Raw genomic sequence first — 55,955 nt, 5'->3', positions numbered from 1 at the left:
GTGTAAGCGCAGCGATGCGTTGAGCTAACCGGTACTAATGAACCGTGAGGCTTAACCTTACAACGCCAAAGAAGTCTGGCGAGTAGAGAGACAATATTCAGCTTGTGACGGATAAACGTTCATGGCGGAAGCGGTGAACGAAACAGAATTTGCCTGGCGGCTGTAGCGCGGTGGTCCCACCTGACCCCATGCCGAACTCAGAAGTGAAACGCCGTAGCGCCGATGGTAGTGTGGGGCCTCCCCATGCGAGAGTAGGGAACTGCCAGGCATCATATAAACGGAAAAGCCTCATGCGAAAGCATGGGGCTTTTTTGTATGCCGGTCAGCAACGGTGAGTGTCTGCGGGCAGAGTAAACCCGGTGCAGACCGGCAAATCGTCCCGCAACGGTAACGGGCAGCGACCCGCCGGCAGGACGTCTGTCCTTCACCACCAGATGCCGGCGAAAAGCCCCCGCTTTTGTTCTGTTGCAGTTCAAAAATCCCGCCGCAATTCTCTTTGATACAATTCCAGCCCCATACCCCGTGAAACATTTTCACCTTTCGTACTCCTGCTCGACATTCTCGCCATTCCTGGTTATTGTTGGCTGTCTGGATGTCTAAACGTATAAACGTATGTTGTGAGGAAAAGGTTATGCCGATTCGGGTGCCTGATGAGTTACCAGCCGTCAATTTTCTGCGCCAGGAAAATGTCTTCGTGATGACGACATCACGCGCCAGCGTTCAGGAGATCCGTCCGCTTAAGGTGCTGATCCTGAATCTGATGCCCAAGAAAATCGAAACGGAAAATCAGTTCCTGCGCCTTCTTTCCAACTCACCTTTGCAGGTGGATATCCGTCTGCTGCGCATAGACAGCCGTGAATCACGCAACACGCCTGCGGAGCATCTCAACAACTTCTACTGTAATTTCGAAGATATCTGCGACGAAAACTACGATGGTCTTATCGTTACCGGCGCGCCGCTGGGCCTCGTTGAGTTTAACGATGTTGCGTACTGGCCGCAGATCCAGCAGGTGCTGGAGTGGGCAAAAGAGCATGTTACCTCCACGCTTTTTGTCTGTTGGGCCGTCCAGGCGGCGTTAAATATCCTCTATGGTATCCCCAAGCAGACGCGCCAGGAGAAAATCTCCGGCGTTTACGAGCATCACATCACGCAGCCACATGCACTGCTGACAAAAGGGTTTGACGATACTTTTCTGGCACCGCATTCACGCTATGCCGATTTCCCGGCAGCGCTCATTCGTGACTACACCGATCTCGATATTCTGGCCGAATCGGAAGAGGGCGACGCCTACCTGTTCGCCAGTAAAGACAAGCGCATCGCGTTTGTTACAGGTCATCCTGAATACGACGCCCTGACCCTTGCCGGCGAATACTTTCGCGATGTTGAAGCAGGTCTGGCACCGCGCGTGCCGTATAACTATTTCCCGAATAACGATCCGACCAAAACGCCGCGCGCCACCTGGCGCAGCCACGGCAATCTGCTCTTTACTAACTGGCTCAACTACTACGTGTATCAGATCACGCCATACGATCTGCGCCATATGAACCCCACGCTCGAGTAATCTTCCGCGCATACGATCCTTAAGCGTTTCAGCATACTTTATAAGGCACCTTCGGGTGCCTTTTTTATTTCCGAAAACCTCTTCATTATAAAAAATCACTTTATTTGTATGCTAATCAAAAGCTTATAATGATAAATAAATTAAAATGGAAATTGTTTTTGATTTTAGAAAAAGAATGAGTAGTCTTAATTGTGCTGTACGAAATCTGAACGTAAGAGATCGCGTACGTCTGCTATGGGGAATCTTTTGGATCAAAACCGAGGAGCGCTGCTATGAATCAACAGGCTATTACCGCAGAACTGGCTTTCAGCCAGCCTTTTGGCGAGCAGGAACGGCAGATCCTGACGCCGGAGGCCGTCGAGTTTCTTACTGAACTGGTGGCGCGTTTCACGCCACAACGTAACGATCTGCTCGCCGCACGGCAACAGGTGCAGAAAGAAATTGATGGCGGAAAGCTGCCAGACTTTCTTTCGGAAACGGCTTCCATAAGAAATAGCGACTGGAAAATTCGCGGCATTCCTGAAGATTTGCAAGACCGTCGCGTCGAAATCACCGGCCCGGTCGAGCGCAAAATGGTCATCAATGCGCTGAATGCTAACGTCAAAGTATTCATGGCGGATTTTGAAGATTCCCTGGCACCCGCCTGGAACAAAGTCATCGAAGGGCAGATCAACCTGCGTGATGCGATAAAGGGCACAATTACCTGGACCAACGAGGCGGGCAAAATTTATCAGCTCAAGCCTGACCCTGCTGTGCTTATCTGCCGTGTACGCGGCCTGCATCTGCCTGAAAAACATGTTACCTGGCGCGACGAGCCCGTGCCTGGCGCCCTGTTCGATTTCGCGCTCTACTTCTTCCACAACTATAAAAATCTGCTGGCCAAAGGCAGCGGCCCCTATTTCTACCTGCCGAAAACGCAGTCCTGGCAGGAGGCGGCCTGGTGGAGCGACGTCTTCAGCTATGCCGAAGATCGCTTTAACCTGCCGCGCGGCACCATCAAAGCCACGCTGCTTATTGAAACGCTGCCTGCCGTTTTCCAGATGGACGAGATCCTGCATGCGCTGCGTGACCATATCGTCGGCCTCAACTGCGGGCGCTGGGATTACATCTTCAGCTATATCAAAACCCTTAAAAATCACCCCGACCGCGTCCTGCCGGACAGACAATCCGTCACCATGGATAAGCCTTTCCTGAGCGCTTATTCGCGGCTGCTCATTAAAACCTGTCACCGCCGCGGCGCATTCGCGATGGGCGGCATGGCGGCGTTCATCCCGAGCAAAGATACCGAGCGCAATAACTGGGTGCTTAACAAAGTGAAGGCGGATAAAGAGCTGGAAGCCGCGAACGGTCACGACGGCACCTGGATTGCTCACCCCGGTCTTGGCGATACGGTCATGGCGGTTTTTGACGCCGCGCTTGGCGAGCATAAAAATCAGCTGCATGTACTGCGTGAAAACGACGCGCCCATCACCGCCGCGCAACTGCTTGAGCCATGCCCCGGCGAGCGCACGGAAGAGGGGATGCGCGCCAATATTCGCGTGGCAGTGCAGTACATCGAAGCCTGGATTTCCGGCAACGGCTGCGTACCGATTTATGGCCTGATGGAAGATGCCGCGACGGCGGAAATCTCACGCACCTCCATCTGGCAGTGGATACACCATCAGAAAACGCTCAGCAACGGCAGCACAGTCACCAAAGATCTGTTCCGCCAGATGCTGGCCGAAGAGATGCGCGTCATTCAGGAGGAGCTTGGCGAGCAGCGCTACAGCCACGGCCGTTTTGACGAGGCCGCGCGGCTGATGGAGCAAATCACCACGTCTGATGAACTCATCGACTTCCTGACGCTGCCGGGCTATCGCCTGCTGGCCTGACCCTACACTACACCACCACAACAACACGGAGCATCTGCCATGACAACAACACGTACCCAACAGATTCAGCAGTTAGAGCAGGAATGGACAAACCCGCGCTGGGAGGGCATTCGCCGCCCTTATAGCGCGCAGGATGTGGTGAAATTACGCGGTTCGGTCAATCCGGAATGCACGCTGGCGCAGCTTGGCGCGGCAAGAATGTGGCGTCTGCTGCATGGCGAGTCGAAAAAGGGCTACGTCAACAGCCTGGGCGCGCTGACCGGCGGGCAGGCATTGCAGCAGGCGAAAGCGGGGATCGAGGCCATCTATCTCTCCGGCTGGCAGGTCGCGGCAGACGCCAACCTTGCCGCCAGCATGTATCCGGACCAGTCGCTCTATCCGGCGAACTCCGTACCTGCGGTGGTTGAGCGGATCAACAACACGTTTCGTCGCGCCGATCAGATCCAGTGGGCTGCGGGCATTGAGCCTGGCGATCCGCGTTATGTCGATTATTTCCTGCCGATCGTGGCCGATGCCGAGGCGGGCTTCGGCGGCGTGCTCAATGCCTTTGAGCTGATGAAAGCGATGATTGAGGCCGGTGCCGCGGCGGTTCACTTTGAAGATCAGCTCGCCTCGGTGAAAAAGTGCGGCCATATGGGCGGCAAAGTGCTGGTGCCCACGCAGGAAGCTATCCAGAAGCTGGTTGCGGCCCGGCTCGCGGCAGACGTTATGGGCGTTCCGACGTTGCTGATTGCGCGCACCGACGCCGATGCGGCGGATCTCATCACCTCCGACTGCGATCCGTATGACAGCGAATTCATTACCGGCGAGCGTACCAGCGAAGGTTTCTTCCGTACCCGCGCGGGCGTCGAGCAGGCGATCAGCCGCGGGCTCGCCTATGCGCCGTATGCGGATCTGGTGTGGTGCGAAACCTCCACGCCGGATCTCGACCAGGCGCGACGCTTCGCCGAAGCTATCCACGCGCGCTTCCCCGGCAAGCTGCTGGCATATAACTGCTCGCCGTCGTTCAACTGGAAGAAAAAGCTCGATGACAAAACCATCGCGTCTTTCCAGGAGGAGCTCTCGGCGATGGGGTACAAATACCAGTTCATTACGCTCGCGGGCATTCACAGCATGTGGTTCAACATGTTTGATCTCGCTCACGCCTACGCGCAGGGCGAAGGGATGCGGCATTACGTCGAGAAAGTGCAGCAGCCGGAATTTGCCGCTGGCAAAGAGGGCTACACCTTTGTATCGCACCAGCAGGAGGTGGGCACGGGTTACTTTGATAATGTCACGACCATTATCCAGGGCGGCGTGTCATCCGTGACGGCGTTAACCGGCTCGACCGAAGAAGCGCAGTTCTGACGCTGCTTTAAGCGTCGCATCCACCGGTTGCCAGCGGCGGGTGCGCCGTTTACCCGCCCTGCAACTCACATGGCGCTATACGTAGGGTGGATAAGCGCAGCGCATCCACCGTTTACGAATGGCGGGTGCGCGTCGTTACCCGCCCTACCACCGCTTTGATCCTGTGTAGGGTGGATAAGCGTAGCGCATCCACCGATCGTAAGCTGTGGGCGCGCGTAACTTATCTGCCATATCTTTTATTTTCACACACGGAGCCTGCCTATGCCGCCGCGTGGACTGGAGCTACTCATCGCCCAAACCATCCTGCAGGGGTTTGACGCGCAATATGGTCGTTTTCTGGAAATTACCGCGGGCGCGCAGCACCGCTTCGAGCAGGCCGACTGGCACGCCGTCCAGCAGGCGATGAAAAGCCGTATCCATCTCTACGATCACCATGTCGGGCTGGTGGTGGAGCAGTTGCGCTGCATTATGGAAGGCAAGGCTACCGACCCCGATTTTCTGCTGCGCGTGAAGCGTCACTACACCGACTTGCTTCCCGATTATCCACGCTTTGAAATCGCTGAAAGCTTTTTTAATTCGGTCTATTGCAGGCTTTATGATCACCGCTCGCTGACGCCAGACAGGCTGTTTATTTTCAGCTCCCAGCCCGAGCGACGTTTTCGCACCATGCCGCGACCGCTCGCGAAAAATTTTTTCCCGGAGCAGGGCTGGCAGCCGCTTCTGACCACCTTGCTCACCGATCTCCCGTTGCGCCTGCCGTGGCAGGATCTGGCGCGCGACGTGCGCTACATCATCGCACATCTCAATGAGACACTCGGCCCGGCGCGCCTTGCGCAGGCGCATCTGGAAATGGCGAACGAACTCTTCTACCGCAACAAAGCCGCGTGGCTGGTGGGCAAACTGCGCCTGCCTGACGCCACGCTGCCTTTTCTGCTGCCTGTCCACCGCAGCGACGACGGCGAACTGTTTGTCGACACCTGCCTTACCGGCAGCGCCGGGGCGAGCATCGTTTTCGGCTTCGCCCGCTCTTATTTCATGGTGTATGCGCCGCTGCCCGCCGCGCTTGTCGAATGGCTGCGCGAAATCCTGCCGGGCAAAACCACGGCTGAGCTCTATATGGCGATTGGCTGCCAGAAACACGCCAAAACCGAAAGCTACCGCGAATATCTCCACTATCTGCGTCACGCCGACGAGCAGTTTATCGAGGCGCCAGGCATTCGCGGCATGGTGATGCTGGTCTTCACGCTGCCGGGGTTTGATCGCGTCTTTAAAGTCATCAAAGACCGCTTCGCCCCGCAAAAAGAGATGAGCGAAGCGCACGTGCGCGCCTGCTACCAGCTGGTCAAAGAGCACGACCGCGTCGGCCGCATGGCGGATACCCAGGAGTTTGAAAACTTCGTCATTGAAAAACGCCGTATCAGCCCGGAACTGATGGCGCTGCTGCAACAGGAGGTCGGGCAGAAGCTCACCGACATGGGCGATAAAATCTCCATCAGCCATCTCTATATTGAGCGCCGGATGGTGCCGCTCAATATCTGGCTGGAGCAGGCGACGGGCCAGCAGCTGCGCGACGCCATCGAAGAGTATGGCAACGCCATCCGCCAGCTCGCCGCCGCCAACATCTTTCCCGGCGACATGCTGTTTAAAAACTTCGGCGTCACGCGCCACGGGCGGGTCGTATTCTACGATTACGACGAGATCTGCTACATGACCGAAGTAAACTTTCGCGATATCCCGCCGCCGCGCTACCCGGAAGACGAGCTCAGCGCCGAACCCTGGTACAGCGTGGCACCCGGCGACGTCTTCCCGGAGGAGTTTCGCCACTGGCTCTGCGCCGACCCGAAAATCGGCCCGCTGTTTGAGGAGATGCACAGCGATCTGTTCAGCGCCAGCTACTGGCGCGCGCTACAGACGCGCATTCGTGAAGGGTATGTGGAGGATGTGTACGCGTACCGCCGCCGCCAGCGCTTTTGCGTGCGCTGGAAAAACCACAACGGCCACCCGGAGGCAGCCGTTTCAGCGATTGCGCCCTCTGCGGTGGGCGAGGGCTAAAGCGAAGGCGTCAGGCGGAGAACCTCTGACACCCGCAAGCCATTTAACGAACGCCGCCGAAAGCCTGCGTCACTTCTTTTGCCGCGCGGATCACCATCGCGCCTAACTCCGTCACGCGATCGTCCGTCATGCGTGAAATCGGGCCGGAAATAGAGATCGCGGCGAACGCCTCGTGGTGCTCGTCGTAAATGCAGGCCGCCACGCAGCGCAGGCCAAGCGCGTGCTCTTCATCATCAAACGAATAGCCGCGCTTGCGCGTCTGGGCGAGATCGTCTTTCAGATGCGCAGGCGCCACCAGCGTCGCGTGCGTATAGGCTTTAAGCCCCTGGCGATGGAGCAGCGCGGAGACATCTTCATCGCTTAACTGCGACAAAAACGCTTTACCGGCACCGGACGCGTGCATCGGCAGCTTGCCGCCAATCGGCGCGGACATGCGCATCAGCTGGGTACACTGTACCTGGTCGATAATAATGGCCTGATGGTCGCTTTTATCCAGCACGGCGAGGTTCACGGTTTCGCCGGACTCTTCCATCAGTTTGCGCAGAATCGGGTGCACAATCGCCAGCAGGTTGCGGCTTTGCAGAAAACTGCTGCCGATAATAAAGGCGTGCGCGCCGATAGCCCAGTGGCCTAAATCGCCAACCTGGCGCACAAAGCCCAGCTGCTGCATAGTCGTCAGCAGGCGGTGAGTGGTGGAATTCGGCAATCCGGCCTGCTGCGCCAGCTCCGTCAGCGCCACGCTACCCTGCGATTCAGCTATCCACTCCAGCAGTTTCAGGCCGCGCGTGAGCGACTGCACCTGGCCCGTCGCCGGCGGGGCGGCGGCAGCGGCGGCGGCGTTACGGGGCTTTTTGCCACGTTTAGCGGGTACGGTAGCGACCATAGCGGCCTCCTTTTCTGTATCGTGGAAATCATTTTCGTTTTATTTGGCGATAATGCAACCGCCAGGCAACTCATCGGAGCAGTCAATAATGAACATGTCTCAAGTTGCCGTCGCTCGCCTTCCCCGGCCGATCGCTTTATGCCAGTATGGTTTGCTGGCCTTTCCGGCCTGGGTTTTGTCGAGTATCAGGAGCACATGTGAGTAGCAAATCTGAACAGCTGCACCGGCAATTAGCGGAACGCATTATGGTGCTGGACGGCGGTATGGGCACCATGATCCAGAGCTACCGTCTGGATGAAGAGGATTTCCGCGGCGAGCGTTTCGCCGACTGGCAGTGCGATCTTAAAGGCAACAACGACCTGCTGGTACTCACTAAGCCAGATATCATCGCCGCTATCCATTACGCCTACTTTGAAGCGGGCGCTGATATCATCGAGACCAACACCTTTAACTCGACGACCATCGCGATGGCCGATTACCAGATGGAATCGCTGTCGGCGGAAATCAACTACGAAGCCGCGAAGCTGGCCCGCGCCTGCGCCGATGAATGGACGGCGCGCACGCCGGAAAAACCGCGTTACGTGGCAGGTGTGTTAGGGCCAACTAACCGTACAGCCTCGATTTCTCCTGATGTTAACGACCCGGCCTTCCGTAATATTACTTTTGATCAGCTGGTGGAGGCTTACCGCGAATCCACGCGCGCGCTGATTGAAGGCGGCGCAGATCTCATTCTCATCGAAACGGTTTTCGATACCCTTAACGCCAAGGCCGCGATTTTCGCCGTGAAGGCAGAGTTCGAGGCGCTCGGCGTCGAGCTGCCCATCATGATCTCCGGCACAATCACCGACGCCTCGGGCCGTACGCTGTCGGGCCAGACCACCGAAGCGTTTTATAACTCGCTGCGCCACGCCGATGCGCTCACCTTCGGCCTTAACTGTGCGCTGGGCCCGGACGAGCTGCGCCAGTACGTGGCGGAGCTGTCGCGCATCGCGGAATGCTACGTCACCGCGCACCCCAACGCGGGCCTGCCCAACGCTTTTGGTGAATATGATTTAGACGCCGATGTGATGGCCGCGCAAATCCGCGAGTGGGCGCAGTCGGGCTTCTTAAATATCGTCGGCGGCTGCTGCGGCACCACGCCGGAACACATCGCCGCCATGAGCCGCGCGGTGGACGGTTTACCGCCGCGTAAACTGCCGGATATTCCCGTCGCCTGCCGTCTGGCGGGCCTTGAGCCGCTCAACATCGGCGACGATTCGCTGTTTGTGAACGTCGGCGAGCGTACCAACGTCACCGGCTCGGCCAAATTTAAGCGCTTAATCAAAGAAGAGAAATACAGCGAAGCGCTGGACGTGGCGCGCCAGCAGGTCGAAAACGGCGCGCAGATTATTGATATCAACATGGATGAGGGGATGCTCGACGCCGAAGCGGCGATGGTGCGTTTCCTCAACCTTATCGCGGGTGAGCCAGACATCGCCCGCGTGCCGATTATGATCGACTCGTCGAAGTGGGACGTTATCGAAAAAGGTCTGAAATGCATTCAGGGCAAAGGCATCGTTAACTCGATCTCCATGAAAGAGGGCGTCGAGGCGTTTGTGCATCACGCGAAGCTGGTGCGCCGCTATGGCGCGGCGGTGGTGGTGATGGCGTTTGACGAAGTGGGCCAGGCCGACACCCGCGAGCGTAAAATTGAAATTTGCCGCCGCGCCTACAAAATCCTCACCGAAGAGGTCGGCTTCCCGCCGGAAGATATTATCTTCGACCCGAACATTTTCGCGGTCGCGACCGGCATCGATGAGCACAACAACTACGCGCAGGATTTTATCGGCGCGTGTGAAGACATTAAACGCGAGCTGCCGCATGCGCTGATCTCCGGCGGCGTCTCTAACGTCTCGTTCTCGTTTCGCGGCAACGACCCGGTGCGCGAGGCGATCCACGCCGTGTTCCTCTACTACGCCATCCGCAACGGCATGGACATGGGTATCGTTAACGCCGGGCAGCTGGCGATTTACGACGATCTGCCCACCGAGCTGCGCGACGCGGTAGAAGACGTCATCCTTAACCGCCGCGCCGATGGCACCGAGCGGCTGCTGGCGCTTGCCGAAAAGTACCGCGGCAGCAAAGCGGATAACGCGGCAGATGCCCAGCAGGCGGAATGGCGCACGTGGGATGTCAAAAAGCGCCTTGAGTATTCACTGGTCAAAGGCATTACCGAGTTTATCGAGCAGGATACCGAAGAGGCGCGCCAGCAGGCGGCCCGCCCGATTGAGGTAATTGAAGGCCCGCTGATGGACGGCATGAACGTGGTCGGCGATCTGTTCGGCGAGGGCAAAATGTTCCTGCCACAGGTGGTGAAATCGGCCCGCGTGATGAAACAAGCGGTGGCGTATCTTGAGCCGTACATCCAGGCCAGTAAAGAAGTGGGCAAGAGCAACGGCAAAATCGTGCTCGCGACCGTGAAAGGCGATGTCCACGACATCGGCAAAAACATCGTTGGCGTGGTGTTGCAGTGCAACAACTACGAGATTATCGACCTCGGCGTGATGGTGCCGACGGATAAAATCCTCAAAACCGCGCGTGAAGTGAACGCCGATATTATCGGACTTTCCGGGCTTATCACGCCGTCGCTTGATGAGATGGTCAACGTGGCGAAAGAGATGGAGCGCCAGGGCTTTACGCTGCCGCTGCTTATCGGTGGCGCGACCACGTCTAAAGCCCATACGGCGGTGAAAATCGAGCAGAACTATAGCGGGCCGACGGTCTATGTTCAGAACGCCTCGCGCACCGTGGGCGTAGTCTCTGCGCTGCTCTCCGACACGCTGCGTGACGATTTCGTCGCGCGCACCCGCAAAGAGTATGAAACCGTGCGCATTCAGCACGGGCGTAAAAAACCGCGCACGCCGCCGGTGACGCTCGCCGCCGCGCGTGAAAACGATCTGGCGTTCGACTGGGAAAGCTATACGCCGCCCGCCGCACACCGTCTGGGCGTCGAAGAAGTAACGGCAAGCATCGAGACGCTGCGTAATTACATCGACTGGACGCCGTTCTTTATGACCTGGTCGCTCGCCGGGAAATACCCGCGCATTCTGGAAGATGAGGTTGTGGGCGAAGAGGCTCAGCGGTTGTTTAAAGACGCCAACGAAATGCTCGACAAACTGAGCGCCGAAAAATCCCTGACGCCGCGCGGCGTGGTGGGGCTTTTCCCGGCGAACCGCGTGGGTGACGACATCGAAATCTACCGCGACGAGACCCGTACGCATGTGTTGTCAGTAAGTCATCACTTACGTCAGCAGACCGAGAAAGTGGGCTTTGCGAACTACTGTCTGGCCGATTTCGTCGCGCCAAAACACAGCGGCAAAGCAGACTACCTCGGCGCGTTCGCCGTGACCGGCGGGCAGGAGGAAGACGCGCTGGCGGAGGCCTTCGACGCGCAGCATGATGATTACAATAAAATCATGGTCAAAGCGGTGGCCGACCGTCTGGCGGAAGCGTTCGCCGAGTATCTGCATGAGCGCGTGCGTAAAGTGCTGTGGGGCTACGCGCCGTATGAAAACCTCAGCAATGAGGAGCTCATCCGTGAAAATTATCAGGGCATTCGCCCGGCGCCGGGTTATCCGGCATGCCCGGAGCACACCGAGAAATCGGTTATCTGGGATCTGCTGGACGTGGAAAACCGCATCGGCATGAAACTCACGGAGTCCTACGCCATGTGGCCAGGCGCGTCAGTCTCCGGCTGGTATTTCAGCCACCCGGAAAGCAAATATTTCGCCGTGGCGCAGATCCAGCGCGACCAGGTGGAAGATTACGCGCAGCGCAAAGGGATGAGCGTGAGCGAGGTAGAGCGGTGGCTCGCGGCGAACCTTGGCTATGACGCCGATTAGTTTCGGATTAGGCCTGTAAGACGAACACGCTGGTGGGTGCGCGTTGCTTACCCACCCTACAACCGAAGCGTAGGGCGGGTAAGCGCAGCGCACCCGCCGTTCCCGGCATCCTCCAACAACCGCTATTTCCGCGCTCATCAACGCGCCGGTGGGTGCGCACGGCTTACCCACCCTACAACTGAAACGTAGGGCGGGTAAGTGCAGCGCACCCGCCGTTCCCGTCATGATCCAACAACCGCTATTTCCGCCCTCATCAACGCGCTGGTGGATGCGCGCGGCTTACCCACCCTACAACCGAAACGTAGGGCGGGTAAGCGCAGCGCACCCGCCGTTCCGTCATGATCCAGCACCCATCATTCCCGCCTAATTCAACTCCCGGTTGACCCTTCATATACCCACCCGCCAATACTTCCTCCGGTTAATTACTTATACTCATCAAAGGAGCAGCATCGCGCCTGCTTCTTAGGAAAACACAACGATAAGGAGAAGCCGTGTTAACGCTGTTACACCTGCTTTCTGCTGTGGCGCTGCTCGTCTGGGGCACTCACATCGTGCGTACCGGCGTCATGCGCGTCTTCGGCGCGCGCTTAAGAAGCGTGCTCAGCCGCAGCGTTGAGAAAAAACCGCTCGCCTTCTGCGCGGGCATCGGCGTGACGGCGCTGGTGCAGAGCAGCAACGCCACCACGCTGCTTGTCACCTCGTTCGTCGCGCAGGATCTGGTGGCGCTGACGCCCGCGCTTGTCATCGTGCTTGGCGCGGATGTCGGTACGGCGCTCATGGCGCGCGTGCTTACTTTCGATCTCTCGTGGCTCTCGCCGCTGCTGATTTTTATCGGCGTCATCTTCTTTCTTGGTCGTAAACAGAGCCGCGCCGGCCAGCTCGGGCGCGTCGCTATCGGCCTTGGGCTGATTTTGCAGGCGCTGGAGCTCATCGTGCAGGCGGTTACGCCAATCACCAACGCCTCCGGCGTACAGGTCATTTTCGCCTCGCTCACCGGCGATATCATGCTCGACGCGCTGATAGGGGCGGTGTTCGCGGTCATCAGCTACTCAAGCCTGGCGGCGGTTCTGCTCACCGCGACGCTCACCGCCACGGATGTCATCTCCTTTCAGGTGGCGCTCTGTCTGGTGATTGGTGCGAACCTCGGCTCCGGCCTGCTCGCGATGCTCAACAACGGTGCCGCCAGCCCGGCGGCGCGACGCGTGGCGCTCGGCAGTCTGCTGTTTAAGCTGGTGGGCAGCGTGCTGGTGCTGCCTTTCGTGCCGCTGCTGGCGCAATCCCTGCACAGGCTGCCGGTAGAGGAATCGGAGTTGGTTATCTATTTCCACGTCTTCTATAACCTCATCCGTTGCCTGGTGATGGTGCCCTTCGCGGGCATGATGGCGCGTCTCTGTCAGCGCATCATCCCGGACGCCCCGGAAACCGATCTGCGCATGAAGCCCCGGCATCTTGACCCGAGCGCGCTGGACACGCCAGCGCTGGGCCTCGCCAACGCCGCGCGCGAAACGCTGCGCATCGGCGACGTGCTGGAGCAGATGCTGGAGGTCTACGGCAAAGTGATGCATGGCGAACCGCGTCAGGAGAAGACGCTGCGGCGGCTCGCCGACGACGTGGATGTGCTCTACACCGCCATTAAGCTTTATATGGCGCGCATGCCGAAAGAAGATCTGGCGGAAGATGAGGCGAAGCGCTGGGCGGAAATCATTGAAATGTCGCTAAACCTTGAACAGGCGGCGGATATTCTGGAGCGTATGGGCAGCGAAGTGGCGAATAAATCGCTGGCCGCGCGCCGCGCGTTTTCACCGGAAGGCGTGAAAGAGCTGGATACGCTGCTGGAGAAACTGACCGCCAACCTGAAGCTCAGCCTGTCGGTCTTTTTCGCGGGCGACGTGCAAAGCGCTCGCCGTTTGCGACGCCATAAGCACCGTTTTCGCATTCTCAACCGCCGTTACGCGCACGCGCATGTGGACCGGCTGCATCAGCAAAACGTGCAGAGTATTGAAACCAGTTCGCTGCATCTGGGGTTGCTTGGCGATATGAAGCGCCTCAACTCGCTGTTCTGCGCCGTGGCCTACAGCATCCTCGAACAGCCGGATGACGATGAGGAGCGGCTGGAAGAGTAGCCTTACAAAGCCGCTTTTATGATTTAACCGTTAAACCGAGACCCAACGCTTTCATCACTGCCAGCGTGGTTTTAAGCGTTGGGTTGCCTTTATCACATTATCTCCACCGGTTCTCTGGCAGGTCAGCCAGCATTTTCGTAAGAAGAAGGCTTAGCGCCGTCCCCGCACGGGCGTGCTGGCGGACCATGAAAAAGTCGCGTCGCTGTCCGGTTTATACGCCTGCGCTTTTTTCTGTTTGCGCGTCTGCTTCGCCGCTTGTTCGCGCTGCGCCATCAGCTTGTCGATATACTCTTTTTTGACGTGGTTGGCTTCGGAATTGGTAAGCGGGCGACCATGGGCGATGCGGGCGCGGTCGAGCAGGGTTTTTAATTCGCGCTGTTCGCTTTCCGTCATCTCTTTCTGGGTCAGTCGGGGCAGGGACATAGTGGCGACTCCTCAGGGGGTGAACCGCCAGTGTAACGCAACGCCGCCGCTAACTCAGTAAATAAGCCCGGTTTCGCCGGGCTTATTTGATTAGCGTCCGGAACGCCGCGCGTTTTTGTCGACCGGTTTGCCGGACCAGTAGCCCGCGAGCAGCGAGCCGGAGAGGTTATGCCACACCGAGAACAGCGCGCCGGGCAGGGCCGCGAGCGGCGAAAAATAGAGTTTGCCGAGCGCGGCGGCAAGCCCGGAGTTTTGCATCCCGACTTCAATCGCCAGCGTCCGGCAGGTGGATTCGTCAAACCCGAAGAGACGCCCGCCCCAGTAGCCGCCGAGCAGGCCGATACTGTTATGCAGAATCACCGCCACAATCACCATCAGCCCGACGGACGCGATATGCGAGGCAGAACCCGCCACCACGGCGCTGATAATCGCCAGAATACATACCATGGAAAACGCGGGCAGGTATGGCTCCACCGCTTTCACCACGCGCGGGAACAGGTGATGCACGATAAGCCCGAGCGCAATCGGGATCACCACGATTTGCAGAATGCTCAGCAGCATCCCCATTACATCGACCTGAATATGCGCGTCAACATAAAGGCGCGTCAGTAATGGCGTGGCCACCACGCCCACCAGCGTTGAGACCGACGAAATGGTCACCGACAGCGCCACATCGCCTTTCGCCAGATAGATCATGACGTTAGACGCCGTACCGCTCGCCACGCTCCCCACCAGCACCATACCGGCGGAGAGATCCGGCGGCATATGAAACAGCATCGCCAGCAGCCAGGCGGCCAGCGGCATCACCAGATAGTGCAGGAAAATCCCTGCGGCCACCGGCGCGGGGCGCGACAGCACGCGTTTAAAATCATCGAGTTTCAGGTGTACGCCCATACCAAACATAATCAGCATCAATAATGTGCTGACCCACGGGCCGATGGGGGTAAACGTGGCGGGCGTGTAATAAGCAATAACCGAGAGCAGCAGCGCCCAGAGCGGGAACAGCCGGGTGAGTGTCGCGAGCATCGTGTTTTCCTTGCACCCCGTGGCGAACCGTCGTTGTAACGCGGCATCGCCGGGGAGAATGTTGTGTTTTGTAATTATAAAAAAGGCCGGGATCGAGCCCGGCCATTGATATTGTTTATCGTGCGAAGGAAAGTTATTCAAACAAATTATGATGAAAAGGCCTCATTCAGGGGCTTTAACCTGTTCCCAGCTCAGCCCAAAGCGCGCCAGATATTTACGCAGGCGGTCGGCGTCGTTCGGGTTGGCTTTCTTCTGGCGCGAAACGGCAAACAGCGTGCGTCCGGCTTCAGAGAGCGAGGCGCTACGCCTGCACACGGCAACAACCGCCGCCAGCTGGTCGCGGTCGAAGAGATCGAGCGTTGCGGTATCAACAGGCAGCGCGGCGGCAGCAGTGGTGATTGGCCGCCAGCTCGCGGTAAGACGGGCGATCTCTTCCTCGACTAACGCGTCGGTAATGCGACCCTGCTCGGCAAGCGTCGCCATGCGCGCCACCGAGCTGCCCAGTTCGCGAAAGTTGCCCGGCCAGCGCGCCTGCGGCGAGCAGGCGAAGGCGAGATAATTTTCGCGCGCCGTTTTATCAAAGCGGATCTGCGTCTGCTGCTGCGCCGAGAAGCGCTGTAGCTCATACTCCACGTTTGGCGCGATATCCTCGCGGCGCTCGGCGAGGCCCGGCAGCGCGAAGGCCCACATATTAATACGCGCATAGAGATCTTCGCGAAAACGGCCTTCAGCGACCCATCGCGCCATGTCGCGGTGCGTACCGGCGATCAGCTGAAAATCGCTCTGCACTTCTTTATCCGCGCCGAACGGGAAAAAGGTCTTTTCCTCAATAGCTTTCAGCAGCATCGCCTGTTCATCGAGCCCCAGCTCAGCGATTTCATCCAGAAACAGCACGCCGCCGTCGGCCTCGCGCAGAAGCCCTGGCCGCGCCTGCTGCGCTCCGGTAAACGCGCCCTTCACGTGGCCAAAGAGCGTCGACATCGCGTTATCGCCGCGAAGCGTCGCGCAGTTCACGGAGACCAGTTTTCCCTGCACCAGATGCCGCGCCTGGCGCAGCTGGAAAATGCGCTTTGCGAGAAACGATTTCCCCGCGCCGGTCGGCCCCGTCAGCAGAATCGGCGCGGTGGATCGCAGCGCCACGCGCTCGATCTGGTCGATCAGACGGTTAAACGTGGCGTTGCGGGTGTCGATGCCGGATTTGAGGAACGACACCGACTGCTGCTGCTCGCGCTGGAAGCGGCTGGTCAGCGTCGCATAGCGGCTTAAATCGAGATCGATGACCGACGCCGTGCCGATGGTTTTCTGCGCTTCATCGTCGCCCTGACGATCGGGGCTGGTCTGTAACAGCGCCGCCGGGAGATACCGCGCTTCGGTCAGCAGGAACCAGCAGATCTGCGCCACGTGCGTGCCGGTGGTGATATGCACCAGATACTCTTCGTTATCGGTATCAAAGGGATAGCGCGTGGCGAAATCCAGCAGCGCGGCGTACACCTCCTCGAAATCCCACGGATCGTCCATCACCACGGTGTGCGGGCGTACTTCGGTATGCGGCGAGACGGCGGCGATATCTTCTGTGACCCGCTCTGCGAGCGACGCGTCGCGCGCCTGGTACAGCAGTTCAAAGCGGTCGACAGGCAAACCGGGCTGCTGGCACAGCGCGACGGACGGACGCCATTTATTCCAGCGGTTGGTGCGCTTACCGCGCCGGTCCAGTACGGTGCCCAGCATGCCAATCACCACGCGACGCTTTTGCATCTCTTATCCTTAAAGATAAATAACGATATTAAAAGATAAATCATACGCCTTTCTGTTATAGCCGTCGCGTATCGAATAAAAAATTTATCTCTTAATAATCAACATATTAAAAATTTATTTTCACCTTAAACGAAACTGGCACGCTTCTGGCAATTATCACTTCGTCAGCACGCTGGGTATGCAGGGGTTTATAGCCCCGCCGGCGCACCGGGAACGGTAACACGTTATCCAGGGGGCGTTCCGCCAGTGCAATGACGTGGAAAACGGTCGGTTTATCAGGTTCGACTCCTGAACTTTCTTTCTCCTTCCAGAGAAACGTTAAAAGCAGTACCCCGGCGGTTGAGTCGTTAGCGACCGCCACACACTGACGCCGGTAACGGCGCCGGGCGGCAGGCAGAAAAGACCGGAACAGAGGTGGCTTCCCCCTCCCGCTTCGCGCCGTTATCCGCGTCAGCCACAACAGTAAGGGAAAAAAATGAATAACAAAGTGACGATTCGTAAGGGCCAGCTGGGTTTACTGGCAAAACAGGGCGATTTTTATCAGGTGCTGGAAGCGGGCGAACATCGCCTGCCGTGGTTCAACAAACCGGACATGACGCTGGTGGAGATGAACAGCGGCGACGTCGCGCCGGCGCTGGCCGACTATCTGCGCCGTTTTCAGCCAGAATGGGTAGAGAAATATTGCCTGGCGGTTGATACCGCCGATAACGAAACCGCGGCGCTGTGGCGTAACAACGTGCTGGTGGAAATTATCCCGCCGGGCGCGCGGCGTCTCTTCTGGCGCGATGGCGACAGCCTGCGCGCCGTACTTATGGACACCCGCGACGTACAGGTGCCGACGGAGATAATGACCGCCGTGTTGCAGCCGCGCGGCCGCGATGCCGTAGTGAAAGGGCGCGACGCTATCCTGACCGTCAATGTGCCCGCCTGGCATGTGGGCGTGCTGAAAATCGACGGCGTTACGCAGCCGCTGCTGCCGCCAGGCTTAAGCGCGTACTGGAAAATCAACCATCTGGTGGAAGCGGAAGTGGTAGATACGCGCCTTCAGGCGATGGAAGTCTCCGGGCAGGAGATCCTGACCAAAGATAAAGTGAACCTGCGCATTAATCTGGGTGCCAACTGGCGCTATCAGGACGTGTTGCAGGCGTACAGCCAGCTTGCCAAACCGCTGGAGCATTTATACCGCGAATTGCAGTTTGCGCTGCGCGAGGCAGTCGGCACCCGCACGCTCGATGAGCTGCTGGAAAATAAACAGATTATCGACGACGTGGTGAGCGCGCAGGTTATCGCACGCATGGCGCCGTTTGGTATCGACGTGGCGTCGACCGGCGTGAAAGACATCGTGCTGCCGGGCGACATGAAAACGATTTTGTCGCGGTTGGTGGAGGCGGAGAAATCCGCGCAGGCGAACGTGATTCGTCGCCGTGAAGAGACCGCCGCGACCCGTTCGCTGCTGAACACCGCAAAAGTGATGGAAAACAATCCGGTCGCGCTGCGACTCAAAGAGCTCGAAACCCTGGAAAAAGTGGCGGAGCGTATCGATAAGATCTCCGTATTCGGCGGCCTGGATCAGGTGCTGCAGGGGCTGGTACAGATTAAAGGGGTATAACAATGCAAGAGAATAGCTATCAGACGCTGGCGCAGGCTAACGGCGCGCCGGTAAAAATGTGGACCCACGGCGTGCCGGTAGAGCCGGAAGCGCGTGAGCAGCTGCTGAAAACGGCGAAAATGCCGTTTATTTTTAAACACCTGGCGGTGATGCCGGATGTGCATCTGGGTAAAGGCTCGACCATCGGCAGCGTGATCCCGACCAAAGGGGCGATTATCCCAGCGGCGGTGGGCGTGGATATCGGCTGCGGGATGATCGCGGTGCGCACGTCGCTCGTGGCGCGCGATCTGCCGGATAACCTGAGCGGGCTGCGCAGCGCCATCGAACAGGCCGTCCCGCACGGGCGCACCACAGGGCGCGGCCAGCGTGATAAAGGCGCGTGGTCGAACACGCCGCAGGATGTGGATCACCACTGGGCATCGCTTGCGCCGCGCTTTAAACGCCTGACGGATAAATACCCCAACCTGTTGAAGACTAACAATCATCAGCATCTGGGAACGCTCGGAACGGGTAATCACTTTATCGAGATCTGCCTTGATGAACAGGAGCGCGTGTGGGTGATGCTGCACAGCGGATCGCGCGGCGTGGGTAACGCCATCGGCACCCATTTCATCGGGCTTGCGCAGAAAGATATGCAGCGCCATATGGCGAATCTGCCGGACCGCGATCTCGCCTATTTTGAAGAAGGCAGCAAGCACTACGCCGATTACATCGAGGCGGTGGAGTGGGCGCAGGATTTCGCGCGCCAGAACCGCGAAGTGATGATGAACCGCGTGCTGGCGGCGCTTTCCTCGATTATCACGAAGCCGTTTATGACGCAGCAGGAGGCCGTGAACTGCCACCATAACTATGTGCAGAAAGAGACGCATTTTGGTGAAGAGATCCTGGTGACGCGCAAAGGCGCGGTGTCGGCGCAAAAAGGCCAGATGGGCATCATTCCGGGCTCTATGGGTGCCAAAAGCTTTATCGTGCGCGGGCTGGGAAACGAAGAGAGCTTTTGTTCATGCAGTCACGGCGCAGGGCGCGCGATGAGCCGTACCGCGGCGAAAAAACGCTTCACGGTGGAAGATCAAATCCGCGCCACGGCGCACGTGGAGTGCCGTAAAGACAGCGATGTCATTGATGAGATCCCGATGGCGTATAAAGACATCGACGCCGTGATGGCCGCGCAGTCGTCGCTGGTGGAAATTGTGCATACGCTGCGTCAGGTCGTGTGCGTGAAAGGATAATTTTTAAGGAAAAATGATGGAACTGAACGGGGTGGATGCCGCTATGCGCGAGCGCGTGCGGCAGGTGTTAAACGAGGTGGAAACAAAGTATGGCGTGAAGGTGCTTTACGCCTGTGAATCGGGCAGCCGGGGCTGGGGTTTTGCCTCGCCGGACAGCGACTATGACGTGCGCTTTCTCTATGTGCATCCGCCTGAGTGGTATTTACGGGTCGATGCGCCGCGCGATGTCATCGAACTGCCCATCGACGACACGCTTGACGTCTGCGGCTGGGAGTGGCGCAAGGCGCTCGGGCTGCTCAAGCGGGCAAACCCGACGCTTATCGAGTGGCTCGACTCTCCCATCGTCTACCGGCAGGATGAGACCGCCATCGGCGCGCTGCGCGACCAGGTGCCGCAGTGGTTCTCCGCTGAGCGTGCGCGCTGGCACTACTACTCGATGGCCCGCAAAAACTTTCACAGTTATTTGCAGGGCGAGACGGTGCGGCTGAAGAAATATTTCTACGTGCTGCGCCCGCTGCTGGCGGTGCGCTGGGTGGAAGCGGGTAAGGGCGCGCCGCCGATGCGCTTTCGCACGCTGCTGGAGGGCACGGTGAACGATCCGCTGCTGCGGGCGGAAATCGACACGTTGCTTGCCGCCAAACAGCGGGCGGGCGAGGCCGAGTACGGCGCACCGATGCCGCGGATACACGCGTTTATCGCCGCAGAGCTGGCGCGCGGCGAAACGCCGCCGGAGCTGCCGCAGAGTGAAAAGGCGCAGGCGAGTCTGTTAGATAAGCTGCTTTATGAAACGGTGATGGCCTGACAATGTCAGGCCATTTTTTTGGCTTACTCGAAGAGATTGTGGTGCAGCTTCTGGACGACCTGTTCGGCGTCGTTGCCCGGCACCAGGAAGCAGAGGTTATAGCTCGACGCGCCGTAGCAAATCATGCGGATGTTAAACGGCTCCAGCACGCCAAACACCTCTTTGCCGACGCCGCAGGCTTTGGAGAGGTTATTGCCAATCAACGCCACCAGCGCCAGGTTTTCTTCCACCTCCACGCGGCAGAGCGAGGAGAGCTCGGTCAGCAGCGCCTGCGTCAGCAGCGTATCGCCGGTTGACGTGGAGCCGGTCGTGTCGAGCGTCAGCGCCACGCTCACTTCCGACGTGGTGATCAGATCGACCGAAATATTATGCCGCGCCAGGATGCTGAACACTTCCGCGAGGAAACCGCGCGAGTGCAGCATGTTCAGGCTGTGGAGCGTCAGCAGCGTCTGCTTGCGGCGCAGCGCCAGCGCGCGGAACAGCGGCGGGTTAGTGGTTTTGTTGCACACCAGCGTGCCGCCTGCTTTAGGGTCTTTGCTGGAGCCGACAAACACCGGAATGTCGCTGCGCACGGCGGGCAGCAGCGTCGCCGGGTGCAGCACTTTCGCGCCGAATGTCGCCATCTCGGCGGCTTCTTCAAAGGCGATTTCATCAATGCGTTTCGCGGCGGGCACCACGCGTGGATCGGTGGTGTAAATGCCCGGCACGTCGGTCCAGATATCCACGCGACGCGCTTTCAGCGCCTCGGCGAGCAGGGCGGCGGTATAGTCGCTGCCGCCGCGGCCAAGCGTGGTGGTGCGTCCTTTGGCTTCGCTGCCGATAAACCCCTGGGTGATAACCAGCCCTTCCGCCAGGCGCGGCGCGAGCTGCTGCGTGCAGAGTTCGGCGAGCGCCGCGACATCCGGCTCGGCGCGGCCAAAGCGGTCGCTGGTGCGCATCACTTTACGCACGTCAAACCATAGCGCATCCACGCCGCGCTCGCGCAGGATCTCGACAAACAGCAGGGTGGACATCAGCTCGCCGTGGCTGACCAGCTCATCGGTAAGCGCGGTGGAGGTCGCAAGCGACGCGGCTTCGGAAAGCGTGGCGATGTTTTCCAGCAGGCGATCAATCTCTTCGCGGATCACCGTCGGGTTTTGCAGGCGCTCCAGAATGTCGTACTGAATTTTGCGAATGGCGTCGAGCTTTACATAGCGCTCGGTCGCTTCGAGCCCTTCTGCCAGCGCCACCAGCAGGTTGGTGATCCCGGCGGAGGCGGAAAGCACCACGAGACGGACGTGAGTGTCGTCCAGGACGACATCGGCGCTGCGGTTCATGGCGTCGAAATCCGCCACGCTGGTGCCGCCAAATTTAGCGACCACTAAAGAATCTGTCATAACAACCTCGTGTCAGGGCGCCATTCATCATGTATGGCGGAATCTGTTCAGCCTGGGCACAAGGAAAGCGCAGTAAAGGGGCGGACGCAGGAGGATAAAACCAACGTTACGATACACCCAGAAGCGCTCCACCTTGCGAAACGTTCGACTGCCGTCGTTTCGGGTGACAGCCCAGGGGATTCAGCCCCTGCAGCCGATGACGCGCCTTACCAGACAGCGCGCCATCTCGGCGTCGTTCCCCCTCGCGTGTGGTCGTAGGACGGGTTCCTCGCACACGTTACCTGGCCGACGCGCCTCTTCCGGTTTTCCTTCATATTTCAGGCTGTGGCGGCGTTGGTTGCGCTTGCTCACCCCAGTCACATACTTTTGTATGCTCCTGGGGATGCGCGCGCTTACCGCCTTGCCACACCCCGAACTGCTCTGAAAAACACGGGCGGCTTCAGGTTGCGTAAACAACTAACTAAAGCCGCAGAAAAAAACAGGCCAGGCGTGCGCAGGGCGCGTCGGGCCGGTACTTATTCATAAATAAAGGGTTGGCCGGGGGATTGTCAACGATACGGTCATGGGGATTTTTCATATTACGCAGGCTGCCAGGAAAATAACTTATAACGACTATACTTTTCTCTTGTCGCCGGGGAGGCTGGCGTCCGGCCTTATGATAAAAATCATCACAATTTCAGCGACTGGCGCTACAATCGACCGCAGTCACAATTCTCAAATCACAAGAGTATTGCTATGAAAAACATCAACCCAACGCAGACTTCTGCCTGGCAGGCACTACAAAATCACTTCGACGCGATGAAAGAGGTCACCCTCGCGGAACTCTTCGCGAAAGACGCTGACCGCTTCGGTAAATTCTCCGCCACCTTCAACGATCAGATGCTGGTGGACTACTCCAAAAACCGCATCACGGAAGAAACCCTCAGCAAGTTGCTGGATCTGGCAAAAGAGACCGATCTGGCGGGTGCCATTAAATCGATGTTCTCCGGCGAGAAGATCAACCGCACTGAAGACCGCGCCGTACTGCACGTCGCACTGCGCAACCGCAGCAATACGCCGATTCTGGTAGACGGCAAAGATGTGATGCCGGAAGTGAACGCCGTGCTGGAGAAGATGAAAAAATTCTCCGAGGCCATTATCTCCGGCGAATGGAAAGGCTATACCGGCAAACCCATCACTGACGTGGTGAACATCGGTATCGGCGGCTCTGACCTCGGCCCGTTCATGGTGACCGAAGCGCTGCGCCCGTACAAAAACCACCTCAACATGCACTTTGTTTCTAACGTCGACGGCACCCACATCGCCGAAGTGCTGAAAAAAGTGAACCCGGAAAGCACCCTGTTCCTGGTGGCGTCTAAAACCTTCACCACCCAGGAAACCATGACCAACGCCCACAGCGCGCGTGACTGGTTCCTGAAAACCGCCGGTGACGAAAAACACGTGGCGAAGCACTTCGCGGCGCTCTCCACCAACGCCAAAGCGGTCGGCGAATTTGGCATTGATACCGCCAATATGTTTGAGTTCTGGGACTGGGTCGGCGGCCGTTACTCCCTGTGGTCGGCGATTGGCCTCTCCATCATTCTGTCCGTGGGTTACGACAACTTTGTCGAGCTGCTCTCCGGTGCGCACGAGATGGACAAACACTTCTCCACCACGCCGTTTGAGAAAAACCTGCCGGTGCTGCTGGCGCTGATTGGCATCTGGTACAACAACTTCTTTGGTGCCGAAACCGAAGCGATTCTGCCGTACGACCAGTACATGCACCGTTTCGCGGCGTACTTCCAGCAGGGCAATATGGAATCCAACGGCAAATACGTTGACCGCAACGGCAACGCCGTGGATTACCAGACCGGCCCGATTATCTGGGGTGAGCCGGGCACTAACGGCCAGCACGCGTTCTATCAGCTGATCCACCAGGGCACTAAACTGGTGCCGTGCGATTTCATCGCGCCGGCGATTACGCATAACCCGCTCTCTGATCACCATCAGAAATTGCTCTCGAACTTCTTCGCCCAGACCGAAGCGCTGGCGTTCGGTAAATCCCGCGACGTGGTGGAACAAGAGTTCCGCGACCAGGGCAAAGATCCGGCTCAGCTGGAAAACGTGGTGCCGTTCAAGGTGTTTGAAGGCAACCGCCCGACCAACTCTATTCTGCTGCGTGAAATCACTCCGTTCAGCCTGGGCGCGCTGATTGCGCTCTACGAGCACAAAATCTTCACCCAGGGCGCCATTCTGAACATCTTCACCTTCGACCAGTGGGGCGTGGAGCTCGGCAAACAGCTTGCTAACCGCATTCTGCCGGAACTGGGTGATAACAAAGAAATCGCCAGCCACGACAGCTCCACCAACGGCTTAATTAACCGTTATAAAGCCTGGCGCGGTTGATTTTAAATAAGCGTGTCAAATAAGCGTAATGATGCCGGCAATATGCCGGCATTTTTTTCTCAGATAAATCTTGTTGTTCGCCCGCGTCCCGCTACTCTTTAATCTTGAGGTTAATCCGAAAATCGCCGTGCCCGTCTTCTGCACGCCTGAAATGTTTCAGATAAACCGGATTTCCATTTTGCAGGGATATATTATAACAAATTGAAAAACAGGCGATTTATATAAAATCTATTACGCCATCCTTCACTGTTTGTCTAATTATCCTAAAACCCTGTGCCTATTTCCCTGTGTCGTAAACCGGCAGGGGTTGTTGTGTATACTCGGAAGCGCCTGAAAAGCTTTTCAGGTAAATCTCCATTCATTCAATGAAGGGAAATTGATATGAAGAAAATCCTTAGTGGCGTTTTCGCCATTGCAGCGCTTGGCGCTGTCTCAGCCCAGGCTGCACCGGTTAGCGTCGGTGAAGCGGCAGGCTCGGCAGCGACCTCCGTGTCGGTTGGCAGCTCCAGCGCCACCGCGTCAAGCACTGTAGGGTCGGTTGTTGGTGTGGCGCTTGCCGCCACCGGCGGCGGCGATGGTTCCAACACCGGGACCACGACCACCACCACCACCAGCACTGCCACCCAGTAAACCCTTCGGGGGCTTTAACCATAACCACACTACGGTGTGGTTATTTTGACTTTTTTTGGGGAAATATCGTGAAGCGACTCGCGATTGTGTTGATGTGCCTGATGATTCAGGCCTGCTCCACCACGACCAAGGGACTCGGCAATTCACTCAGGCAAAGTATTTTCGGCCCGGATGGCGTGCAGCTCACGGATGACGATATCCAGAACATGCCCTACGCCAGCCAGTACATGACGCTGAATAACGGCCCGCAGCTTTTTGTGGTGCTCGCTTTTTCTGAAAACGGCCAGCAAAAATGGGTGACGCAGGACCGCGCGACGATCGTGACGCAGCATGGCCGCGTCGTGAAAACCTTAAGCCTCGCCGATAACCTGATAGACATTAACAACCTGGCGGCCGATCCGCTGGCGCACGCAAATCAGATTATCGACGGCGCAAGCTGGACGCGCACGATGGGCTGGACGGAACGCCATCAGGTGCGTTACGCCACCGCCCGCTCCACCTTTACCTGGGATGGTACCGATACCCTGAAAGTGGGCAGCGACATCACGCCGGTGCGCATTCTGGATGAAGAAGTGACCACAGAAGCCGCCACCTGGCACAACCGCTTCTGGGTGGACAGCGATGGGCAGATTCGTCAGTCAAAACAATATCTGGGTGCGGGGTATTTTCCGATCACCACCATTCTGTTGAAGGCAGCGAAATAATGAAAACCACACTTATCGCTTCGCTGATTTTTAGCCTCGGCAGCTTTTGCGCTTTCGCCGACGGCACCATTACCGTTTATCGGGACCATGCACAGCCGCTAAAAGTCTCCGGCGCGAAACATCTCGCCGATCTGGTTTCTCAACCGCAGTTAGCCGGCAGCTGGTGGCTGGGTGCGGTTATCAGCGAACGTCAGGCAAGCGTTGAGGCGCAGGCGCAGCATCAGGTGCTGTTAAATCGCCTCGCGTCTCTTGCCGCCGAAGAGGGCGGCGATGACGGCGCGGCGATTAACCGCGTGCGCCAGCAGTTACAGGCCATCAAAGTGACAGGCCGTCAGAGAGTGATCCTCGACCCGGACCGCGTGCGGGTGCGTCCGCACAACAACCCGCCGCTGGAAGGCGATTACGAGCTGTGGGTGGGCCCGCAGCCGTCCACCATTACGCTGGTCGGGCTCGTCAGCGCGCCGGGCAAAAAAACGTTTACGCCCGGCAAACCGGTGACCGATTACCTGGACGACGTCAGCCGTCTGAGCGGTGCCGAGCGCAGCTACGCGTGGCTGATTCAGCCGACCGGGCGCGTGGAAAAGGTGCCGGTGGCGTACTGGAATAAGCGCCACGTAGAGCCGATGCCCGGCAGCATTCTGTATGTCGGCTTCGCTGACCATACGTTTACCTCAGCGTATGACGGGCTGAACGAGCAAATCATCTCTTCTCTGACGCATCGGATACCGGATTAATGAAAAAACATTACTACTTCAGCCTGCTGGCGCTGGCGGTCGCTTCCGCCTGTCATGCCGAAACGTATCCGGCACCGGTAGGCCCTTCGCAGTCAGATTTCGGCGGCGTCGGCCTGATGCAGACGCCGACGGCGCGCATGGCGCGCGAGGGCGAGCTGAGCCTGAACTATCGCGATAACGATCAGTATCGTTACTACTCCGCGTCCATTCAGCTCTTTCCGTGGCTGGAAACCACGCTGCGCTACACCGACGTGCGTACCCGCGAATACTCTAACGTTGACGCGTTCTCCGGCGACCAGACCTATAAAGATAAAGCGTTCGATCTCAAGCTGCGCCTGTGGGAAGAGGGCTACTGGCTGCCGCAGGTGGCGGTGGGCGCGCGCGATATCGGCGGTACGGGGCTGTTTGACGCCGAATATCTGGTCGCCAGCAAAGCCTGGGGGCCGTTTGATTTCTCGCTCGGTCTGGGCTGGGGCTATCTCGGTACGAGCGGCAACGTGAAGAACCCACTCTGTCAGTACGACGATAAATTCTGCTACCGCGACCCGAGCTATCAGCGCGCGGGCTCCATTGACGGCAGCACCATGTTCCACGGCCCGGCGGCGATTTTCGGCGGTATCGAATACCAGACGCCGTGGCAGCCGCTGCGCCTGAAGCTGGAGTATGAAGGCAACAACTATACCCAGGACTTCGCGGGCAAAATCGATCAGAAAAGCAAATTCAACGTGGGCGCGATTTACCGCGTCGCCGACTGGGCGGACGTTAACCTGAGCTACGAGCGCGGCAACACCGTGATGTTCGGCTTCACGCTGCGCACCAACTTTAACGATCTGCGCCCGTCTTACACCGACAACCGTCGTCCTGAATATGATCCGCAGCCGCAGGACGCGGTGTTGCAGCACAGCGTGGTGGCGAACCAGCTCACTTCGCTGAAATACAACGCCGGGCTTAACGATCCGCAGATTCAGGTGAAGGGCGATACGCTTTACGTGACGGGCGAGCAGTATAAATACCGTGATTCGCGTGAAGGGATCGAGCGCGCCAACCGCATCATCATGAATGACCTGCCGCAGGGCGTGAACCGTATCCGCGTGACCGAAACGCGCCTTAACATGCCGCAGGTCACAACAGAGACTGACGTGGCGAGCCTGAAACGTCATCTGGAAGGTGAGCCGCTCGGCCATGAGACGCCGCTCGCACAGCAGCGCATGACGCCGGTCGTTGCCGAGAACCCGGAACAGGGCTGGTATATCGAGAAATCGCGCTTTAATGTCGCGATAAACCCGGTGCTGAACCAGTCCATCGGCGGCCCGGAAAACTTTTACATGTACCAGCTGGGCCTGATGGGCACCGCCGACTGGTGGATGACCGACCACCTGCTGACGTCCGGCAGCGTGTTTGTGAACCTCGCGAATAACTACGACAAGTTCAACTACACCGACCCGAAAGATAATTCGCCGCTGCCGCGCGTGCGTACCCGCGTGCGTGAATATGTGGAGAACAACTATTACGTTAACAACCTGCAGGCGAACTACTTCCAGCATCTGGGCGGCGATTTCTACGGCCAGATCTACGCGGGCTATCTGGAAACCATGTATGCCGGCGCGGGCGCGGAAGTGCTGTGGCGTCCGGTGGACAGCAACTGGGCGTTCGGTATTAACGGCAACTACGTGAAACAGCGCGACTGGACCAGCCCGCAGAATATGATGAAATTCACCGATTACAGCGTGAAAACCGGTCATCTGACCGCGTACTGGACGCCGCCATTTGCGCAGGATGTGCTGATTAAAGCGAGCGTCGGGCAGTATCTGGCAGGCGATAAGGGCGGCACGCTGGAGGTCGCGAAACACTTCGACAGCGGAATTGTGGTGGGCGCGTACGCGACTATCACTAATGTGTCGCCGGAGGAGTACGGCGAGGGCGATTTCACCAAGGGCGTGTATGTGTCGGTGCCGTTTGATCTCTTCACCACCAGCCCGACCCGCAGCCGCGCGGCGATCGGCTGGACGCCGCTCACCCGTGACGGCGGCCAGATGCTGGGCCGTAAGTTTGATCTCTATAGCATGACCAGCGATAAGAGCCTGAATTTCCGGTAATCGTGCGGTGGTTCCGGTTACGGAGCGGTGGGGGTTATGTGGGATGGTGGGTGCGCTTCGCTTACCCACCCTACGGACGGCCCATGTTCAACGGCGGGTGCGCTTCGCTTACCCACCCTACGGGTGATTCATGTTTAACGGTGGGTGCGCTTCGCTTACCCACCCTACAGATGATTCATGTTCAACGGCGGGTGAGAGGTTGTAGGGCGGGTAAGCGCAGCGCACCCGCCACACCACGCAATGTAATGACTACAATCGCCGCAACAACCGCGCCGGGTTACCGGCGTAAACGCCTTTCTCGGTAATCGACCTCGTCACCACGCTGCCTGCGCCAATCACCGCCCCGTCACAAATCGACACCGCGAGAATGGTCGCATTACTGCCAATCGACACCCCATTACCAATCACAATCCGCCCCCAATTCTCGCTGTCCGGGTCCGGCTTGCCGTCGCGAAACATATCGTTGGCGAACATCACCCCATGGCCGATAAAACAATCTTCGCCGATGGTCACATACTCGCAAATAAACGTATGCGACTGCACCCGCGTACCGCGACCGATGCGGGAATGGCGCTGGATCTCCACAAACGGGCCGACAAACACCTCGTCGCCCAGCTCGCAGCCATACACGTTGGCAGGCTGATAAATCACCACGTCGCGCCCGACGGTCACATCGCGCACGGCCACTTCACGCCATTCCGGCACGGGATTCGTCATCACGCACGCTCCCGCGCAATACGCGCGGCAATCTGCACCAGCGCGGCGCGCGGGCTGGTGAGCAGTTTAGGGTGGCTGAAATAACGCTCCGCGCCCGCCATCGAAGCCTGCGCCAGCGCCACGCAGCCCGCGCCGCGCGCGAAGGCCTGCTGAGCGGCTTCGGCGACGCGCTGGTGAAAGGCGTCATGCTGGCCGCTCTCAAACAGCGCCCAGGCGTCGGGAATAAGCTCAACACCGAGCGGCGTGGTCTGCGGGAGTGTTGCACGAAACAGCGCGGCGGTCGGGTGTAGCGTGGTTGGCGCGGCGCAGAGCACCACGACAGGCTGTCCGGCGGTCACCGTCGCCTGCGCCAGCGCGCGGTCGACACGCATAATGCCCGGGTCCTGCGCGAGGAAATCGGCGGCACCGCCGAGCGTAGAGCAGGTGAGCAGCACCACATCGGCGTCGGTACGCAGATCCGCGAGCGCCGCTATCGTCTCTTTTTCAATCTCAGGCGTGACGCCACCTGCGGCTTGCGCCTGTTCGAGCAGGTGCGGCATCACTTTATGGGTTAAGGCGTCTTGCGGGAGATCCAGCGCACGGGCGGCCTCATCAAAAATCGCCACGTTGCTTTGCGCCGTATGCAGGCAGGCTATTTTCATCTTCTTTCCCTGTTATCAGTAAGCGTTACGGTGCCAGCCTCTCGCGGGCCGGGCAAAACCTGAACCTTTAACTATAGACGCTCGCTGCGTTTTTAGTCTTGCCACAGCCCGAGCGCCCATAAAAAAAGGCGGCCCGCGGGCCGCCGAAAACAACTTCTTAGTCAGGGATACAATGGTACTACAGTGGCAAAATAACGATGAAGAGACTTAACCTTTAACCCCGCCCGCCGTGAGGCCGCTTACCAGCCAGCGCTGCGCCAGCAGGAAGACCACGGTAATCGGGATAGCTGACAGCACGGCCGCCGCCGCGAAATCGCCCCACAGGTAGTTTTGCGGGTTGAGATATTGCTGCATGCCGACCGCCAGGGTGTAGCTGTCGACATCGCGCAGCAGCAGCGAGGCGACCGGTACTTCGGTAATCGCGCCGATAAACGAAAGAATAAAGACCACCGCAAGAATAGGCACCGACAGCGGCAAGAGCACCAGCCGGAACGCCTGCCACGGTGTCGCGCCATCCAGCGCCGCCGCTTCTTCAAGCGAGCCGTCGATGGTTTCGAAATAGCCTTTGATCGTCCAGACATGCAGCGCGATGCCGCCCAGATAGGCGAAGATCACGCCGCCATGCGTATTAAGCCCGATAAACGGAATGTACTGGCCGAGACGGTCAAACAGGGCGTAGAGCGCCACCAGCGACAGCACCGCCGGGAACATCTGGAAAATCAACATGCCTTTCAGCAGCGCGCCTTTACCCGGGAAACGCATACGGGCGAAGGCATAGGCGCAGGTAGTGGAGAGTGCCACGATGCCTGCCGCGGTAATACCCGCGATTTTCACGGAGTTCCACAGCCACAGCAGCACCGGGAACGGCGGCGGCGTGACGCGGCCGTCGGCGTGCTCCACGCTGAAACCGAGCGCCAGCCGCCAGTGCTCCCAGGAGATTTGATCCGGGATGAGGCTACCGGTCGCGAAGTTGCCGGGGCGCAGCGAAATCGCCACGACCATCAACAGCGGGAACATAATGGCGGCGATAAACGCCAGCAGCAGCAGGTGAGTTGCCAGCAGACGCAGCTTTTGCGATTTGGGTTGCACCATAGCCATGTGGGATCTCCTTAATCAAACTTAATGCGCGTGGCTTTGAGGTTCACGACCGCCAGCGCACCCACCAGCAGGAAGATAAGCGTGGCGATAGCCGCCGCGAGGCCAAAGTCCTGACCGCCGCCGCCTTCAAAGGCGATACGCCAGGTGTAGCTCACCAGCAGGTCGGTATAGCCCGCAGGCGTGGTGGTGCCGATACGGTCCGGGCCGCCGTTGGTCAACAGCAGGATCAGCACGAAGTTATTAAAGTTAAACGCGAAGCTTGCGATCATCAGCGGCGTCAGCGGTTTGATAAGCAACGGGAACGTGATTTTAAAGAAGTTCTGGAACGGGCCGGCGCCGTCCATCGCGGAAGCCTCATAAAGATCGTCCGGGATCGCTTTCAAAAGCCCCATGCAGAGGATCATCATGTACGGGTAGCCAAGCCAGGTGTTAACAATGATGATCATGGTGCGCGCGGTAGTCGGGTCGGTAAACCACGCCGGTTTGATGCCAAACAGCGCGCTCAGCATCATGTTGATTTCACCAAAGCTCTGGTTAAACAGCCCCTTGAAAATCAGAATGGAAATAAACGACGGCACCGCATACGGCAGGATGAGCAGCACGCGGTAGATGGCTTTGCCCTTCAGCGATTCCCACTGCACCAGGCATGCCAGTACCATGCCGACCGCTACCGTCAGCACGACGGTCAGCGCCGCGAAAACAACGGTCCAGACGAAGATGGCCATAAACGGTTTCTGGATGCCTTCATCGGCAAAAACGCGCAGGAAGTTATCCCAGCCGATCGTCACGGTATAACCCGGGCTCAGCTTCTCATCGCCCCACTGGCCGTCGGCGTTCACCGCCTGATAAAAGCCGATGTCATTATTCGGGCGGTATTTCACGCCGCTCTGGTTGTTAGTGAGCGTGCCGTCATCGGCGAGCGTATAGAGCGGACGGGTGCCGGAGAACTGGCGCAGCGAGCTCATAACGAGCTGGCTTTTGTCCGGCAGCTCAGCGGTGAGCTGGTTCAGTGCCTGACGATTTTGCGTGATGACGCGCAGGCTGGCGCGTTCGCCTTCTGGCAGGGCTGGGGCGGTTGTGAGCTTCAGCGTCTGCTCGCCGCCAAATTTAAACGGTTCAGAGACATAATAGTTGCCGCTGGCACCGTCCGAGAGGGCGAGACGCCACTGATCGCCTGCGGGATACAGGCCAAAGGTATAGCTTTCGCCCGCCTGATATTTACGATCCATCAGCACTTCACGCGCGCGCTCCTGCGTGAGCTGGTTGGTGCTGCTGTAGTTGGTAAAGGCGATGGCGATGGTGCAGGCGAGCGGAAAGAGCACGAACAGCCCCATGCCCGCGAGGCCCGGATAAACATAACGCCACGCGTAGGCGCGGCGATTCGCGAAGATGTAGAGGCCAATTGAGCTTAAAATCAGCGTCATGATGGCGAACAGGTATTCCCCCTGTGCGTACATTAAAACGACAAGGTAACCCACCAGTAAGCCCAGCAGACCAATCGCCGACCATTTCAGCGCGTCGCTTTGCCACCAGTGTTTCTTTTTAATGACATCCATGGGGATAATCCTCAACAACGATGAAAACGTAGGTGTGGCCGTGCCACGGTGTAACTCTTTACAGGGTGTGGTGGGCGCGCTGCGCTAACCCACCTGCTTTTTTTTGTGGGGGCGCGTCGCTTACCCACCCAACATGGTGTTTGTGGGTGCGCGTCGCTTACCCACCCTACCTAGTGTTTGCGGGTGCGCTGCGCTTACCCACCGTAAATTTCTGAGAATGGTGTTGTAGGGCGGGTAAGCGAAGCGCACCCGCCATTAACAACGGTTACTTCGCGATACGGCCCTGCGCGTCTTTCAGCGCGGCGTCCACGGTCTGACGACCGGTTACGGCGTTGATGACGGCGGTACGTACGGCATACCAGAATGCGGACATTTGCGGCACGTTAGGCATAATTTCACCGGTTTTCGCGTTCGCCATGGTGGCGGCGATGCGCGGATCTTTCTCCAGTTTCTCCTGGTAAGATTTCAGCGCGACGGCGCCCAGCGGCTTGTCTTTATTTACCGCTTCCAGACCCTGGTCGGTCAGCAGGTAGTTTTCCAGGAACTCTTTCGCCAGCTCTTTGTTCGGGCTGGCGGCGTTGATACCTGCGCTCAGCACGCCCACGAACGGTTTAGACGGCTTGCCTTTGAAGGTTGGCAGCTGCGCCACGCCGTAATTGACTTTGCTCTTGTCGATGTTGGCCCACGCCCACGGACCGTTGATGGTCATGGCGGTTTCGCCTTTGTTAAACGCCGCTTCCGCGATGGAATAATCGGTGTCGGCGTTCATGTGTTTATCTTTGATAAGCTGAACCAGGAAGTTCAGGCCCGCTTTCGCGCCCGCGGTATCCACGCCGACGTTTTTCACGTCATACTTGCCGTTTTCAAACTTAAACGCGTAACCGCCGTCCGCCGCGATGATCGGCCACGTGAAGTACGGCTCCTGCAGGTTGAACATCAGCGCGCTCTTGCCTTTCGCCTTCAGTTCTTTATCGAGTTTCGGGATCTCTTCCCAGGTTTTCGGCGGGTTCGGTACCAGGTCTTTGTTGTAAATCAGCGACAGCGATTCCACGGCAACCGGGTAGGCAATGATTTTGCCGTTATAGCGCACCGCATCCCACGTGAACGGGTAGAGCTTGTCCTGGAACGCTTTCTCCGGCGTGATTTCCGCCAGCAGGCCAGACTGCGCGTAGCCGCCAAAACGGTCGTGCGCCCAGAAAATAATGTCCGGACCGTCGCCGGTCGCGGCCACCTGCGGATATTTCTCTTCGAGTTTATCCGGGTGCTCAACGGTCACTTTGATGCCGGTGTCTTGTTCAAACTTCTTACCCACTTCGGCCAGGCCGTTATAGCCTTTGTCGCCGTTGATCCAGATAACCAGCTTACCTTCTTCGATCTTGGCCAGAGCAGAGGCAGAAAAGAGCGCCGTCGTCAGCGCTGAGAGGGCGAGGAGGCGTACGCCGCTTTTAATTTTCATAACTCCTATCCTTTTAGTGGTTTGCGCGTGGATACACGTGTTGGCTTTACGTGTAACAGTCTGGGCATCTGACAAGCGCTTCTCATCCTCCTTTCCTCTACGCCCCACCGCCTCGTAGTGTGATCTGCATAACATAAGTGGATTTTCTGTGGCCTCGCGCACAGAAAACCGCTGCGTTTTTTGCCGGTTACATCACGAAAATCGCCGCGAGCCGCCCGGCCGCAGGACGGCTGACAACCCCTCATCCTCCCGTCTCCTCCCCCATAAAAAAGGCGGGGGTGGAGGATGGCTCGCCCTCGCGTAAGGCGCATAGTGCCGTCAACGTGTTTTTCCCGCGGCAAGCGGGTGAAGTAGACAAGGGAGAAGGGAATGGCAGGCGTTCAGCTTCGCAACGTAACAAAAGCCTGGGGCGATGTGGTGGTATCAAAGGATATCAATCTCGATATCACCGAAGGCGAGTTTGTCGTATTTGTCGGGCCGTCGGGCTGCGGAAAATCCACGCTGCTGCGTATGATTGCCGGGCTTGAGACCATCACCAGCGGCGATTTGCATATCGGCGGCAAGCGTATGAACGACGTGCCGCCCGCCGAGCGCGGCGTGGGGATGGTGTTTCAGTCTTACGCGCTCTATCCGCATCTGTCCGTGGCTGAAAACATGTCTTTCGGCCTGAAGCTGGCAGGCGCTCGCAAAGAGACCATCAACCAGCGCGTCACTCAGGTGGCGGAAGTGCTGCAACTGGCGCACCTGCTGGATCGTCGTCCGAAAGCGCTCTCCGGCGGTCAGCGTCAGCGTGTGGCGATTGGCCGTACGCTGGTGGCGGAGCCTTCCGTATTCCTGCTCGATGAGCCGCTCTCAAACCTCGACGCCGCGCTACGCGTGCAGATGCGTATTGAGATCTCCCGTCTTCACAAGCGCCTTAAGCGCACCATGATTTATGTCACCCACGATCAGGTCGAAGCGATGACGCTCGCCGACAAAATCGTGGTGCTGGACGCAGGCCGCGTCGCCCAGGTGGGCAAGCCGCTGGAGCTTTATCACTACCCGGCAGATCGCTTCGTCGCGGGCTTTATCGGCTCGCCGAAAATGAACTTCCTGCCGGTGAAAGTCACCGCCACCGCTATCGATCAGGTGCAGGTGGAGCTGCCGAACCGCCAGCTGGTCTGGCTGCCGGTGGAAAGTACCCATGTTCAGGTGGGTGCCAATATTTCTCTTGGCATTCGCCCCGAACACCTCCTGCCGAGTGATATCGCCGATGTGACGCTGGAAGGCGAGGTGCAGGTGGTCGAACAGTTAGGTCATGAAACTCAGATTCATATCCAAATCCCTGCGCTGCGTCAGAACCTGGTCTACCGCCAGAATGACGTCGTGCTGGTAGAAGAGGGCGCCACATTCGCTATCGGCTTGCCGCCGGAGCGTTGTCATCTTTTTCGGGAAGATGGCACCGCCTGTCGTCGGTTGCATAAAGAGCCGGGCGTTTAAGCGCCCCCGCTTACAAAGAAAAGCAATGATCTCAGGAGATAGAATGATGATAACTCTGCGTAAACTCCCTCTGGCTGTGGCCGTGATGGCGGGCATTTTCGCCGCTCAGGCCTCGGCTGTGGACTTCAAAGGTTATGCCCGTTCCGGCATCGGCTGGACCGGCAGTGGCGGCGAACAGCAGTGCTTCCAGGCGACCGGTGCCGGCGCTAAATACCGTCTGGGTAACGAATGTGAAACCTATGCGGAACTTAAATTAGGCCAGGAAGTATGGAAAGAGGGCGATAAGAGCTTCTACTTCGATACTAACGTAGCGTACTCCGTTGCTCAGCAAAATGACTGGGAAGCCACCAGCCCGGCGTTCCGTGAAGCTAACGTTCAGGGTAAAAACCTGATTGACGCACTGCCGGGTTCAACCATCTGGGCCGGTAAACGCTTCTATCAGCGTCACGACGTTCACATGATCGACTTCTACTACTGGGATATTTCCGGCCCGGGCGCAGGTATTGAAAACGTCGATCTGGGCTTTGGTAAGCTCTCTGTTGCGGCAACCCGTTCCTCTGAAGCTGGCGGTTCTGCGACTTTCCAGAGCGACAGCATTTATGATTACAACAAGAGCACGGCTAACGACGTCTTTGACGTACGTTTAGGCAGCCTGGAAGTGAACCCGGGCGGCACGCTGGAGCTGGGTGTGGACTATGGCCGTGCCAACGCGCGTGACGACTACTATCTGGCTGACGATGCGACCAAAGACGGCTGGATGTTCACCGCTGAGCACGTTCAGACCATCGGTACTGGCTTCAACAAATTTGTGGTTCAGTATGCGACAGATGCGCTGACCTCTCAGGGCAAAGGGCTGTCTCAGGGCTCTGGCATTGGCATCAGCGATACCGATCCTAAGTTTGCGTATGCTCAGAACAACAACGGCCACATGCTGCGTTTAATCGATCACGGCTCAATTTCTATGGGCGATCGCTGGGACATGATGTATGTCGGTATGTATCAGGACATCGACTGGGATAACAACAACGGCACCCGCTGGTGGACCGTGGGTGTACGCCCGATGTTCAAATGGACGCCTATCATGAGCACCCTGCTGGAAGTTGGCTATGACAACGTGAAATCCCAGCGTACTGACGAAACCAACAACCAGTACAAAATCACCCTGGCGCAACAGTGGCAGGCAGGCGACAGCATCTGGTCTCGCCCGGCGCTGCGCGTCTTCGCAACCTACGCCAAGTGGGATGAAAAATGGGGTTATGACAAAACGGGTAACCCGAGCAACAACGCCAACTATGGCTACGCCGTTAAAGATGGCTTTAACGGCGGCAGCTTCGGCCGTGGCGACAATGATGAGTGGACCTTCGGTGCCCAGATGGAAATCTGGTGGTAATCACGCGTTAGTGTTGTAACAAGAGGGGCGAAAGCCCCTCTTAACCCTCATTGAAAAGTACAGATTTGCGGGAAGCGCGCTATTGCCTGGCTACCGTTTCCCTCTCCACCCGAGGTAATAAAAATGAAAAAACGTCTCGTCGCATTATGCTTAAGCGCAGGGCTGCTCGCAGGCCTGCCCGCCGTCAGCTTCGCTGATGTGAATATCGTGCCGCAGAATACCGCCGCGGCACCATCCATTCCGGCCGGTGAATTACAGCGCCTGACCTGGACGCCCGTCGCGCAGTCGCAAACCCAGACCACCGATCTTGCCGCCGTGGGGCAAACCCTCAACGTACCGGGCATTAGCGGTAAAGTCGCCGCGTATAGTGTGCCGGCCAATATCGGCGAACTGACCATTACGCTCACCAGCCTTGCGAACAAACAGACCGGTATTTATGCCCCGAACGTGCTGGTGCTGGATCAAAACTTAACGCCAGCCGCGTACTTCCCGAGCAATTACTTTACTTATCAGGAACCGGGCGTGGTCTCTGAAGACCGCCTCGAAGGGGTTATCAAGCTGACCCCTGCGCTGGGGCAGCAGAAACTGTACCTGCTGGTTTTCACCACGCCGCAGGATCTGCAGAAGACCACCACCATGACCAACCCGGCGAAGGCGTACGCCAAAGGCGTGGGTAACGCTGTGCCAGATATCGCCGATCCGGTGGCGCGCCACACGCCTGACGGCAAGCTTAAACTGAAAGTAAGCACGAACTCCTCCTCCAGCGTTCTGGTCGGCCCGCTGTTTGGTTCTTCCGGCCCGTCGTCTGTGACGGTCGGCAACACCGCAGCACCAGCTACGGCCTATACCGCGCCAGCGCCTGCCGCACCGGCGGCTGCGCCCGCTCCTGCCGCGAAGCGCGAGCCGGTACTTAACGACACCGAAGCCTATTTCAACCGCGCCATTAAAGAGGCGGTCGCGAAAGGCGATGTCGATAAAGCGCTGAAACTGTTGGATGAAGCGGAGCGTCTCGGCTCCACCACGGCACGTAAGACTTTTATCAGCAGCGTAAAAGGCAAGGGGTGACAGTCTCCCCACGCTGCTGATGTTTGCAACACCTGGTGCGCTTGCGCGCACCTTTTTTCCTGGCGCAGCATGCCGTCCTGTTGCACCCATGTTGCGCTTTTGTTCGTACTCCTTGTTTCCCCGCCCCCGTTTTGCTGGTTCTGCGTTACAATACGTCCACTTTTGGCCCCGGAGAGTCACGCATGTCCCATCCCGCGCTGAGACAACTGCGCGCGTTGTCCTTTTTTGACGATATCAGCACGCTTGATAGTTCGCTGCTCGACTGGCTGATGCTGGAAGATTCCATGACCCGCCGTTTCGAAGGCTTTTGCGAGCGCGTGACGGTCGACATGCTGTTTGAGGGCTTTGTCGGCCCCGAGGCGCTGGAGGAAGAGGGCGAGTTTTTGCCTGATGAGCCGCGCTACTGGCTGCGCGAAATCCTGCTGTGCGGCGACGGCGTACCCTGGCTGGTCGGGCGCACGTTGGTGCCGGAGTCTACACTTTGTGGGCCGGAGCTGGCGTTGCAGCAGCTCGGTACCACGCCGCTGGGCCGTTATCTGTTTACCTCATCCACCCTCACGCGTGATTTTATCCAGCCGGGCCGCAGCGACGAACTCTGGGGACGCCGCTCTCTGCTGAGGCTTTCCGGCAAACCGCTGCTGCTGACTGAACTGTTTTTACCTGCATCACCTTTGTACGGAGAGGAAAAATAATGGAGTGGAGCCTGACGCAGAATAAGCTGCTCGCCTATCACCGCCTGATGCGCACCGATAAGCCGATCGGCGCGTTACTGCTGCTCTGGCCGACGCTGTGGGCGCTCTGGGTGGCATCGCCCGGCGTGCCGCCGCTGTGGATACTCGCGGTGTTTGTGGCAGGCGTCTGGCTGATGCGCGCCGCAGGCTGCGTGGTGAATGATTATGCCGACCGCAAATTTGACGGGCACGTGAAGCGCACCGCGCACCGGCCTCTGCCAAGCGGTGACGTGACCGAAAAAGAGGCGCGAAACCTGTTCGTCATCCTGGTGCTGCTGTCGTTTTTGCTGGTGCTGACGCTGAATGTGAAAACCATTCTGCTCTCGGTGGCGGCGCTGGCGCTGGCCTGGATGTATCCGTTTATGAAGCGCTATACCCATCTGCCACAGGTGGTGCTGGGCGCGGCGTTTGGCTGGTCGATTCCCATGGCGTTTTGCGCGGTGAGCGAGTCGCTGCCGTTAAGCTGCTGGCTGATGTTTTTCGCCAATATCTGCTGGGCGGTGGCGTACGACACGGAATATGCAATGGTCGATCGTGACGACGATGTGAAAATCGGCGTGAAGTCGACAGCCATCCTGTTCGGACGCCACGACAAGCTGATAATCGGACTGCTGCAGATAGCCGTGCTGGCGCTGCTTGGCACAGTCGGCTGGCTGAACGGTCTGGGGGCGTTTTACTATGCCGGTCTTGCAGGCGCGGGTGCGCTGTTTATCTGGCAGCAAAAAATCATCGCCGGGCGCGATCGCGACGCCTGTTTCCGCGCGTTTTTGAATAATAACTATGTCGGGCTGCTGGTGTTTATCGGCCTGGCGCTAAGTTATCTGAAGTTCTGATAAAAGCGGGGAAACCCGCTTTTTTGTTATTAGCGGTGGTGGAGTGACGGCGGGTGCGCTGACGCTTACCCGCCCTACATTTTTTCGGCGATCAAGGTTATGAGTAAAGTGGGTAAGCACAGCGCACCCATCGCGTTAAAGGCATGTCTGCCGGGCTAATGTTGTAGGGTGGGTAAGCGCAGCGCACCCACCACTCGCATTGTTATCAGCCATTACCCCTGTTTTTCGCCAATAAAAAAGGCGGGTTTCCCCGCCTTTTTACTGTCTGTCGCCAGACTCAATCACGCGCCCGCTTGTGCCGCCGCGCTCTCGATAGTCAGCCTCACATCGGAGGTCATCAGCTCTGCCAGCATCTGGTAAACCTTCATGGTTTCCGCCGGTTCGGCATCGCCGGTATCGCTGATGTAGCCTTCATCACGCAGCGTCAGCACCAGCGTTGAGAACACCGCTTTATCGAAGAACTCCGGCGCGTTAATGCCGTGCAGTACGGAAAGACGCTGCGCCACCGTGCGGCTCTCTTTCTCAAGCGTACCGCGGTTGATGGACGGATTCGCGCTCAGCAGCCAGAAGGTAATCGCGTAGCGTTGCAGCGTTTCGCGCACGCCAGCGGCGAGCAATTGCAGCGTACGGGAGCGCGCCGGGTTCACCTGAAGCCATTCGTCATCAGCAAGAATAAGCCCCTGCTGCGCCAGCTCGTTAACCAGCGCGTCGACGACCGCCGACACTTCTTCTTTTTCCCAGCGCAGGAACAGCTCCGTCTTCAGCATCGGGAATAACAGTTCCACCTGCTGCTGCACCGCCTCGCGGCTGATGCGACGATGCTGGGTGACGATAGCGGCGATAAGCGACGGCAGCACCAGCATATGCATGATGTTATTGCGGTAGTAAGTCATCAGCACCGCTTGTTCGCGCGGCAGCACGATGATGTCGCCGATGGTGTCCTTCTCGACTTCAAACTTATTCATCTGCAACGCGTGCTCAATAAGCTGCGTCGCCGTGGCATCCGGCACCGTGGCATCTGCGGCGTAAGGCACATTACGCAGGAGATTCAGGTAGCAGTCGAGCTGCTCGGTAAGCTGCTCGCGCGTTAACGAACGCTGGCGCGAGGCCAGCAGCGCGGTGCAACACAGGTTCATAGCGTTAGCCGCGCCCGCGTTGTTGATACGCACCATCAACTGAGCGGCAATCTCGTTCACCGTTGGCGTCAGCCACGCCGGGCGTACCGCTTCGATAGGATCGATAGCATCACGCCATTCCGGCACGTGCTGGTTCAGGAAGGTGATGAGCGGCAGCGGCTCGCCGAAGTTCACATAACCCTGACCGAGGTTACGCAGCTTGCTTAAGCCGCGCAGCATCTGCAGTAGGCTCTCTTTCTCTTTGGTGGCACCGCGCAGCTCTTTGGCATACGTGCCCACTTCCATCACATGCTCATAGCCAATGTAAATCGGCACCAGCGTAATCGGGCGGGTGCCGCCGCGCAGCATGGCCTGAATGGTCATGGAGAGCGTGCCGGTTTTCGGGTCAAGCAGACGACCAGTACGTGAACGCCCGCCTTCAACGAAATATTCCACCGAATAGCCGCGGCTGAAAAGCTCGCCGAGATATTCGCGAAACACCGTCGAATAAAGCTTATTACCCTTAAAGGTGCGGCGGATAAAGAACGCGCCCAGGCGGCGGAAAATCGGCCCGGCGGGCCAGAAGTTCAGGTTGATGCCCGCGGCGATATGCGGTGGCACAAGCCCCTGATGATAGAGCACATACGAGAGTAGCAGATAGTCCATATGGCTGCGGTGGCAGGGCACATAGACAATTTCGTGGCCGTCGTGGGCAAGCTGGCGCACACGCTCGGCGTTATGCACGTTAATGCCCTGGTAGAGGCGGTTCCAGGTGAAACCAAGCACGCGATCGGTAATGCGAATCGCCTCGTAGGAGAAGTCGGCGGCGATCTCTTCCATCAACGCGACAGCATTCTGCTGGGCTTTCTCGTGCGAGATTTTTTTAGTGCGCGCCTCGTCTTCGACGGCGCGGGCAATCGCTTTTGACGAGAGTAGTTTGTTAAAGAGATCCTGGCGCGCAGGCAGGCGCGGGCCGACGGCGGCGAGGCGCTGGCGGGCGAAGTGCATGCGCGCCACACGGGCCAGTTTCTGAGCGATACGTTTGTCGGTGCCGTGCTCGGTTGCCATACGGCGCAGCGATACGGGCGGTGAGAAGCGCACAAAGCTGTCGCGGCCAAGCCACGAGACCGCGAAGAATTTCTGAATGCCGTTCAGCATGCGCAGCGGCGGGTTTTCCTCGCCTTTTTCGCGCCCAGGCGAGCGGCCAAACATAACTGACACCGGTACCATCTGGACATCGAGATCCGGGTTGCTGCGGTGCAGATCGAGATAGTTGTGGAAGAGTTTGATCGATTCTTCTTTCGGCGTGTAGTAAGTGAACACGCGGGGGCCGCCATGGATAAACACATAGCGCGGCAGTTCGGTGCCGTCGATGACCAGCGGATCCAGCGGATCGGGCAGATCGTGCTCCAGGCACTGCGCCCGTAGCGTCAGGAGATCCGCCTTCGAGTTATACGGCAACACATACATGATAGGGCGTGACGTATCCAGCCCAAGTTCGGGGCAGGGCGCCGCCGGGATGGACTTGCTTTTTACCAGCACGCTTAATGGTAAATTAAGTAATTTGTAGTAAATTCGTGGCCAACCGGACATAAACGATGTAAAGCCTCTGGTTAATAATGCAATTGCGGCGCAAGAATATCAGAAACTCCGTAGAATTTCTGTGGTGCTTCTTTATCGAAGCGCATTAGCATTGACGCCTGAATTTAAAAAAGGTTTCTTGTCATGGCCAATAACACCACGGGGTTAACCCGAATTATTAACGCTGCCGGCTATTCCTGGAAGGGATTACGCGCCGCCTGGAAAAATGAAGCGGCGTTCCGCCAGGAAGGGGTCGCCGTGATAGCGGCTATTCTTATCGCCTGCTGGCTGGATGTCGATCCGATCACGCGCGTGCTGCTGATTGGCTCCGTTACGCTGGTAATGATTGTCGAAATTCTCAACAGCGCCATCGAAGCGGTGGTGGATCGCATCGGCCCTGAATTTCATGAGCTTTCAGGCCGCGCCAAAGATATGGGCTCCGCCGCCGTTCTGCTGTCGATTATCCTCGCGCTGGTCGTGTGGGTCACGCTGCTCTGGCAGCATTTGCGATAAGTTTTCCAGAAATCGCGAAAGAAGCGCTTTTTTAACCGGTTATGGTTTTAAAATCACCTTTAGCTGTATATACTCACAGCATCACTGTATATGCACCCAGGGGGCGGAATGAAAGCATTAACTACCAGGCAACAAGAGGTGTTTGATCTCATTCGGGATCACATCAGCCAGACCGGCATGCCGCCTACGCGTGCGGAAATCGCGCAACGTCTGGGTTTCCGTTCGCCGAACGCGGCGGAAGAGCACCTTAAAGCGCTGGCGCGTAAAGGGGTGATTGAGATTGTCTCCGGCGCGTCGCGCGGTATCCGTCTGTTGCAGGAAGAAGAAAACGGGCTGCCGCTGATAGGGCGTGTGGCAGCGGGCGAACCGCTGCTGGCTCAGCAACATATCGAAGGGCATTATCAGGTTGATCCTGGCCTGTTTAAGCCAAACGCCGATTTTCTGCTGCGCGTAAGCGGAATGTCGATGAAAGATATCGGAATTATGGACGGCGATCTGCTGGCGGTTCATAAAACGCAGGATGTGCGCAATGGCCAGGTTGTCGTCGCGCGCATTGATGATGAAGTAACGGTAAAACGCCTGAAAAAACAGGGTAATACCGTTGAGCTGCTGCCGGAAAACAGCGAGTTTAAACCGATCGTTGTGGATCTGCGCGAGCATAACTTCTCTATCGAAGGTCTGGCGGTCGGCGTTATCCGCAACGGCGAATGGCTCTGAGCCCTTTTCCGGCTCACTGACGCCGCATTACCGTAACTGGCCCGCCCCGGTTACGGTAATGACCTCTCCCGTCTGCTAAAGACTGCATATTTTTTCATCTTCGCGTAACGGCATCGGAACGCCATATGCCCTTTCTCACTTCTACCGATAAAGCTCTCTGGCGCCTCGCGCTGCCAATGATTTTCTCCAATATCACCGTGCCGCTCTTAGGCCTGGTGGATACCGCCGTTATTGGTCATCTCGACAGCCCCGTCTATCTGGGCGGCGTCGCGGTGGGCGCTACCGCTACCAGTTTCCTGTTTATGCTGCTGCTTTTTTTACGGATGAGCACCACCGGCCTGACCGCCCAAGCGTTCGGCGCGCGCGATCCGGTAGCGCTGGCCCGCGCCCTGGTGCAGCCCATGGCGCTGGCGCTGATTGCCGGTATGCTGATCATCGCCCTGCGCGAGCCGCTGATACATCTGGCGCTGCATGTTACCGGCGGCAGCGACGCGGTGCTGACGCAGGCCCGACGGTTTCTTGAAATCCGCTGGCTCAGCGCGCCTGCCTCGCTCGCTAATCTTGTCCTGCTGGGCTGGCTGTTAGGCGTGCAGTACGCCCGCGCGCCGGTGATCCTGCTGGTGGTCGGCAATCTGCTCAATATCGCGCTCGATCTCTGGTTCGTGATGGGGCTTGGCCTTAACGTCCAGGGCGCGGCGCTGGCGACGGCGCTGGCAGAGTACGCGACGCTTGGCATCGGTCTTGTGATGGCGGCCCGCGTGCTGCGCCTGCGCGGTATTACCCTTGCGATGCTAAAAACCGCGTGGCGCGGCGGCGTTGGCCGACTGCTTGCGCTTAACCGCGACATCATGCTGCGCTCGCTGCTTTTGCAGCTCTGCTTCGGGTCTGTCACGGTTTTTGGCGCGCGGCTCGGCAGCGATATCGTCGCGGTGAACGCCATTCTGATGACACTCCTGACCTTCACCGCCTATGCGCTTGATGGCTTCGCCTACGCTGTTGAAGCCCATGCCGGGCAGGCCTTCGGCGCTCAGGATAAATCGCAGCTGAGCAGCGTCTGGCGCGCGGCATGCAGACAAGCGGGGATGGTGGCGCTGGCGTTCGCGTTGCTGTATGCCGTGGCGGGGCAGTACATTGTGTCACTGCTCACGTCATTACCTTCGCTTCAGGCGCTGGCGCAGCCCTATCTCTTCTGGCAGGTGATCCTGCCGGTGGTCGGCGTCTGGTGTTATCTGCTGGACGGTATGTTTATCGGCGCGACGCGCGGGGCGGAGATGCGTAACAGCATGGCCGTCGCGGCGCTCGGTTTTGGCCTGACGCTGCTCACCTTGCCAGAGCTTGGCAACCACGGCCTGTGGCTGGCGCTCACCGTTTTCCTGGCGCTGCGTGGGTTGTCGCTCGGCTATTTATGGCGCCGGGGGCGTCTTTTGCACTGAATATCCCTGATACAGCGCCTCACCAGTAAAAGAAAATTTGTCGGTGTCAGCGCTTCGTTATGGTTAAAGATTCTGAATATCCCGCCAGGTTTAAAATTGACGTCTAAAATGGATAGTACGTTCAGCAAATGATGAAGATGACTCGGGCTGAACCCCCACAGGAAAACCTGTGAGACTGATTCACTACCGAATGTTAAGGAGACGTCTATGAACAGAGATGAAGCTGGCGGTAACTGGAAACAGTTTAAAGGTAAAGTGAAAGAGCAATGGGGTAAATTAACCGACGATGATATGACCATCATCGAAGGGAAACGTGACCAACTGGTAGGTAAAATCCAGGAACGTTACGGTTACGCGAAAGATGAGGCCGACAAGGAAGTGACTGACTGGGAAAGCCGCCACGATTACCGCTGGTAATCGGGCCACCACCTCAAACGGTATTTTCCCTCTGAGGCTGCCCTGCCCACCGGTACAAGGATGTACCACCCAACCTGATTCAACGTCCTTTCTTTTTCACCGTAATGCTGTGGTCGTGACCACACTGCCCCTGATGGCGACACGCCTCAACTTCTGCACACGCCGCACACAACCCATGCGCTTCAATCACGTTATGGCGTAACGCAAAGCCCATCCTGGCCGCCAGCGCATGCATTATATCTTCCACACCTTCCGCTGCCTCTTCTTTTACCACCCCACACCTGTCGCAAATAAACATCGCGGAAGTATGCGCCGGATTATCAAATAAGTGGCACAGCACATAGCTGTTGGTAGATTCCACCTTATGCACGAACCCCTGCTCCAGCAGAAAATCAAGCGCGCGGTAAACGGTGGGCGGTTTCGCCTGCGGTTCGCTTTCGCGTAATAAATCGAGCAGATCATAAGCGCTGATCGCGCCCGGCTGGATGGTCATCAGGCGCAGCACTTCGAGGCGCTGCGGAGTCAGGCGCACATTACGTTGCTGGCAGAGCTTTTCAGCCTGCGCCAGAACTTCCTGCGAAATCGTCGTATCCATCGGCATCCTCTATGAATCGTGTTGATGTCATCACTTTATCATGAACTGGCTGAAACACCGACATCCCGCCTGTGTTATACCTTTCAGTGAACATTAACCGGAGGTTTATATGCATACGCGCCCTGAATGTATTTGTCACTGGCAGGAAGTCGAAGGCAACGATGACGCCTGTTATCCGGACAGCAACGAACTGATGTCTATCGGCGCGCCGCTGGCGAAGCGTACCGGGCTCACGCGGCTCGGCATTCATCATGAGCGCCTGCCGCCGGGGCGTCGTACGTCTTACCCGCATGCGGAAAGCAGCGAAGAAGAGTTTGTTTATGTGCTCGAAGGGTTTCCGGATGTCTGGCTCAACGGCGAGCTGTGGCCGTTAAAACCGGGCGACAGCGTCGGCTTCCCGGCAGGCACCGGCCTTTGCCACACCTTTATCAATAACACCGACAGCGACGTCCGGTTACTGGTGGTGGGCGAGGCGAACAAACCGGAAAACCGCATTTACTATCCGCTTAACGGCCCTTACGCCGCCACGCGCCCGGATCGCTGGATAGACCACCCGCCACAATTTTTTGGCCCACACGACGGCTTACCTACACGAATTAAGAACCCTAATCTATAAATAATGAGGGCGATCACGAAACGAGCCCGGTAGTGCCGTTGAGCTTTTAGCCTCAACCTCTGGCGTAGTGCGTTCTTCACAACAGAAATCGTCTCTGTCATGAGCTGACAGAGGATGTCCTTGATGTTGCTAATAAGCAGGGTAAACAGTGAAAAATATAATCAAACCTTCAGTGGCAGCCGTCGCCCTTTCTCTGGTGATGGCCAATCAGGCGAGTGCAGCCAATACCTGGGCGCAGGCGCGTAACGATGCGATGGGCGGCACCGGCGTGGCGTCAGCCGATTACGGCAGCGGCGCGTTAATTAACCCGGCATTACTGGCACGTTCACAGCCAGAAGATGACATTACGGTAATTTTGCCTGCATTACAGGCACAAATTACCGATAAAGACAATCTCGAAGATGAGATAGATCATATCAGCGACCGCGTCGATTATTATCGCGATGTGGTCAACAGCCTGACGCCGGGCGATATCGCGGCGAACCCGATTGGCACGCTGCGCCAGTTCCAGGGCGCAGCACGGGAACTTGGCGACGAGCTGGAATACCTGCGTGGTAAAACGGCAAGCGCACGCGCGGCGGGCGGCATCGCGGTGAGTATTCCAAACGACGTGCTGGCGGTGGCGTTTGTGGCGAAAGCCTATGCGCATGCGCGTGTCAGCACCCGTGTGGACCAAAGCGACATCGACTATCTGCGCCGCATCCAGAACGATGATATTTACGCAGGCACACAGATCATCAACGCCGCGATTAACGGCTCTGACGCTATCACCGATCGCCTGACGTCTACCGCGTTTGGCCGCGCGGCGATCGTTTCTGATTACGGCGTGGCGTTCGCGCATCGGTTCCAGGTGGGCGACGTGCCGGTTTCCGTCGGCGTTACGCCGAAGCTGCAGAAAACCTGGCTCTATAACTACACGGCCTCGATTTATAACTACAACAGCAGCGACTGGAACAGCTCGCGCTATCGCAACGACGACACTGGCTTCAACGTTGATGCGGGTGTGGCAGCGGATTTTGGCCCGAACTGGACCGTGGGCGTGAGCGGGCAGAACCTGATGTCGCGTGATATCGATACCAAAGAGGTTAACGGGTATAAAGATACTTATCAGATCTCGCCGCTGGTGACGGCGGGCGTGGCCTGGCATAACGATCTGGTGACCCTGAGCGCCGATGGCGATCTGACGGAAACCAAAGGCTTTAAGAGCGAAGAAAACTCGCAGTTCGTCGGCGTGGGTGCCGAGGTGCGTCCGCTTAGCTGGCTGGCGGTGCGCGCCGGTTATCGCGCGGACGTGAAAGATAACGAGAGCAACGTGTTTACTGCGGGCGTCGGTTTCGCGCCGTTTAACCGCGTGCATCTCGATCTGACCGGCATCGTTGGTGAAGACGAAACCTGGGGCGCAGGCGCGCAGTTGAGCCTGACCTTCTGACCATGTGCAGGGGCGCAATGCGCCCCTGCCTGAAGTTTGTGCTATAGTAGCGCCCCTTTTTCAGCCCGAACTTCGACTCGCTTAGCTATTATGACGTCCACATCCCGTAACGCTTTTCCCGCCCATCGTTTTTCCATCGCGCCGATGCTCGACTGGACCGATCGCCATTGCCGCTATTTCCTGCGCCAGCTCTCATCGCAGGTGCTGCTCTATACCGAAATGGTGACGACCGGCGCGATCATTCATGGCAAAGGGGATTACCTCGCCTATAGCGAAGAGGAACATCCGGTGGCGTTACAGCTCGGCGGGAGCGATCCGGCGGCGCTGGCGCACTGCGCGAAGCTTGCCGAGGCGCGCGGCTATGACGAGATAAACCTTAACGTCGGCTGCCCGTCCGACCGTGTCCAGAATGGCCGCTTCGGCGCCTGCCTGATGGGCGAGGCGCAACTTGTCGCCGATTGCATTAAGGCGATGCGCGACGTGGTCTCCATTCCGGTGACGGTGAAAACCCGTATCGGCATCGACGACCAGGACAGCTACGAATTCCTCTGCGATTTCGTCGGCACCGTGGCGGAGCAGGGCGGCTGCGACACCTTTATTATTCATGCGCGCAAGGCGTGGCTCTCTGGCCTGAGCCCAAAAGAGAACCGCGAAATCCCGCCGCTGGATTACCCGCGCGTTCATCAGCTCAAGCGCGATTTCCCGAAGCTTACGATGTCGATTAACGGCGGCATCAAAACGCTGGATGACGTGAAAACGCACCTTGAACATATGGACGGCGTGATGGTGGGCCGCGAGGCGTACCAGAATCCTGGCATACTGGCGTCGGTCGATCGCGAAATCTTCGGGCTTGATGTGCCGGATGCCGATCCGGTGGCGGTAGTGCGCGCCATGTATCCGTATATTGAGCGTGAGCTGGCGAAAGGCACATATCTGGGTCACGTCACCCGCCATATGCTCGGCCTGTTCCAGGGCATTCCCGGCGCGCGGCAGTGGCGTCGCTATCTCAGCGAAAACGCCCATAAGCCTGGCGCGGATATTAACGTGCTGGAGCAGGCGTTAAAGCTGGTGGCCGACAAACGTTAAGTTCACCAGAATATCGTCAATTTCACTAACGCCCCGGATGACATGCCGGGGCGTTTCTTTTTAATTCAATGATTTAATTCTGGCACGAAACTTGTAATAGCAGGGCATAACGTTTTTAAGGAGAACGAGAATGTTTGAACTGCTGTTTGTGGTGGCTTTCTTTCTGATGCTGCTGGCGACCGGCGTGTCGCTTATCGGGATTATCGCCGCGCTAATGGTAGCAACCCTGGTGATGTTTTTCGGTGGCGTGTTCGCGCTGATGATTAAAGTGTTGCCGTGGCTGTTGCTGGCGGTGGCAGTGGTGTGGGTGATCCGCAGCGTGAAGGCCCCGAAAGTGCCGGAGTATCGTCGCACCTCACGTTACAGCCGGGCGAATCGCTGGCGTTACTGATAAGTTGCGGGGTTGATCACAACCTCGCAACTTTCCATGTTACTTTGCGCGCTAAGCCATGTTTTTTAACGGGCCTGTCTGGCACTATGTCAGCCGTGTTACCGAATTCATCAGCGCTGTACCCTACATATAGCGCAAACAATAAAAAGAAAGGGCTTCCTGCGGGAAGCCCTAATTCTTTCAGGGAATCAACAGACTGGAGCCTTGCGTGCTGCGGCTCTCCAGCGTCTTATGGGCGCGCGCGGCGTCTTCGAGCGCAAACTTCTGGCTCTGCGCCACCTCCACTTTAATCACCCCGCTGGCGATAAGCGAAAAGAGCTCGTTACTGGCTTCTTCCAGCTCGGCACGGTTGGTCAGATAGCCGTTCAGCGACGGGCGGGTCACGTAGAGCGAGCCTTTCTGGTTAAGAATGCCGAGATTCACGCCCGTCACCGGGCCGGAGGAGTTACCGAAGCTCACCATCAGGCCGCGACGTTGCAGGCAGTCGAGCGACGACTCCCAAGTCTCTTTGCCCACCGAGTCATACACGACGCGCACTTTTTTCCCGCCGGTCAGTTCACGCAACCGCTCCGGCACATTCTCTTCACGGTAGTTGATGGTTTGCCACGCGCCCGCCTGTTTCGCCCGCTGGGCTTTCTCGGCCGAACCGACCGTGCCGATAAGCCGCGCGCCCAGCGCTTTCGCCCACTGGCAGGCGATAAGCCCGACGCCGCCCGCGGCGGCATGGAACAGAAACATCTCGTCGGGTTTAATTTCATACGTTTTGCGCAGCAGATAAAACACCGTCAGCCCTTTTAAAAAGCAGGCCGCCGCCTGTTCAAACGAGATAACATCCGGGAGCACAACGGCTTTTTCTGCCGGCACGTTATGCACCGAGCTGTAGGCGCCGAGCGCCGACTGTGCGTAGACGACGCGATCGCCAGGTTTCAGGTGCGTCACGCCGCTGCCGACTTTCGTGACGATGCCCGCCGCTTCGGTGCCAAGGCCCGCCGGGAGCGCCGGTGGCGGGTAAAGACCGCTGCGAATATAGGTGTCGATATAGTTGATGCCGATGGCTTTGTTTTCCACCTGCACTTCCAGCTCGTCCGGGGCGGCCGGGGTAAAGGTCACCGCTTTTAACACTTCTGGTCCGCCATGCTGGCTGAACTCAATACGCGTCGCCATAGGAACTCCTTGTTAAGGGTCGGGCATGAAAGCAGGAGCGCGCAAACTGAGTACAAAACGACTCAGATCAGATACACTCCTCATTCTCTCTGATGATGATTTTTGGTAACTCCATTCACTATGGCAGGAAATAAACCCTTCAACAAACCCACTGAACCTCGTGACCCGCAGGTCGCCGGGCTGAAAATGCCGCCGCATTCCATGGAGGCGGAACAGTCGGTGTTGGGCGGTTTGATGCTGGATAACGAGCGCTGGGACGATGTGGCCGAGCGCGTCGTGGCCGAGGATTTTTACACCCGCCAGCACCGCATGATCTTCACCGAAATGCATCGCCTGCAGGAGATGGGCAAACCCATCGATCTGATTACGCTTTCTGAATCACTTGAACTTCAGGGACAGCTCGAAAGCGTCGGCGGTTTTGCGTATCTTGCGGAGCTGTCGAAAAACACGCCAAGTGCTGCGAACATCAGCGCTTATGCTGATATCGTGCGCGAACGCGCGGTCGTACGAGACATGATTTCTGTCGCCAATGAAATTGCCGACGCCGGTTACGATCCGCAGGGCCGCACCAGTGAAGATCTGCTCGATCTCGCCGAATCCCGCGTCTTTCAGATAGCCGAAAACCGCGCCAATAAAGACGAAGGCCCGAAGAGTATCGATCAGATCTTAGAAGCCACCGTCGCGCGTATCGAAACGCTCTATCAGCAGCCGCACGACGGCGTGACGGGCGTGGATACGGGCTATCAGGATCTCAATAAAAAGACCGCGGGCTTGCAGCGCTCAGATCTGATTATCGTGGCGGCGCGTCCGTCGATGGGTAAAACCACCTTCGCGATGAACCTGTGTGAAAACGCCGCGATGCTTCAGGATAAACCGGTGCTGATCTTCTCCCTTGAGATGCCCGGCGAGCAGATCATGATGCGTATGCTGGCGTCGCTCTCCCGCGTGGATCAGACGCGCATTCGTACCGGCCAGCTGGATGACGAAGACTGGGCGCGTATTTCTGGCACGATGGGCATCCTGCTTGAGAAGCGCAATATGTATATTGACGACTCCTCGGGCCTGACGCCGACGGAAGTGCGCTCCCGCGCGCGGCGTATTTATCGCGAGCACGGCGGCTTAAGCCTGATTATGATCGACTACTTACAGCTGATGCGCGTACCGTCGCTCTCTGATAACCGTACGCTGGAAATCGCCGAGATTTCCCGCTCGCTGAAAGCGCTGGCGAAAGAGCTTCAGGTGCCGGTGGTGGCGCTCTCGCAGCTTAACCGCTCGCTGGAACAGCGCGCCGACAAGCGCCCGGTGAACTCGGATCTGCGTGAGTCCGGCTCTATCGAGCAGGATGCCGACCTTATCATGTTTATCTATCGTGACGAGGTGTACCACGAAAACAGTGACTTAAAAGGCATCGCGGAGATTATTATCGGTAAGCAGCGTAACGGCCCGATAGGCACGGTGCGCCTGACGTTTAACGGGCAGTGGTCGCGGTTTGATAACTACGCGGGTCCCCAGTACGACGACGAATAAAATCCCCGTCATCCTTCACGCCGCAGGTGCGTTGACTGCGCTCGCTCACCCCGGTCACTTAGTTTACTAAGCTCCCGGGGATTCACGAGCTTGTCGCCTTCCTGCAACGCGAATGATTTAGGGGATTTACGGTAACTCTTTAAATAAGCAAGGAAAGTCAATGCAAGCGGCAACTGTGGTAGTAAACCGCCGCGCTCTGCGTCACAACCTGCAACGCCTGCGTGAACTGGCGCCTGCCAGCAAGCTGGTTGCGGTGGTGAAGGCAAACGCCTATGGACACGGTCTTCTTGAGACCGCCCGCACTCTTCCTGATGCCGATGCGTTCGGCGTGGCGCGCCTCGAAGAGGCGCTGCGCCTGCGCGAAGGCGGCATTACCCAACCCATTCTTTTGCTCGAAGGTTTTTTCAACGCAGCCGATCTGCCCGCGATTGCCGCGCAGCGATTCCACACCGCGGTACACAGCGAAGAGCAACTGGCGGCACTGGAGCAGGCGACGCTCTCAGAGCCAGTCACCGTCTGGATGAAGCTCGACACCGGTATGCATCGCTTAGGCGTGCGCCCGGAGGCGGCGCAGGCGTTTTACGACAGGCTCGCGGCCTGTAAAAACGTACGTCAGCCGGTGAACGTGGTGAGCCATTTCGCACGTGCCGACGAGCCAGACTGCGGTGCCACCGAACGCCAGCTTGATATCTTTAACAGTTTCACACACGACAAACCGGGTAAGCGCTCGATTGCCGCCTCCGGCGGGATCCTGTTCTGGCCGCAGTCGCATTTCGACTGGGTGCGCCCCGGCATTATTCTCTACGGCTTGTCGCCGCTCGATACCCACCCCTGGGGCGCGGAGCTTGGCTTTCAGCCTGCGATGTCACTGACGTCAAGCCTTATCGCTGTGCGTGACCACAAAGCGGGCGAACCCGTCGGTTATGGCGGCACCTGGGTGAGCGAGCGCGATACGCGGCTTGGCGTGGTGGCGATGGGCTATGGCGACGGGTATCCGCGCTGCGCGCCGACGGGTACGCCGGTGCTGGTTAATGGCCGTGAAGTGCCGATTGTCGGGCGCGTGGCGATGGATATGATCTGCGTCGATTTAGGCCCTGACGCGGCGGAAAAAGCGGGTGATACGGTAATCATGTGGGGCGAGGCGCTGCCGGTCGAGCGTATCGCCGAAGCGACGGGAGTGAGTGCTTACGAACTTGTAACGCGGCTGACCTCCAGGGTGGCAATGCGTTACCTCGACTGAAGGTACGCATACGTTAATCCTCGTTTTTACTGACGGTGGGTGCGCTGCGCTTACCCACCCTACGGATACGTTAATCCTCGTTTTTACTGATGGTGGGTGCGCTGCGCTTACCCACCCTACGGATACGTTAATCCTCGTTTTTACTGACGGTGGGTGCGCTGCGCTTACCCACCTTACGGATACGTTAAACCTCGTTTTTACTGACGGTGGGTGCGCTTCGCTTACCCACCCTACCAACATCGACATGTCTTCTGTAGGGCGGGTAAGCGCAGCGCACCCGCCGTGTTTATTAACGCTGCGCGCCCGCCATCTTCCCCAGGGCATCGCACCCGTCACATTGCTCTCGATCTGCTGCGCTATCCGGTTTATTGTGAAGACACATCACACCGTAAATCTGGAGAACCAAGCGTGTTTCAGAATGTTGACGCCTACGCCGGCGACCCCATCCTCTCGCTGATGGAACGCTTTAAAGAAGATCCCCGCAGTGACAAAGTAAACCTGAGTATCGGCCTCTATTACAACGAACAAAATATCATTCCACAGCTGCAGGCCGTAGCGCAGGCGGAACAACGGCTGAACGCGCAGCCGCACGGCGCCTCGCTTTATCTTCCGATGGAAGGGCTCAACAACTACCGCAGCGCCATTGCGCCGCTCCTGTTCGGTGCCGATCACCCGGCGCTGGCCGCAGGGCGTATCGCCAGCATCCAGACGGTGGGCGGTTCCGGCGCGCTGAAAATCGGTGCGGATTTCCTTAAGCGTTATTTTCCGCAGTCCCGTGTCTGGGTGAGCGATCCGACCTGGGAAAACCATGTCGCCATCTTTAACGGCGCAGGCTTTGAAGTAAGCACTTACCCCTGGTTTGATGAAGAGACCAACGGCGTGCGTTTCGAAGCGCTGCTTGAAAAGCTCAACACGCTGCCTGCGCGCGATATCGTGCTGCTGCACCCGTGCTGCCACAACCCCACTGGCGCCGATCTGACTAACGCCCAGTGGGACGCCGTGGTTGACGTGCTAAAAGCGCGCGAGCTTATCCCGTTCCTGGATATCGCTTATCAGGGCTTTGGCGCGGGGATGGAAGAAGACGCGTACGCGATCCGCGCCATCGCCAGCGCGGGCCTGCCGATGCTGGTCAGCAACTCATTCTCAAAAATCTTCTCGCTCTATGGCGAGCGTGTGGGCGGGTTGTCTGTGGTTTGTGACGATGCGGAAACCGCTGCTCGCGTGCTCGGTCAGCTGAAAGCGACCGTGCGCCGCAACTACTCCAGCCCGCCGAATTTCGGCGCGCAGGTCGTGGCCACGGTACTTAACGACGCCACGCTGAAAGCGCAGTGGCTCGCGGAAGTGGAAGCGATGCGCCGCCGCATTCTGGAAATGCGCCAGGCGCTGGTGGACGTGCTCAAAACAGAAGTGCCGGGGCGCAATTTCGATTATCTGCTTAAACAGCGCGGCATGTTCAGCTACACCGGTCTCAGTGCCGCGCAGGTTGACCGCCTGCGTGATGAGTTCGGCGTGTATCTGATTAGCAGTGGACGCATGTGCGTGGCGGGCCTTAACAGCCGTAACGTAAAACAGGTGGCACAGGCGTTTGCCGCCGTGATGTAACGCCGTTTAAAAGCGCTGCCTGGCAGCGCTTTTGCTATTCTGTAACTCTGTTTTCGGATCTTCTTAAATGTGATTCGCCGATTTGTAAAATATCATTAGTTTTCACAAAGCAGCCGCCTTTTATACCTCCCCACCGTTAAAGCACAACATTACTTTTTTAAAACTTTAATGTGCTTTTCGTGAGTTATTTTCCATATTTGTTCATTAGTGGATGCCTTAACTGCGTACGCGTTTTTCTGCTATTTATTTCGGGAATGTGTAATTACTTTTTATTGACGGAAAGATTTGTATTCTTTTACAGGAATTTTTTGTGGAAATTGCATCGTGGCGATATAGGTAAAACTACTTTTATGTAGTCAGGTCGCGGGTACAACAACTATCAATTCGCAGCCTGTAAACAAGGATTGTTGAGGAATTAACGTGATTTTTTATCGTGCAACCGTATGTATAGCGATCCTGTCGTTGCTGGCGGCCGTTCGCTCCCAGGCTTTCGCCGATACTCCTGAAAATCAGCAGTCATTAAATCAAAAACAGCAGAACGAAGCCCGCCAGGAAAGCCTGGCTACGCAAAGTAAATCCTTACTTTCATCCACCAGTAATAAACCTGAAGAGGGGCTGAATTTACCTCAGGAAGCGCCCTGCTATCATGTTAACGCCATTGAGTTTGAGAATAAAAACGCGGTAGCGCACTGGATGACATTTCAGGATGTGATGCGCAGCGTGAGAGGGAAATGCGTTGGTATTAATGGTTTGAAAATGATCCATAAAGCGGTGCAAAACCGGCTGATAGAACATGGCTATATTACGACGCACGTATTAATTCCGGCGCAGGATCTCAAAAGCGGCACGCTCAAGTTTCAAATTGTTCCGGGCACGATTAGCGATATTGTTTTTAAAGGTGACGGTGAAGAATATATTCATGCAATAAATAGTTTCCCTGAACGTGAGGGCGACGTTCTCGATTTGCGTGGCCTTGAACAAGGGCTCGAGAATCTGCAACGCACGCCTGGCTCTGAGGCAACGATCAATCTGGTGCCCGGCGCGAAGCCTGGCGAAACGCGCGTTGAAGTCATGCG

Annotated in this window: 45 protein-coding genes, 1 rRNA gene, 1 pseudogene and 1 riboswitch (1 of these 48 cut by a window edge); of the genes and pseudogenes, 32 read left to right on the top strand and 15 right to left on the bottom strand. The window is 57.7% G+C overall.

The features are described 5' to 3' along the window. Positions 1–152: 152 nt before the first annotated feature. The 5 genes from rrf (at position 153) to aceK (ending at position 6,831) form a co-directional block, all read left to right on the top strand. Positions 153–268, top strand: a 5S ribosomal RNA gene (rrf, locus tag G6041_RS14075). Positions 269–631: 363 nt separating this feature from the next. Then, the gene (gene metA / locus G6041_RS14070) at positions 632–1,561 is read left to right on the top strand and encodes a homoserine O-acetyltransferase MetA (protein WP_012123595.1); all 930 of its coding nucleotides are present in this window, start codon (positions 632–634) and stop codon (positions 1,559–1,561) included. 272 nt (positions 1,562–1,833) lie between these two features. Then, positions 1,834–3,432: a malate synthase A gene (gene aceB / locus G6041_RS14065; RefSeq protein ID WP_012123596.1), complete on the top strand. Its 1,599-nt coding sequence runs from the start codon at positions 1,834–1,836 to the stop codon at positions 3,430–3,432. A 39-nt stretch (positions 3,433–3,471) separates the two neighbouring features. Next, the gene (aceA, locus tag G6041_RS14060; RefSeq protein ID WP_004387511.1) at positions 3,472–4,779 is read left to right on the top strand and encodes an isocitrate lyase; all 1,308 of its coding nucleotides are present in this window, start codon (positions 3,472–3,474) and stop codon (positions 4,777–4,779) included. A 261-nt stretch (positions 4,780–5,040) separates the two neighbouring features. Further along, positions 5,041–6,831, top strand: coding sequence for a bifunctional isocitrate dehydrogenase kinase/phosphatase (gene aceK / locus G6041_RS14055; protein ID WP_012123597.1), 1,791 nt, complete (start codon positions 5,041–5,043; stop codon positions 6,829–6,831). 43 nt (positions 6,832–6,874) lie between these two features. Here aceK and iclR read toward each other — a convergent pair whose 3' ends face one another. Beyond that, positions 6,875–7,714, bottom strand: a complete 840-nt coding sequence (gene iclR, locus G6041_RS14050) for a glyoxylate bypass operon transcriptional repressor IclR (RefSeq protein WP_012123598.1) — start codon at positions 7,712–7,714, stop codon at positions 6,875–6,877. Positions 7,715–7,911: 197 nt separating this feature from the next. Between iclR and metH the strand changes: the two genes are divergently transcribed. Both metH and G6041_RS14040 read left to right on the top strand, forming a co-directional pair. Next, the gene (gene metH, locus G6041_RS14045; protein ID WP_041460347.1) at positions 7,912–11,595 is read left to right on the top strand and encodes a methionine synthase; all 3,684 of its coding nucleotides are present in this window, start codon (positions 7,912–7,914) and stop codon (positions 11,593–11,595) included. Positions 11,596–12,086: 491 nt separating this feature from the next. Beyond that, on the top strand, positions 12,087–13,718 hold the full coding sequence (locus tag G6041_RS14040; RefSeq protein WP_007891561.1) for a Na/Pi cotransporter family protein: 1,632 nt from the start codon (positions 12,087–12,089) through the stop codon (positions 13,716–13,718). 16 nt (positions 13,719–13,734) lie between these two features. Here the strand turns inward: G6041_RS14040 and G6041_RS21465 are convergent. The 5 genes and pseudogenes from G6041_RS21465 to G6041_RS14015 all read right to left on the bottom strand — a co-directional run. After that, positions 13,735–13,812: pseudogene (locus G6041_RS21465) on the bottom strand (addiction module antidote protein); the annotation flags it as partial. A gap of 56 nt (positions 13,813–13,868) precedes the next feature. Further along, entirely contained in the window at positions 13,869–14,141 is a 273-nt protein-coding gene (locus G6041_RS14030) for a DUF3811 domain-containing protein (protein WP_007702377.1), read from the bottom strand. A gap of 90 nt (positions 14,142–14,231) precedes the next feature. After that, entirely contained in the window at positions 14,232–15,167 is a 936-nt protein-coding gene (panS, locus tag G6041_RS14025) for a ketopantoate/pantoate/pantothenate transporter PanS (protein WP_004387518.1), read from the bottom strand. Positions 15,168–15,329: 162 nt separating this feature from the next. Next, a complete protein-coding gene (gene rtcR / locus G6041_RS14020; protein WP_012123601.1) occupies positions 15,330–16,922 on the bottom strand; it encodes an RNA repair transcriptional activator RtcR in 1,593 nt (530 codons plus the stop codon). A 106-nt stretch (positions 16,923–17,028) separates the two neighbouring features. Then, complete coding sequence (locus G6041_RS14015; protein ID WP_012123602.1) at positions 17,029–17,283, bottom strand: hypothetical protein; 255 nt, start codon at positions 17,281–17,283, stop codon at positions 17,029–17,031. Between the two features lie 114 nt (positions 17,284–17,397). Here G6041_RS14015 and G6041_RS14010 point away from each other — a divergent pair, with 114 nt between their 5' ends. The 3 genes from G6041_RS14010 to G6041_RS14000 are packed head-to-tail and all read left to right on the top strand — an operon-like array spanning position 17,398 to position 20,562. Further along, positions 17,398–18,531 carry a slipin family protein gene (locus G6041_RS14010; RefSeq protein ID WP_012123603.1) on the top strand — a complete coding sequence of 378 codons (1,134 nt, stop codon included), beginning with the start codon at positions 17,398–17,400 and terminating at the stop codon, positions 18,529–18,531. Positions 18,532–18,533: 2 nt separating this feature from the next. After that, the gene (locus tag G6041_RS14005; protein ID WP_012123604.1) at positions 18,534–19,760 is read left to right on the top strand and encodes an RtcB family protein; all 1,227 of its coding nucleotides are present in this window, start codon (positions 18,534–18,536) and stop codon (positions 19,758–19,760) included. Between the two features lie 16 nt (positions 19,761–19,776). Then, complete coding sequence (locus tag G6041_RS14000) at positions 19,777–20,562, top strand: nucleotidyltransferase domain-containing protein (RefSeq protein ID WP_041460348.1); 786 nt, start codon at positions 19,777–19,779, stop codon at positions 20,560–20,562. A 23-nt stretch (positions 20,563–20,585) separates the two neighbouring features. On the opposite strand, the gene lysC is transcribed toward G6041_RS14000, so the two are convergent. Then, entirely contained in the window at positions 20,586–21,938 is a 1,353-nt protein-coding gene (gene lysC, locus G6041_RS13995; protein ID WP_012123606.1) for a lysine-sensitive aspartokinase 3, read from the bottom strand. 113 nt (positions 21,939–22,051) lie between these two features. After that, positions 22,052–22,245, bottom strand: a riboswitch (Lysine riboswitch). Between the two features lie 428 nt (positions 22,246–22,673). Between lysC and pgi the strand changes: the two genes are divergently transcribed. The 5 genes from pgi to G6041_RS13970 all read left to right on the top strand — a co-directional run bounded on the left by pgi (position 22,674) and on the right by G6041_RS13970 (position 28,487). Continuing rightward, positions 22,674–24,323, top strand: a complete 1,650-nt coding sequence (gene pgi, locus G6041_RS13990) for a glucose-6-phosphate isomerase (RefSeq protein ID WP_004387524.1) — start codon at positions 22,674–22,676, stop codon at positions 24,321–24,323. A 381-nt stretch (positions 24,324–24,704) separates the two neighbouring features. Next, positions 24,705–24,953 carry an exopolysaccharide production protein YjbE gene (gene yjbE / locus G6041_RS13985; protein WP_004387525.1) on the top strand — a complete coding sequence of 83 codons (249 nt, stop codon included), beginning with the start codon at positions 24,705–24,707 and terminating at the stop codon, positions 24,951–24,953. Between the two features lie 68 nt (positions 24,954–25,021). Next, positions 25,022–25,657: a YjbF family lipoprotein gene (locus G6041_RS13980; RefSeq protein WP_041460349.1), complete on the top strand. Its 636-nt coding sequence runs from the start codon at positions 25,022–25,024 to the stop codon at positions 25,655–25,657. Further along, complete coding sequence (locus G6041_RS13975) at positions 25,657–26,391, top strand: capsule biosynthesis GfcC D2 domain-containing protein (protein WP_007871426.1); 735 nt, start codon at positions 25,657–25,659, stop codon at positions 26,389–26,391. Before G6041_RS13980 ends, G6041_RS13975 begins: the two co-directional genes overlap by 1 nt. Beyond that, on the top strand, positions 26,391–28,487 hold the full coding sequence (locus G6041_RS13970; protein WP_004387528.1) for a YjbH domain-containing protein: 2,097 nt from the start codon (positions 26,391–26,393) through the stop codon (positions 28,485–28,487). The genes G6041_RS13975 and G6041_RS13970 overlap by 1 nt, the downstream gene beginning before the upstream one ends. Before the next feature lie 249 nt (positions 28,488–28,736). Here G6041_RS13970 and G6041_RS13965 read toward each other — a convergent pair whose 3' ends face one another. The 5 genes from G6041_RS13965 to malE form a co-directional block, all read right to left on the bottom strand. Beyond that, complete coding sequence (locus G6041_RS13965) at positions 28,737–29,204, bottom strand: acyltransferase (RefSeq protein ID WP_012123611.1); 468 nt, start codon at positions 29,202–29,204, stop codon at positions 28,737–28,739. Beyond that, entirely contained in the window at positions 29,204–29,845 is a 642-nt protein-coding gene (locus G6041_RS13960; RefSeq protein ID WP_012123612.1) for a hypothetical protein, read from the bottom strand. Before G6041_RS13960 ends, G6041_RS13965 begins: the two co-directional genes overlap by 1 nt. A gap of 207 nt (positions 29,846–30,052) precedes the next feature. Beyond that, the gene (malG, locus tag G6041_RS13955) at positions 30,053–30,943 is read right to left on the bottom strand and encodes a maltose ABC transporter permease MalG (RefSeq protein ID WP_004387533.1); all 891 of its coding nucleotides are present in this window, start codon (positions 30,941–30,943) and stop codon (positions 30,053–30,055) included. 11 nt (positions 30,944–30,954) lie between these two features. Beyond that, positions 30,955–32,499, bottom strand: a complete 1,545-nt coding sequence (malF, locus tag G6041_RS13950; RefSeq protein WP_012123613.1) for a maltose ABC transporter permease MalF — start codon at positions 32,497–32,499, stop codon at positions 30,955–30,957. 265 nt (positions 32,500–32,764) lie between these two features. Beyond that, the gene (malE, locus tag G6041_RS13945) at positions 32,765–33,955 is read right to left on the bottom strand and encodes a maltose/maltodextrin ABC transporter substrate-binding protein MalE (RefSeq protein ID WP_004387535.1); all 1,191 of its coding nucleotides are present in this window, start codon (positions 33,953–33,955) and stop codon (positions 32,765–32,767) included. Between the two features lie 369 nt (positions 33,956–34,324). On the opposite strand from malE, the gene malK reads away from it, so the two are divergent. From malK to ubiA, 5 genes are all read left to right on the top strand, one after another. Then, positions 34,325–35,434, top strand: a complete 1,110-nt coding sequence (malK, locus tag G6041_RS13940) for a maltose/maltodextrin ABC transporter ATP-binding protein MalK (RefSeq protein ID WP_012123615.1) — start codon at positions 34,325–34,327, stop codon at positions 35,432–35,434. Between the two features lie 43 nt (positions 35,435–35,477). After that, positions 35,478–36,824: a maltoporin gene (locus G6041_RS13935; RefSeq protein ID WP_007888874.1), complete on the top strand. Its 1,347-nt coding sequence runs from the start codon at positions 35,478–35,480 to the stop codon at positions 36,822–36,824. 117 nt (positions 36,825–36,941) lie between these two features. Beyond that, positions 36,942–37,889, top strand: a complete 948-nt coding sequence (malM, locus tag G6041_RS13930; protein ID WP_041460350.1) for a maltose operon protein MalM — start codon at positions 36,942–36,944, stop codon at positions 37,887–37,889. A gap of 182 nt (positions 37,890–38,071) precedes the next feature. Then, a complete protein-coding gene (ubiC, locus tag G6041_RS13925; protein ID WP_004388585.1) occupies positions 38,072–38,581 on the top strand; it encodes a chorismate lyase in 510 nt (169 codons plus the stop codon). Next, positions 38,581–39,453 (top strand): 4-hydroxybenzoate octaprenyltransferase, encoded by an 873-nt coding sequence (gene ubiA, locus G6041_RS13920; protein ID WP_007778572.1) that lies wholly within the window; start codon positions 38,581–38,583, stop codon positions 39,451–39,453. Before ubiC ends, ubiA begins: the two co-directional genes overlap by 1 nt. Before the next feature lie 281 nt (positions 39,454–39,734). On the opposite strand, the gene plsB is transcribed toward ubiA, so the two are convergent. Next, positions 39,735–42,161 (bottom strand): glycerol-3-phosphate 1-O-acyltransferase PlsB, encoded by a 2,427-nt coding sequence (plsB, locus tag G6041_RS13915; RefSeq protein ID WP_041460351.1) that lies wholly within the window; start codon positions 42,159–42,161, stop codon positions 39,735–39,737. 132 nt (positions 42,162–42,293) lie between these two features. Between plsB and G6041_RS13910 the strand changes: the two genes are divergently transcribed. The 4 genes from G6041_RS13910 (at position 42,294) to G6041_RS13895 (ending at position 45,229) form a co-directional block, all read left to right on the top strand. Further along, positions 42,294–42,662, top strand: coding sequence for a diacylglycerol kinase (locus G6041_RS13910; RefSeq protein WP_004388588.1), 369 nt, complete (start codon positions 42,294–42,296; stop codon positions 42,660–42,662). 108 nt (positions 42,663–42,770) lie between these two features. Further along, on the top strand, positions 42,771–43,379 hold the full coding sequence (lexA, locus tag G6041_RS13905; RefSeq protein ID WP_007888886.1) for a transcriptional repressor LexA: 609 nt from the start codon (positions 42,771–42,773) through the stop codon (positions 43,377–43,379). A 125-nt stretch (positions 43,380–43,504) separates the two neighbouring features. Continuing rightward, a complete protein-coding gene (gene dinF, locus G6041_RS13900) occupies positions 43,505–44,812 on the top strand; it encodes an MATE family efflux transporter DinF (protein ID WP_012123619.1) in 1,308 nt (435 codons plus the stop codon). Positions 44,813–45,019: 207 nt separating this feature from the next. Continuing rightward, entirely contained in the window at positions 45,020–45,229 is a 210-nt protein-coding gene (locus G6041_RS13895; RefSeq protein ID WP_004388591.1) for a CsbD family protein, read from the top strand. Positions 45,230–45,308: 79 nt separating this feature from the next. Here the strand turns inward: G6041_RS13895 and zur are convergent, their stop codons facing one another. Then, positions 45,309–45,824, bottom strand: a complete 516-nt coding sequence (zur, locus tag G6041_RS13890; protein ID WP_007871399.1) for a zinc uptake transcriptional repressor Zur — start codon at positions 45,822–45,824, stop codon at positions 45,309–45,311. A 109-nt stretch (positions 45,825–45,933) separates the two neighbouring features. On the opposite strand from zur, the gene G6041_RS13885 reads away from it, so the two are divergent. From G6041_RS13885 to pspG, 4 genes are all read left to right on the top strand, one after another. Next, on the top strand, positions 45,934–46,440 hold the full coding sequence (locus G6041_RS13885; RefSeq protein WP_012123621.1) for a cupin domain-containing protein: 507 nt from the start codon (positions 45,934–45,936) through the stop codon (positions 46,438–46,440). A gap of 148 nt (positions 46,441–46,588) precedes the next feature. Continuing rightward, positions 46,589–47,869 (top strand): conjugal transfer protein TraF, encoded by a 1,281-nt coding sequence (locus G6041_RS13880; protein WP_041460352.1) that lies wholly within the window; start codon positions 46,589–46,591, stop codon positions 47,867–47,869. A gap of 90 nt (positions 47,870–47,959) precedes the next feature. Then, positions 47,960–48,955, top strand: coding sequence for a tRNA dihydrouridine(20/20a) synthase DusA (gene dusA / locus G6041_RS13875; RefSeq protein WP_041460353.1), 996 nt, complete (start codon positions 47,960–47,962; stop codon positions 48,953–48,955). A 130-nt stretch (positions 48,956–49,085) separates the two neighbouring features. Continuing rightward, positions 49,086–49,346: an envelope stress response protein PspG gene (pspG, locus tag G6041_RS13870; RefSeq protein WP_012123625.1), complete on the top strand. Its 261-nt coding sequence runs from the start codon at positions 49,086–49,088 to the stop codon at positions 49,344–49,346. 180 nt (positions 49,347–49,526) lie between these two features. On the opposite strand, the gene G6041_RS13865 is transcribed toward pspG, so the two are convergent. Beyond that, positions 49,527–50,510, bottom strand: a complete 984-nt coding sequence (locus G6041_RS13865) for a quinone oxidoreductase (protein ID WP_012123626.1) — start codon at positions 50,508–50,510, stop codon at positions 49,527–49,529. Between the two features lie 120 nt (positions 50,511–50,630). Between G6041_RS13865 and dnaB the strand changes: the two genes are divergently transcribed. From dnaB to G6041_RS13845, 4 genes are all read left to right on the top strand, one after another. Next, positions 50,631–52,037 carry a replicative DNA helicase gene (gene dnaB / locus G6041_RS13860; protein WP_004388597.1) on the top strand — a complete coding sequence of 469 codons (1,407 nt, stop codon included), beginning with the start codon at positions 50,631–50,633 and terminating at the stop codon, positions 52,035–52,037. Positions 52,038–52,197: 160 nt separating this feature from the next. Then, positions 52,198–53,277, top strand: coding sequence for an alanine racemase (alr, locus tag G6041_RS13855; RefSeq protein ID WP_012123627.1), 1,080 nt, complete (start codon positions 52,198–52,200; stop codon positions 53,275–53,277). 408 nt (positions 53,278–53,685) lie between these two features. Next, positions 53,686–54,879, top strand: coding sequence for an aromatic amino acid transaminase (gene tyrB / locus G6041_RS13850; protein ID WP_004386194.1), 1,194 nt, complete (start codon positions 53,686–53,688; stop codon positions 54,877–54,879). Between the two features lie 420 nt (positions 54,880–55,299). Continuing rightward, a protein-coding gene (locus G6041_RS13845; protein WP_166491664.1) for a ShlB/FhaC/HecB family hemolysin secretion/activation protein crosses the window boundary here: on the top strand, positions 55,300–55,955 show its beginning. The gene runs 1,027 nt beyond the window's last position; the window shows 656 of its 1,683 coding nt (coding positions 1–656); it begins with the start codon at positions 55,300–55,302; its stop codon lies off the right edge, out of view.

The organism is Cronobacter sp. HA18003 (assembly GCF_011605905.1).
Classification (GTDB): domain Bacteria; phylum Pseudomonadota; class Gammaproteobacteria; order Enterobacterales; family Enterobacteriaceae; genus Cronobacter; species Cronobacter sakazakii.
The sequence above is the reverse complement of the archived record's forward strand: the minus strand, read 5'-3'. Positions and strand labels throughout refer to the sequence as shown.

Bases quoted from the DNA above. Each gene is read 5' to 3' on its own strand.
- metA (WP_012123595.1), top strand. From the start codon at position 632: ATGCCGATTCGGGTGCCTGATGAGTTACCAGCCGTCAATTTTCTGCGC.
- aceB (WP_012123596.1), top strand. From the start codon at position 1,834: ATGAATCAACAGGCTATTACCGCAGAACTGGCTTTCAGCCAGCCTTTT.
- aceA (WP_004387511.1), top strand. From the start codon at position 3,472: ATGACAACAACACGTACCCAACAGATTCAGCAGTTAGAGCAGGAATGG.
- aceK (WP_012123597.1), top strand. From the start codon at position 5,041: ATGCCGCCGCGTGGACTGGAGCTACTCATCGCCCAAACCATCCTGCAG.
- iclR (WP_012123598.1), bottom strand. From the start codon at position 7,714: ATGGTCGCTACCGTACCCGCTAAACGTGGCAAAAAGCCCCGTAACGCC.
- G6041_RS14030 (WP_007702377.1), bottom strand. From the start codon at position 14,141: ATGTCCCTGCCCCGACTGACCCAGAAAGAGATGACGGAAAGCGAACAG.
- panS (WP_004387518.1), bottom strand. From the start codon at position 15,167: ATGCTCGCGACACTCACCCGGCTGTTCCCGCTCTGGGCGCTGCTGCTC.
- rtcR (WP_012123601.1), bottom strand. From the start codon at position 16,922: ATGCAAAAGCGTCGCGTGGTGATTGGCATGCTGGGCACCGTACTGGAC.
- G6041_RS14010 (WP_012123603.1), top strand. From the start codon at position 17,398: ATGAATAACAAAGTGACGATTCGTAAGGGCCAGCTGGGTTTACTGGCA.
- G6041_RS14005 (WP_012123604.1), top strand. From the start codon at position 18,534: ATGCAAGAGAATAGCTATCAGACGCTGGCGCAGGCTAACGGCGCGCCG.
- G6041_RS14000 (WP_041460348.1), top strand. From the start codon at position 19,777: ATGGAACTGAACGGGGTGGATGCCGCTATGCGCGAGCGCGTGCGGCAG.
- lysC (WP_012123606.1), bottom strand. From the start codon at position 21,938: ATGACAGATTCTTTAGTGGTCGCTAAATTTGGCGGCACCAGCGTGGCG.
- pgi (WP_004387524.1), top strand. From the start codon at position 22,674: ATGAAAAACATCAACCCAACGCAGACTTCTGCCTGGCAGGCACTACAA.
- yjbE (WP_004387525.1), top strand. From the start codon at position 24,705: ATGAAGAAAATCCTTAGTGGCGTTTTCGCCATTGCAGCGCTTGGCGCT.
- G6041_RS13975 (WP_007871426.1), top strand. From the start codon at position 25,657: ATGAAAACCACACTTATCGCTTCGCTGATTTTTAGCCTCGGCAGCTTT.
- G6041_RS13970 (WP_004387528.1), top strand. From the start codon at position 26,391: ATGAAAAAACATTACTACTTCAGCCTGCTGGCGCTGGCGGTCGCTTCC.
- G6041_RS13965 (WP_012123611.1), bottom strand. From the start codon at position 29,204: ATGACGAATCCCGTGCCGGAATGGCGTGAAGTGGCCGTGCGCGATGTG.
- G6041_RS13960 (WP_012123612.1), bottom strand. From the start codon at position 29,845: ATGAAAATAGCCTGCCTGCATACGGCGCAAAGCAACGTGGCGATTTTT.
- malG (WP_004387533.1), bottom strand. From the start codon at position 30,943: ATGGCTATGGTGCAACCCAAATCGCAAAAGCTGCGTCTGCTGGCAACT.
- malF (WP_012123613.1), bottom strand. From the start codon at position 32,499: ATGGATGTCATTAAAAAGAAACACTGGTGGCAAAGCGACGCGCTGAAA.
- malE (WP_004387535.1), bottom strand. From the start codon at position 33,955: ATGAAAATTAAAAGCGGCGTACGCCTCCTCGCCCTCTCAGCGCTGACG.
- malK (WP_012123615.1), top strand. From the start codon at position 34,325: ATGGCAGGCGTTCAGCTTCGCAACGTAACAAAAGCCTGGGGCGATGTG.
- G6041_RS13935 (WP_007888874.1), top strand. From the start codon at position 35,478: ATGATGATAACTCTGCGTAAACTCCCTCTGGCTGTGGCCGTGATGGCG.
- ubiC (WP_004388585.1), top strand. From the start codon at position 38,072: ATGTCCCATCCCGCGCTGAGACAACTGCGCGCGTTGTCCTTTTTTGAC.
- ubiA (WP_007778572.1), top strand. From the start codon at position 38,581: ATGGAGTGGAGCCTGACGCAGAATAAGCTGCTCGCCTATCACCGCCTG.
- plsB (WP_041460351.1), bottom strand. From the start codon at position 42,161: ATGTCCGGTTGGCCACGAATTTACTACAAATTACTTAATTTACCATTA.
- G6041_RS13910 (WP_004388588.1), top strand. From the start codon at position 42,294: ATGGCCAATAACACCACGGGGTTAACCCGAATTATTAACGCTGCCGGC.
- lexA (WP_007888886.1), top strand. From the start codon at position 42,771: ATGAAAGCATTAACTACCAGGCAACAAGAGGTGTTTGATCTCATTCGG.
- dinF (WP_012123619.1), top strand. From the start codon at position 43,505: ATGCCCTTTCTCACTTCTACCGATAAAGCTCTCTGGCGCCTCGCGCTG.
- G6041_RS13895 (WP_004388591.1), top strand. From the start codon at position 45,020: ATGAACAGAGATGAAGCTGGCGGTAACTGGAAACAGTTTAAAGGTAAA.
- zur (WP_007871399.1), bottom strand. From the start codon at position 45,824: ATGGATACGACGATTTCGCAGGAAGTTCTGGCGCAGGCTGAAAAGCTC.
- G6041_RS13885 (WP_012123621.1), top strand. From the start codon at position 45,934: ATGCATACGCGCCCTGAATGTATTTGTCACTGGCAGGAAGTCGAAGGC.
- dusA (WP_041460353.1), top strand. From the start codon at position 47,960: ATGACGTCCACATCCCGTAACGCTTTTCCCGCCCATCGTTTTTCCATC.
- pspG (WP_012123625.1), top strand. From the start codon at position 49,086: ATGTTTGAACTGCTGTTTGTGGTGGCTTTCTTTCTGATGCTGCTGGCG.
- G6041_RS13865 (WP_012123626.1), bottom strand. From the start codon at position 50,510: ATGGCGACGCGTATTGAGTTCAGCCAGCATGGCGGACCAGAAGTGTTA.
- dnaB (WP_004388597.1), top strand. From the start codon at position 50,631: ATGGCAGGAAATAAACCCTTCAACAAACCCACTGAACCTCGTGACCCG.
- alr (WP_012123627.1), top strand. From the start codon at position 52,198: ATGCAAGCGGCAACTGTGGTAGTAAACCGCCGCGCTCTGCGTCACAAC.